Origin of the sequence: Paenibacillus sp. FSL R7-0210 (assembly GCF_038009085.1) — a bacterium.
Taxonomy (GTDB): domain Bacteria; phylum Bacillota; class Bacilli; order Paenibacillales; family Paenibacillaceae; genus Paenibacillus_AQ; species Paenibacillus_AQ silagei.
In genome coordinates this window covers 1-57,671 of record NZ_JBBPAR010000002.1, presented here as the reverse complement: position 1 = coordinate 57,671, position 57,671 = coordinate 1, and the positions used below count along the sequence as shown (strand labels likewise).

The following is a 57,671-nucleotide window of genomic DNA, read 5'->3' as shown; positions in this document are numbered from 1 at the left end:
TCAGCAGCATGAGCATCATTAGCGGTTTGCGCTTTATCGATTGGATTCTTTTCATATTAATCATACACTCCTATTCTTGTGGTTTGGATTTGAAGAGCTTCTGGGTCAGACGATCCAGCAGAATGGCAATAATAACAATCGCAATCCCCGCCTCGAAGCCCGCACCCGTCTTCGCCTGTGATACTGCACGGTATACATAGGCACCTACACCCTGGGCACCGATCATGGACGAGATGACGACCATAGACAGCGAGAGCATAATCGTCTGGTTAATCCCGGCCATAATGGTCGGGAGCGCGATCGGCAATTGCAGCTTGAACAGCTTTTGCCCTGCGGTTGAACCGAAGGCATCCGCCGCTTCCACCAGCTCCGGTGAGACCTGGCGAATCCCCAGGTTCGTTAACCGGATCGTTGGCGGAATAGCAAATATAATAGAAGCAATGACGCCGGGAACAACACCCAGCGAGAAGAACGACACGGCTGGAAGCAGATATACGAACGCCGGCATCGTCTGCATGAAGTCTAAGATAGGGGTGGCAATGTTCTGGAAAGTCCGGCTCTGTGCACACAGCACTCCGAGCGGAACCCCGATCACTACAGCCAGCAGAGAGGCTGTCAGTACCAGGGCCAGCGACTGCATCGACGGTCCCCACAATCCAAGATTGTCAATCAGGAGCAGTCCGACCACCGCAAACAGCGCCATCCGCCATTTGCCGATCCAGTAGGCCAGAGCTGCGATCAGAAGGGTCAGCACCATTGCGGGCAGGAAATTCAGCGCCGCATCAATCCCGCTCACCATTCCGCCAATCACAGCATGAATGATATCAAATATAGGGCCGAAGTAGGTCGTGAGCCAATTTTCAATCCATTCTACGCCCTTTCCGAGCGGTATTTTAGGTAAATTCATGAACCAATTCCTCCTTCAGGAACCGCGTTACCGGCCAGGGCAGACAACACGGCCCCTTTGATAACAATGCCCTTCAGCTTCTCGCCTTCCCCCACTACAGCAACGGGCAGATGCGTCTCCGACATCAGCTCGAACAGATCATTCAGCAGGGTATCCGGCTGAACCCGGGGAATGTCGCGCAGCATCACATCCAGAATACTGCGGTTCTCCTTCAAGGCCTGTGAGGCATTATCCGCTGTCAGCAGACCTTGCAGCCGCATCTCATTATCTGCGACATACAGGCTGGAGACCCCGCTGTCCCGCATGAGCTGCAGGGCTACCCGGGGACCGCGTTCCGGGCGGATCATCTCCGGCTGGCGCATCACATGGGAAGCGGTCAATACTTTGGACAGATCCACATCCTCCACGAAGCGTTCCACATATTTGTTCGCAGGCTGAATCAGAATTTCTTCCGGCGATCCGATCTGGACAATGACCCCGTCCTTCATCAGGGCAATACGGTCCCCGATCCGCAGCGCTTCATCCAGATCATGCGTGATGAAGACAATCGTCTTCTTCACTCTGGATTGCAGCTCCAGCAATTCCTGCTGCATATCCTTGCGGATCAGCGGATCAAGCGCACTGAAGGCTTCATCCATCAGCAGAATGTCAGGATCATTGGCCAGACCGCGCGCCAGGCCGACACGCTGCTGCATGCCTCCGCTGAGCTGATCCGGGCGGTGGTTCTCCCAGCCCTTCAGCCCTACAAGCTCAAGAGCCTCCATGGCCAGCCGGGTTCGTTTGCTTTTCTCCACGCCCTGGACTTCCAGTCCGTATTCTGCGTTAGCCAGCACACTGCGGTGCGGGAACAGCGCGAACTTTTGAAAGACCATGCCGATATTCTTCCGCCGGAATTCCCGAAGCTGCTCCGGATTCATCTTGACAACATCCTTACCCTTGAACAGCACCTGTCCTCCGGTAGGCTCAATCAGCCGGTTCAACAGACGGACGAGCGTGGATTTACCACTGCCCGACAATCCCATAATGACAAATATTTCTCCCTCTTCAATGCTGAATTCGGCTTTATTCACACCGACCGTCAGCTTGGCTTCCCGGGCGATCTTTTCTTTGGACCAGCCTTGTTCTAATAATGGAAGCGCCCGTGCTGCATCATGACCGAATACTTTGGTTAACTGTTTCACCTCTATAATTGCCATGTTGACCTCCTTCTCTCCTTTTACTTTCGGGTTAACGCTACTGACCTAGTGTAACGGACTTACGAAAAAATACGCAAAGCTCATATTCGCTAAGAATTGAGTGTACAGTTTTAACTTTACGTACTTTACGTATAGAATACTCTGTTTAACGCCGGATTCCGTTCCGGATGAATTCTTTACTTCTTGCCGGAGATTTGATTACAATACACTAGGAGAGACATGCAGAATGTCAGCCTATTCCTCAGGAGGGACATCATGAACGATTTAGAGGGGCTTTTGCCCGAGCAAATAGAAAAAATCAGCAAAGCCCGTGAACGGGTCATCGACTCTATCGGCAAAAATATGGATTTATACGGCATCACCCTGTCCATCGGGCATTTATACGGTTACATGTACTTTAATGAGGGCCCGGTTACACTGGATGAGCTAAGCAGCACCATGGGCATGAGTAAGACCTCCATGAGTACTGGAGTACGTACACTGCTTGATTTGAAGATGATCGATAAAGTCTGGGGCAAGGGCACCCGCAAGGATCTGTTCGAGGTGGTTCCCGACTGGCATCAGAACTTCAGCGATTACTTCTCTATTAAATGGAGAAAAGCAGTTGAAGGGAATATGACCGCCCTTAACAAATCACTCGCCGAAATCCGGCAAATGAAAATTGATTACGCGGACGAGCCCGACCTATCGCGCCTGCTCCACACCGACGAGCTCAAGATTGAAGAAGCCATTAAATATTACCGCTGGCTGCTGAAGCTGATCGAAGCGCTGGAGACCGGCAAGATTTTTGAATTAATCCCTAAAGAATAATATCAGCTATTGGCGTTCAAACTATTCTGCTCATGCTGAAAAGGCTGTATGTTGTTTTCCACATACATTTGAGCCATCGCCTACGTTTGAGCACAATGTATGTTGTTTTCCGCATACATTCGGGCCATCGCCTGCGTTTGAGCACAATGTATGCTGTTTTTTACTTTCATTTGATCCCATATAAGTATCAAAACGGCCGCGACCCTTGAATTCAAGGATCACGGCCGTTGTCACATGCCATGGTGCGTTCTTTCGTTAGCTTACGGGTTCTCGATCAGACTGACATCATCGATGTAGATATGATTGCCTGCTTCGATAGCCGCATTCGTCTCTGCGCTGTTTCCGGGATTCAGCCCCAGCAGAAAGACCAGATGAACCCCTGCATCCGTTCCGCCGTTCATGGTGAAGGTGTAGCTGAAGCGCTGCATTTCGCCCGTTAAAGAAGCGGCGGTTGTCTGCAAATATTTCGTATAATCTCCTCCGAAATGCTCGACTGCTACTTCAATCTGCCGGTTGATATCCGAACGGGCGCTGAAGGCCAAGGTATAGCTTTTACCCTGAGTCAGCTTCAAATCTCTGTAATCTACCTGAGCGGCGTAGTTGGCAGAGCCCGTGAAGCCCAGCGACACCTCAAGCTCCCCATTCTGGACTGCGGCATTTCCGGTGCTCTCGAAGTACTGGGTCCAGCCTTTAAGGGCAGGCTGCGCATCGAATGTGCCGTTATCCAGTGTCCCGCTGGCAGGCTCGGTGTCCGGTCCGTCTGTTACCTTTCTAAGCACGATATCATCAAAAGAAATCGTATGCGCCGTATGGTTCGCCGTTTTATCTTCACCCAGCGTGGCGCCGATCAGATAGTTCAGCTTCAGCGGATTGGCGTTCGTCACACTGAACTGAGTGCTGTAAGTCGCCCATGTGGCTGTAATGTCGAACTTCGCCTGAGCCGCCTGGGCAGAGGTTCCGCTATATTCCACGATAATCTGCCGGGGAACGGTAGATTTCGCTCTGAAGCTCAGCTCATAGGTTGCGCCAGCTTCCAGCGGGATTTTCTCCTGATAGAGCTGGGTGTGCCAGGCTTGTGACCCGGCCGCCGTGATCAGCACCTCCGCTGCTCCGTTCACCACTTGGAAGGACGAGACTCCACCTTCACCGGACCAGGTGGACCAGCCCGAGATGCCGCCGGTGAATGATCCGTTGACGACCAGATTGTTATCATTCGCCAGTATAGTCTGAGCCACACTAGCATTGACGTACCCTTCGGCTTCCACGGTAATGTTATAGCTTCCCTCTGCCGGGAAGGCCGCAGGCTGAATTGTGATTGCTCCCGGCCCTACATCGTACAGCTCCGCCGCAAGCGTAACGCCATTCACCTTAACGGACTTAATGCTGCCGGACCATTCTGCTTTCGGGATGAAGGTCAGCTCAATCGGCTGTGATACCCGGTTGGCTGTGGAATCTGCGAGCAGCTCCTGCGGCTTCGCCGGGGCGTCCTTGATCTCGAATCGCACATTGTCGATGATGATATCATGACTTTGCGGAACGCTCACACCCCCTACCTTGCCAAGCAGGAATTTCAGCGAGAGCATATCATTCGCCCCCTGCCGGAATTCGAACCGGTAATGCTTCATCTCTGGTGTCAGCTCCACCGTCTTATCGATGGAAGGGGAATAGCTCGCATTCTCTGCCTTCACATTCATCTGCCGGGCCACGCTGGCACTGGCATCGAATTCAACCACATAATCGAGGCCCGCCGCTGCCTTGAGGTTATTCTGGAAAAGCATCACCGAATACGCCTGATTGCCGGTATTCGTAATGCTGAATTTGGCTGCTCCATCCACCGCAGCGGCAGTGCTCTGGCCGCCGTCTTCTGTCAGCAGCCGCTCCCAGCTCGTAAGCCCGAAGCTGAAATCCCCGTTCAAAAGCGGGTAATATGTCAGATCAGGATCATAATAGGAGCTGGTGCGTACCAGCACGAATTGATCCAGAAGGACCCTTCCTGCTGTCCCGTCAAGCCGCAGTACGAATCGTCCAAGATGATCCGTGGCCCCCGCGAGATTCTTGAACAGCGCTTCAACCTGCTGATGTCCTGCATTCAGCTGAACCGGCTCCGAAGCATAGACTACGCCGTCATTGCCTTGCAGTTCGACTACAGCTGTCCTTGCGGAGAAGCTATCGGCCTCGAAGGTCAGCTTGTAATCCTGGCCTTGCACCAGGAAGATTCCCTTCTGTTGCAGCGTAACCTCGCTGCCGCCGGTGTCTGCGTCTGTAATGTCCAGCTTCAGGCGGCCGTCAGCCTCAACCCGCGGAGTAACCTCCGCACCTCCTGAAGCAGCAATATGCCAATAGCTCATCCGGTCCGGTTCTCCCAGATCAAAGCTGCCGTTGTAGAGGTGGTTGCCGCTGCCGAGCGGCGCCTTGGCGCTGTCATGATCGAAGGGAATGCTGCTGATCTCTTCAAGCCGTGCATTGCCAAGCCATACCGGGGAAGCATTGGTCCCCAGATTGAACTCGATCCGCGCGGCATTGTCCGAGCTCTCCTTCATCTGGAACATCGTCTCGTAATGCTGAAGCTGCGGGGTCAGCGCTGCCTTGAACGCTGGAGAATAAGACGGGAAGCCAAGCGATGCGCCACCTGTCAGCCGGGCGGTCAGCTCGCGGGTCGTATCCGTTCTGGCATCGAAGCTTAGCTTGTAGAATCTGCCCTTTGCCAGCGACACAATCGCCTGCGGCTGGATCGAATAAGAGTTGCCGCCCGGCTTCAAGATGTTTACCTTGAGCAGATTCACGCCGCCGGCCTGCTCCAGAGATAGAGCCGCATCTGCGCCTTCATCTGTGTAGAGTACCCAGTGGGCTGTATTCGGGATGCCCATCCCGGGATCTCCTTCTACCTGCTCCGTGAACCCGCTGTTATAAATGAAGTTCCCGTCTGCCAGCGGCGGCTTCGCTCCCTCCAGATAAGGCTCCTTCGCCAGCTCCACCGGTACCGGCTGCCGGTATTCGCGTCCAGTCAGCTCATAGATTCTGACATAGTCAATCTCCATGGAACTCGGAAATACGGTCTCATCCGTAGGGTTACCGTCAAAGTTGCCGCCGACTGCCAGATTCATCAGCAGGTGGAACTTCTGGTTGAACGGTGCCGGATACGCGTTGATAGCCGGCTGTCCGCTGCTTTTGCTGTACCAGTCATTCTTGGTCGAGAACAGCACCCCGTCCACATACCAGCGGATCTCTCCCGGCTCCCACTCAATGGAGTAGGTGTGGAACTCTTCAATGGTGGAACTGCCAGGCAATACATACTCCTTGCCGGAATAGACATTATCCGGCCACTGGGAACCATAATGGATCGTTCCGGCAACCACATTCGGACGGCTGCCCCAGCCTTCCATAATATCCAGCTCCCCGGAGGCCGCCCAATTGCCGTACACATAATTCTCCGGCAGCATCCAGATCGCCGGCCACAGCCCCTTGCCAGCCGGAGCTTTCGCCCGGATCTCGAATTTTCCGTACATTTTGCTGTACAAGCCATTGGTCTTAATTCTGGTGGAAGTGTACGGCTTGCCGCCTACTGCTTCCTTATGTGCGGTAATGATTAGCTTACCGTCCTGCTCTTTCACATTCTTCGGATCATTGGTGTAATACTCCAGCTCATTATTGCCCCAGCCCGGATTCCCGACAGCGGTGCCGTCTCCGAGATCATAGGTCCACTTCGCAGGATCAATGGCATTGTCATCGAATTCATCATTCCACACCAGACTCCACGGATCAGTGGTTGGCGCTGGTGTGGGTGTTGGACTTAGTGTTGGTGTCGGCGTTGGGGTTGGTTCCGGTGTCGGTATTGGTGTCGGCTCTGGCGTAACCTCCGGTGTCGGTATTGGTGTCGGCTCCGGCGTAACCTCTGGTGTCGGTATTGGCGTCGGCTCTGGCGTAACCTCCGGTGTCGGTATTGGTGTCGGCTCTGGCGTAACCTCCGGTGTCGGTATTGGTGTCGGCTCCGGTGTAGCCGTCGCTGTCACTCCGCCACCGGCGGCCACAGGCGGCTGGCTGGCCTGCGGCGAGGCCAGATTGAGATTGCTGCGGCTGCCTGGCATGAGAGCAATGCCCCCGGCCGTGACAGCCTCGGCCTGATTCAGCACAGTACCGAAGCTGCCGCTGCCTGTAATTGTAGTGCCCCGGGCACCGGCTGTAAGGAGCAGCTCAGCCACCTGCGCCTGATTCATCAGCACCAGCTTGCCGGGAGTGCCCCAGATCAGCTTGGATAGCTTGCCTGACAAGCTCAGCGTGAGGTTGCCTCCGGCCGCATCAGCGGTGGATACAACCCCATAATTGCCAATAAGAGTGACCGTCTGCTCACCTGCCGGGAGGACAACACCAGCGAATCCCTCCCCGGTAAGCGCAGCTTCTTCAAGGATAGCACCGGAATCAAGATGTACCGTTCCCGCGGATGTTGTCCCGCTGGCAACGATGCGGACACTGCCCTTCGGCTTCGCCACCTGCACGGCCCCAAGGCTGCTGTCCGTAAGGCTTACGCCCTGCCCGCCACCGCCGCGAATATAGGTTGTGCCGGTAACCTGCACCCCCTGAAGCCGGATCACTCCTTCCCCGATCCCCTCGGTAAGATAGAGATTTCCTTCTATGATAGTGTCCCTCAGTGTAATATCCTCATGGCTCAGCACCACATTGCCCTTCACCTTGCCCAGCTTCACTTCCCCGGCGGCGGAGCGCAGCTCCGGCACCAGTGTATCCGCCAGCTTCGCCAGCTCGGCACGGGTGATCCTCCCGTCCGGCTTGAATAAGCCTCCGGGATAGCCCTGCATATAACCGGCTGCCGTAAAAGCATCCGCCGCAGCGCTAACTGCACTATCGGCTCCCGCCAGGTCGCTGTACATGCCCTTGGCTTGACGCTCAGTCTCCAGCCTCAGTATCCGCTGAAGCGCAAGGACCGCCTCCCCGCGTTTCAGCGGAGCCGCAGGTTCGATTCGCTGATGTGCGTCTGCACTCAGATACCCCGCTGCTACCGCTTTGGCGATATCGTCCTTGTACCAGGCCGCCGCCGGGATATCCGCCGGAAGCACAGCCGCCATATCCTTATAGCCAAATATACGGTTGACGATTGCCGTAAATTCTGCCCGGGTGACCTGCTGCTCCGGCCGGAAGCTGCCGTCCCCGTAGCCGGAGATCACCCCGCTGCGGCTCCAGCGCTGCACCGCATATGCCGCCCAGCTGCCCTCTTTTACATCGGTAAACGCTTTCAAATCATTGGCAGCCAAGCTCCCGCTCTGCAAGGCGGCTGTGGTCTCCGCAGACGCTGTCAGTCTGCTCTGAACAGACTTCGCCTCAGCCCCGCCGCTGCCCAGCGGCGATAGAAGTCCCGTAACGATGACAGCGGCCGCTAACAACGCTGATATATTTCTTTTCATTCCGTGTATGCCTCCTCAGGATTAGAGTCTCCTCTTACCGCATTTCCATCGCCCCGCTGCCTTCAAGTTGCTCTCAGCTCAATCTAAAGTACCCTCAAGCCCTCTGACCGAAATCGGTTTCGATTTTCTCCGTGCCATTCCTCTAAACGCAATTAACCTTTGACTTGTTTCGGCAAGTTGAATAGACTCTAGAAAGGACTGCTGTTTGACAGCAGAGAGTGTCCAAGTGAACGGTCAGTAGCCTTGAGAAACCCTGGCATACCCGTCTTTTGGCCCTGTTATAACTATGAAGCGGGGGTGAGCATAGCCATGCAAATGAATATCAAAAAAATCGCCGAAATGGCCGGGGTCTCTGTATCGACTGTCTCCAAAATCATGAACAATTACAGCGATGTTTCCGAAAAAACGAAACGAAGAGTGCTCGAAATCATCGAACAAACCGGATATACCCCCTCAAGCTCCGCCAAGACGCTGGCTACCAAGAAATCGAATCTGATCGGGGTTATTTTTGCCGGTGAGCTAAATGTGGAATTTACCCATCCTTTTTTTGTTGAGGTGCTGAATTCGTTCAAGAAGCAGATGGGGGTTCTGGGGTATGATCTGATTTTCTTCTCGAATGAGAAGTTCATTAACAGCGGCGATTACTACTCGCGTTGCCTGCATTTCCATGTGGACGGCTGTGTCATTATCTCGGGAGAACAGATGGAGCCTGCGATACAGGAACTCGACCGGAGCCATATTCCCTGCATCGGCGTTGACCTGGAGCTGACCGGCAGGAAATCCGGCTATGTCATGTCAGACAATTACCAGATTGCTTCCAAAGTGGTGGAGCATTTCTACCTGCTCGGACACCGGGAGCTTGGTTTCATAGGCAGCAGAGCGGATTCGGATATCTCCAACCGGCGCGAAGCAGGGTATGTCAGAGCCATTGCCGGCTTCGGCCTGGTCATGAATCCTAAGTGGTTCGTGCATGGTGATGATTTCTTCGAGCCCAGCGGGTATGCAGCAATGAACTCGTTAATTGCATCGGGAGATTTGCCAAAAGCGGTCTTCGCCGCCTCCGATCTCCTCGCCCTCGGCGCAGTCCGCGCCTTGAAGGAGCAGGGTCTGCGTGTTCCCGAGGATGTAGCCATCATCGGCTGTGACGATATCGAGGCCTGCCAGTATACCAGCCCTACGCTGACTACCATCCGCCAGAACAAGGAACGCCTGGGTGTGCTCGCCGCCCATATGCTGTTCGATCTCATCAATAACCAGTCTGAAGGCGGCTCATTTGTAGTTGAACCGGCGCTGATCGTCCGTGAATCCTGCGGCAGCGGGCTGAACCGCTTGAACCGCTGAACGCCTAAACCACTGGATCGCCGTAACGCTGAACTTCTGCCTTTCCCGGATCTACCCTTCAATCCCTCCCCTCCAGCCACAACAATAGCTTGGCTGCATTCCGCAACTACCTGAGAACGCTTTCGATACTATAATCGCTCATTTATCGGGCAGCTTCAAGGCACCGTTTTTCTGGTTTTGGGGACCATTTTTCGGCTTGGCCCCCGAATTAGCCTGTCCATGCTCTCTATCCTGACCGCATTACAGCGGAGCAGGCTCGGCTACCTGAGGGTCCAGCGACAGTCTGACCAGTTGGCCCGCATGGGTAAGACCCGCACCGAAACCGTACAGCAACACCTGCTGGCCGCTGCGCACTTTCCCTTCGCGGATGCCCAGATCCAGCGCAAGCGGGATACTGGCTGCCGAGGTATTACCGAAGGCTTCAAGACTGTATAATGCCTGCTCCAGAGGATAGTTCAGCCGTTCACAGATGGGTTCAATCATCCGCAGATTGGCGCTGTGCGGGATGAACCAGTCTACTTCCGCAATATCTGCTCCGGCGTTCTTCAGCACCTGCTGTACTCCCTGCGGAACCGTACGGACCGCCCACTTGAATACTTCCCGGCCATTTTGCACCAGTAGCCCTGTCCCGGAGAGCTCCACTCCGTTCACCTTCTCCGCCAGCCCTGTGCGATAGACATGCTGCGCTCCGCTTCCGTCACTCCCGAGATGGTATCCCATGAAGTCGTCCTGCGCCCCGCTCCCGCTGCGCTCCACCAGCACAGCCCCTGCTCCATCCCCGAACAGAATGCAGGTACTGCGGTCCGTATAATCTGTGATCTTGGATAGCGTATCGGCACCGATGACCAGCACCTTATGATGCAGTCCCGAAGACACCAGCGCGTGAGCCGTATGCAGAGCATATACGAATCCGGCGCAGGCAGCGCTCAGATCGATCGCTCCCGCAGTCAGCGGAATACCAAGGGTATTCTGCACAATGGACGCTACAGATGGAAAAGAGAAGTCTGGCGTGCTGGTCGCCACAAGCACCATATCGACATCCTGCACACTTTTGCCATAACGCTTCATCATATCCCGGACGGCAGCTGCACACAGATCACTGGTATATTCATCCGCGCGGCTGATTCTGCGCTCCCGGATACCCGTCCGCTGCACAATCCACTCATCATTGGTATCCACCATCTGCTCCAGATCCTGATTCGTAAGTCTGCGGGCCGGCACGTAAGATCCGATCGCTGTTATTTTTGCACCTGTCATTAGATCCACCTCAGCTTTTGATTTTATTAGTATCTGATATTAGTACTTGGTACTAATTATAACCTGCTCCTGACTATTTTGCAAAATGTATACCCGGAATCGCCCAGCAGCAATCACATCTTAACATTGTAAAGATCACAAACACATGCTACAATCTTTACAATGTTAAGATGACAGGCAAGTATGAAAGGAAGAATGCATACCTTGAAAGATAAACCTTACCACCGCGGCAATTTACGCAACCAGCTGATCGAAGCTGGCATCAGGCTGATTAACTTGGACGGCATGAATAGCTTTTCCCTGCGCAAAGTAGCCGCCGAATGTGCAGTCAGCCATACCGCCCCCTACAGCCATTTTAAAAATATAGATGAACTGGTAGCCGCCATGGGGGAGCATGTCACGAGCCAGTTTATGGACACTCTGCATGCCTCGGTTCAAGGCCAGGAGGGGAACCCTGATACGATTATTCTGCTGGGGCAGGCCTATATTGATTTTTTCATAGAGCATCCACAGTATTTCCAGTTTCTGTTCTACCATTCAGGCATCCTTATTGATCTGGACAACTACGATTCTGACAGCTATCCGCCATTTGCCCTATTCCGGACAACGGTCTATGAAGTGTTCCGCAGCAGCGGGCTGCCGGAGTCAGAATTCACCAAGCACCTAGTTACACTCTGGTCCATGGTGCATGGAATTACGGCTTTGCTTACTAATAACGGAGTGCGTTATTCGGGCAACTGGCGCGATCTGCTGGAGCTTAAATCTATCTTTTAGGGAGATGAAGTCTTGAGAACGATCATACACGATCTGCAGGAGCAAGAATTCGCGGGCTGGCTGGGGGATACGGCGCAAGAGGAAGTAACGGTCATCTCGGATAGGGGTGCGATCCGTTCGTGCATGGGCTGCTTCGGCTGCTGGACCCGGACTCCCGGGACATGCGTCATTAAGAGAGATGGCTACGACAATCTGGGGGAGTTGTTCTCCCGCAGCGATGAGCTCATGATCATCAGTAAATGTATGTACGGCAGCTATAGCCCCTTTGTGCTGAATGTGCTGAACCGGAGCCTCTCCTACATGCTGCCCTATTTTGTCACCACACACGGGGAGACACATCACCGGCCCCGCTATAAGCACCAGTTCACATTATCCGTACATTTCTATGGCAATGACCTTACGGAGGGTGAGCAGCATACGGCCCGAATGCTGGTCGCGGCAAACGGCCTGAATCTGTATTCGTCAGAGAACAACGTCTATTTCCACACCAGCCCGCAGCACATTAAGGAGGCCCTCCAATGAACATCGCGCTGATTAACGGCAGCCCCAAGCCAAACGGCAGCAACTCGGGCATACTGCTGTCCATGCTCGAGCCGCTGATTGCGGACGGGAACGAACTGCACCCCTATACGCCGAATAAAAGACCGCTCACTCCTGAAGAATACAGCGAGCTATGCCGCATGGATGTGCTGGTTCTGGCCTTCCCCCTGTATTATGACGGAATTCCGTCACACTTGTTCCAGCTGCTGGTTACCCTGGAAGGATATTTGAAGACCGAGCGCGAACGGGAGATTTACGTCTATGCGTTGATTAACAACGGCTTCTACGAGGGACAGCAGAACCACATTGCGGTGGAGATCCTTAAGAATTGGTGCGCGCGCGCCGGTGTTCACTTCGGGCAAGCCATAGGCCAAGGCGCCGGGGAAATGCTGGGCTCCCTGGATAAGGTGCCTCTGGGCCGGGGGCCGCTGAAGAATCTGGGCCGTGCCATGCATAGCCTGGCCGAGAGCATCCAGTCCAGAAGCGCCGGGGAATCCCTGCTCTTCAGCCCGAACTTCCCCCGCTTTGCCTGGAAATTCTATTCCACCCGTTCCTTCTGGCACCGCACAGCCAGGGAGAACGGACTGAAGCCGAAGGATCTGCGGCGGCGGATGTAACGAATACTGTAACTAATTGCATACTGGCGGTGGGGGGCTGCCGTACCCGATTAAGGTACAAGTGGAGGACTAAATTTAGGACTTAATTAGGACTTAATTGCACTCCGTACATCTAAATCACCTGATATTCCTCCGATGATATGTTTAGTTGTATTTCGTACACCTAAATTCCACCAATACCGGCCTTATCCCCCATTCAGGCAGATTTAGTTGTACAAACTACATTTAGAAGCGGCGAACCTTCCTTTTCACTGTTTTTAAATGTACAGAATGCAACTATCACTTTGTTTGTTTTTTTGCAATCGTAGTATAGAATACCTGTTACATAGTCTGCCAAAAAGGGGATGCTTATGAACAGGATAGGAAAGTTATTATTAGCACTTATAATGATAATCACTGGGTGTAGTAGATTTAACCCCATGCCTTTACCAGAAATGAGCGCTACTTTGGAGACCGGTGAAAGTGTCCCTGTGGAGATTAGTACGTATAGTTGGGGTGCTAAAGAGTTATACGGAGGTCCATGGGAAGCTATGGAGGAGAAAGATCCCGAGATTATTCCTGGCGGATCTACAATTAATATACAATTTGACTCTACACCTGATTCCATACTAATAAGAGAACACTTTAGTAAATACAAGTTCAAAGATATAACCGATTCTAACCAATTTAATATCCCGGATGATAAAGGGACCTACATTTATGGAGTAATGGCTACTTGGAAGAAAGGTTCCGCTATTTATGCCTTAAAAATTCAAGTTGAATAAAAAGCACTTAAGTTTTGAACTTGAAGCTTCACCGTCACTGCGGTGAACATTTGGACTTCCGGCCGCTGTTGTCCCCAGATTTCTTGATTAATATCGCTGTTCGCGAGTGAAATCCGGTGACAAAGGCGGTCGCTACCGCTCCTACAGTTCCAAATTTCCCCTCCGCTTCTTTTGCTTTTTGTTTATTTCTTTAGTGCTTTCTTATATGACTAGTACAACTTTTATTATCCCCAAAGAGCCCGGGCCCCTAACAGGACCAGGCTCTTTGGCATACCGCTATCTTGCTGAATTTAGAGTACTTCATCTCCAGTAATTCGGCGGCCCATTGGCGTTACATTCTCACTTCACTGGCAACTCCACACCAACCTGCTCCACCAGCTTCTCCGGCTTGACCGTGTTCCTGGAGCGGCAGTTCAGGAATTCCACTTCTTCCCCATTCTCAACATAAAAGGCCGGGCCGTCATGGTTCTCAATTGTGACCTGCTGGAACTGCACCTCGCGGACATTGCCGAGGAAGAAACCCCGGCGCTGCATGTCCTGAAGTCCTGCCATCATATCCGGCTGGCCGGGCACCGCGTGCTCCGCCATCGAGATATCAATGTTGGTGAAGGTGATTTCCGAGACGGCCTGCTCCGCCAGCCCGTACAGGAATCCCGCCGCCGCATGGACATTGCGGGCTGTAATATTGGCATAATGAATCCGCCGGAACTGTGGGGTCTCCTCCGTCACCGGATACGGGTTCTTGTCCCAGACGTATTTCTCCTTGCCCCGGGGTCCGCAGAAATAATAGAGATTCAGCGTGAAGGGACAGATCACATCCTCCATCACAATGTTGCTGATCCGGATATCCTCAATAATCCCGCCCCGTCCCCGCCGGGACTTCATGCGGATGCCGCGGTCCGTCTGCTTAAATACACAATTGCTGATCGTCACATTACGGATATCGCCACTCATCTCACTTCCCAGCACCACCGCTCCGTGGCCGTGAACCATCACGCAGTTCGTAATCGTGATATTCTCGCAGGGAATCCGCTCCTTAGTATCCTCGGTGCCTGCCTTAATGGCAATGCAGTCATCACCGACATCGATATGGCAGTTGCTGATACGCACATCGCGGCAGGATTCGGGATTGATTCCATCGGTATTCGGGGAATCTGCCGGATTCAGAATCGACAGATTATCGATCATCACATTGCTGCAATTGATCGGATTCACCGTCCAGCTTGGGGAATTCACCAGCGTCAGATCGCGGAGCGTCACCCGGTTGCAATCGTCGAAACCAATCAGTCTTGGACGGGGATACTCCAGCTCTTCCGGGTGGTCCCGATGCTTTTTCCACCAAGGTTCTCCATTCCCGTCAATGGTTCCGCTCCCGGTAATCGAGACATTCCTCAGGCCCGCTCCGTTGATGCAGGCGGCATGAACCTCCCGCTTCACCCCTTCCCACCGTGATTCCACGGCAGGATAATCCGCCGGATTGGTACTGAAGGACAATACCGCACCAGGACTGAGATGCAGCTCAATGTTGCTGCGTAGCCTAACCGCGCCTGTCAGGAAAGTACCGGCCGGAATATACACTGTACCTCCACCGTCACGGTCCGCCGCTGCAATAGCATCTACAATCGCCTGCGTTGCTGGCAACCCGCTGTCCCGCTGCGCTCCGTAGTCTATTATGTTATACACGGTCCGCCTCCATTCTTGTCATCCGCTGCCGGGCTGATCCAGGCAGCTTCCGGCTCTATTGTGCCTATGTCTGAACCGGCAGCCCTCTAACTCCACTCCGCTTATGCCGGATACAAATCCTGCATCTCCACACAGGCCATCACAAGCGCGCCCACGCCGTGCAGATCATTGCTGACCTTCGGACGGGTTACATAGTTACGGTAATCTCCCGCCGAGGTCCCGATGCAGATATCCGGCAGCAGCAGCCGGCCCTGCTCATCCCACTGGAGCACCTGAATTAAGCCTTCGTAGCCTTTACGCGCGGCTTCCGCCGCTTCATCCGCAACTTCAGCCGGAAGGATACCCAGCTTCACTGCTCTGGCAATCGTGTAGACGAACAGACAGGAGCCGGAGGTCTCCAGCCAGTTGTCCGGCTCCTGTCCCTTATCCACCACCTGATACCACAGGCCGCTCTGCGGGTCCTGATAACGGATCAACGCCTGTACGAATCCGCTTAGCTCGGCTGCAAGCTCTGCCCGTCCAGGATCAGTCTCCGGCAGTTCATCCATAAACTGTGAGACGGCAAGCCCGTACCAGCCAAGCGAGCGGCTCCAGAATTCCGGCGAGCAGCCGGTGGCAGGATTCGACCATGGCATACGGCGGCTCTCATCCCAGGCATGGTAGAGCAGGCCGGTTGCCTCGTCTTTCATATATTTGCGCATTAGGCGCTCCTGATGAAGGACTTCGGCCCGCAAGGCATCGTCTCTATAAGTATTCGCGTACTTCAGCGAGAACACCCCGGCCATGTACAGCCCGTCCAGCCACATCTGGTGCGGATATTTGTCCTTATGCCAGTACCCGCCCTCGGAGGTCCGGTTCAGCGTCAGCAGCAGATGGCGGAGCTTGAACGCAGCCTCCCGGTATTTCCGCTTACTGGTCCGTTCATACAGTGTGAAGAGCAGCAGCCCCGCCTGCACGGCATCCAGCTCATCCCGGGCAAAGTCGAAATTCCCCTGTTCATCCACCAGATCATCCACATACTGCTGGATATAATGGATGTAGCGGTCCTCCCGGAGTGTCTTCCACAGCAGCTCCATTCCGCACAGGAACACGCCCTGATGATAATGCCAGCGGTGCGCAGGCGGGAGTTCTCCCGCCTGATACGTATCCATTAATGAATCACAGGCCTTTTGTGCCCATTCAATCGGTGTTTGCGGCAGACTGCCTATCATCGTAATCCCCCTTCAATTGGTCAGAATATCCGGCGGCCCCTCTATCTCAGCGACCCTCCTTCCATCCTTCATCCTTCAGCCGTCAGTCATCAGCCGTCAGTCATCAGCCCTTCATCGAGCCCAGCATCGCACCCTTGGCAAAATGCTTCTGCAGGAACGGATACACCATCAGAATCGGCAGCGTAGCGACCACGATAACCGCCATTTTGATCGTCTGATCCGGCGGCGGAACCGTACCGTCCAGTGTCGCACTGTGATCCATCCCGCTGGCCAGCACGACAATCTGCCGCAGCAGGACCTGAATCGGCCATTTGGCGCTGTTATCCAGATAGAGAATGGCGCTCATATAAGTGTTCCAGTACGTCACGGCGTAGAACAGAGAGATCGTGGCAATAGCTGGCAGCGACAGCGGCAGCACGATTTTGAACAGAATCCCGAAGTCATTGCAGCCGTCAATCTTGGCCGATTCCTCCAGCCCCTCCGGAATGTTCTGAAAAAAGTTCTTGAGTATAATCATATTGAACGCACTGATCGCGGAAGGAAGAATCAGCGCCGCATACGAGTCAATCAGCCCCAGCTCCTTCACCACGAGGAACGTAGGAATCATCCCCCCGTGGAACAGCATCGTGAACACCACCAGGAAGTTGAACACCCGGCGGCCGTCCAGATCTTTGCGGGAGAGACCGTAGGCCATCAACGCCGTGATGAACATACTGAACAGCGTGCCTATCAGCGTGACTCCAATCGATACCCCTAGAGCTCTGAAGATCGTATTTGTGGAGAAAATAAATTTGTACGCCTCTAAGCTCCATACCTTCGGAATCAGCACAAACTTGTTGGCAGCCAGCTCAGCACTGGTTGTGAAGGAGCCTGCTACAACGTGGATGAACGGCAGCACCGTTACCAGCGCGATAAGGGCAAGCAGTATAAAGTTGACGGCAGAGAATAGTCTGCCGCTGAACGTGCGGTCTTCTACCATTTGAATTCCTCCTGCGGCATTTTAATATACGCCTTCTTCTCCTATTTTCTTGGACACCTTATTGACGGTCATGACCATGATCAGGCCCACAATCGACTTGAAGAAGCCGATGGCTGTACTGTAGCTGAACTGCCCTTGCCGCAGACCGGCGGTGTAGACATACGTATCGATAATTTCCGCAACCTCGCGGTTCATGGAGTTGAGCAGCAGGTAGACATGCTCGAAGCCCAGGTCGAGAACGGAACCGATTTTCAGAATAAACAGGGTGATGATCACTCCCCGGATGGCCGGAAGCGTAATATGCCAGACCTGTCTGAGCCGTCCGGCTCCGTCCATACGCGAAGCTTCATAGAGCCCCGGATCAATAGCCGCAATGGAAGCCAGATAGATAATCGTCCCCCAGCCTGCTTCCCGCCAGATGACCTGAAGGATATACATCGGCCGGAACCAGCCCGGACTCAGCAGGAAATTGATCTTGGCGAATCCGAAGTAAGCCAACAGCTCGTTGATAATCCCCCCGTCCATCGTCACCATAACGAAGGAGATCGAGACGACGATCACCCACGACATGAAGTGCGGCAGATACACTAAGGTCTGGAAGAATCTTTTGAAGAAGGTGCCTCTGAGTTCATTAAGCATCAGGGCCAGAATAATCGGAATCGGAAAATAAATCAGAATATTCATCCCGAACAAAATCAGCGTATTGGCTAATATGTTCAAGAAATCAGGCTCGGTGAACAGCCGGCTGAAATGCTTCATGCCCACCCATTCGCTCCCGGTAATCCCTTGGTAAGGCTTGTAATCCTGGAAGGAAATAATCAGTCCGTACATCGGCAAGTATTTGAAGATAATGAAATACAGCACGCCGGGGATCAGCATCACATAGAGTAATTTGTTGCGCCACAGCCGCTTCTTCAGCTCACTGCTGCTCTTGTATTTCTTCGGCTGCGGTTCGGGAACTACGCGGGGCGGGGCAGATACTTCCTGCATGATTCTCTTCCTTTCTCTGTAAATTATTCGTTAGTCAAGTGGAAACAGCTTCGCAGTCCTTTTAAAGGACGGTAATGTTTCAGCGAGAAATAGAAGGATAATCTATAGCGTGAAACATATAAATTCTTATATTTGGAAAAAAGGCTGCCGGAGCGCTAACCCGGGTCAGCCCTCTTCCTGTTCAGTCCGCTGCTATAGCGGCTATGCTCTGCTTATTTTTTGTACGCGGCATTATATTCTTCGATGATCTTCGCCCCGCCCCGGCTCTTCCAGTTCTCGACTTCCTTCTCGAAGCCGGCTTTATCCAGCTGACCGTACATGTATTTATATGTGGCATCCGCAATAATCTGCTGAAGCTCAACGCCCTTGGACGTATAGGTAGCCGAGTCGAGCGCCGCCGTAGGATCTGCGACCCCGTATTTCACGTTCTCCAGCACCAGCTCCTCTGCATGAATCCGGCCCGGCAGCACGTTTAAGCTCTGGTACATACCGTTCGTTTCGTATTCGCCGATGACGCTGTCCTTGAAGCCTTTGACCTCACGCTCGATCAGCTCTTTATTGTCGGTCGCTTTGGCCTTGCCGTCCACCACGGTATAGTGTGTGCCTTCAATGCCCCAGTACATCAGGTTCGATACTTCAGGAGTCATCATGTAGTCAAAGAACTTCAGAATCTTCTTCAGCTCCGCTTCATCCTTCACCGCCGATTTCGGGAACAGCACGACGTTGTTATAGCCGGGAATCATCCACTGGGCGAACTTGCCGTCAGGTCCAGCCACCATACTATGCGTATCCAGCACGGCATCCGGCACGTTCTTGATCAAGTCTTTGTTCAGGGAATCGATGTCCTGCATCGAGCCGCCGATATAGAGCCCGGCTTTGCCGCTGGTGAACATATTGACCGCATCCGTCTTGCTGGTTGCTGCGAAGTCCTGGTTCATGTAACCGCCTTCACGCAGCTTTTTGAAGAAATCCATAGTATCGATATATTGCGGAAAAGTGAACTCTGGCGCAAGCTGGCCATCCTTCTCCGCCCAGTTGTTCGGGGTGCCGAACCAGGAGGAGACGGTTTTGAACGCACCATACACCAGCTCGTTGCGGTCAACAACACCGATGGTATCCTTTTTCCCGTTGCCGTCCGGGTCCTGCTCGGTAAAAGCCTTAGCCATCGCGAACAATTCCTCCGTGTTGGCCGGTGCTTTCAGTCCCAGCTTATCCGCCCAATCCTTGCGGTAGATGATGCCCTGGCGGGCCAGCGGACGGCCGATATACAGGGTATACAGCTTGCCGTCGACCTTGGTGTTGTTCAGGATCTCCGGCTTCAGCTTGTTCAGGTTCGGGAATTCGCTGAGCAGCGGACCGATTTCCCAGAACTGTCCGTCCTTGATCGCTTCCTTCATCTGCAGGAAGGTCGTCTGATTCTTCAGGTAAGTCACCTGCGGCAGGGAGCCGGTGGCGAACGAGGAGTTCAGCTTCTCTTCATACGTGTCGGCCGGGAAGAACTGGTAGGTCAGCTTCGTATTCGTCAATTTCTCCACTTCATTCTTGATCGTATCCGGTGGAGTATCTGTCGTATTCAGCGGCAGCATAATCTTGATCTCTGTCGGCTTCTCCGGCTCTGCGGCCGGGTCCGTGGTTGCGGTTGTGTTGGTCCCGGTGCTGGCGCCCGGGTCTTTCGTGGCTGCCGCCTCTTTGTTGTTGTTACCGCCGCAAGCGGACAACACGCTGAGTGTCAGCAGCGAGCTTAGGAGCAGGGTGAAGGATTTTTTCGTCATTCCTCTTTGACCTCCGTTTAACTTGTATTGGTTACAAGCCTCACATTACGCTCTGCGCTGGATTACGAAAACAATCATTTGCTCATAAAGGTGCGCAGCGGCGGGAGGTGTGGGTTAATGATTATCGTGTGATGGGGGGATAGGCATTGTGGGAAACCAATTTGGGGCGGCGGGCGGGACTGAGGGGCGGCGGCGGGCGGTGAGACAAGAGGAGCGGCGGCGGGCGGGACTGCGTGAGCTTTGGACTTCCGGCCGCTGTTAGGTTTGGATTTCCTGATTCGGACCGCTAATTGCGGTAGAAATCCAAACCTAAAGGCGGACGCTACCGCTCCTACAGTTCCAAACCTCCCTCCGTCCCTTTCTGCCGCTCCAGTTAGGGGGCTTTCAAGGCCTATCCTTGAAAGGGGGGCAAAGGGAATAGCCCCGCCGCTTCGCGCGGCGGGGCCTTGGAAGGTTACCTACTCCTGCAGGTAGCAAGTGGAAAAATGCATCTTAATTAGGCTCATTTCCGAGAAAAGGCGGAAGCAGGTGGAAAAAAGGCATCTAATTTTGTTAGTTTTGCATACTGCGGCCGAATTGGGCGAATTTAAGTGTTGTTTTTCCAATTGTTATTTTAGCAGCGTTTATTTGTTCATCAACAAGTGGAACAATTCCAACTATCTCGGGCCGCATGATCCGAGTACGTACCGATCAAGAGATTTTGAACAAGCTTGATGCTTGCACCGAAAAGCTCCAAACGACCCGTTCCAATGTTATTCGCATTTTACTCTCAAAATAATCTTCCCCTTAGCCCGGCCGGATTCGGAATACTGCATCGCCTGCTGGGCTTCATCCAAAGGAAAAACCCGGTCAATAACAGGCTTGATTGCGCCCGATTCCAGATATGCAGTGATGATGTCCAGTTGCCTGCCGCTTGGCTTCATGAACAGGAAGCTGTATTTGACATTGTACTGTTTCTCCAGCTTGGTTAGCTTACGGGTAACAAGCCGGAGAGCCGTTGTTTTCAGAAAACCAGCACCATACTCTGCACCAAAACGGGCGTTGGGCAGACCCGATACGGATACGACCTGCCCTCCCGGTCTGACGATGCGGAATGCTCGCTCCAGCGCCTCACCACCGAGAGTATCGTATACTCCATCATAATTGTGCAGCACCTGATCGAACTGCTCTGTTTTATAGTTGATGACCTGATCGGCCCCAAGGGATTTAACGAGTTCAGTTCCAGCTTCACTGGCAGTGGTTGCAACGTAAATCCCCATCACTTTGGCAAGCTGGATGGCAAAGGTGCCTACTCCGCCCGCTCCTGCCTGAATCAATACCTTTTGCCCAGCCGTTAGCTGAAGAATATCATGTAGTGCCTGATAAGAGGTCAGCCCAACAAGCGGGATCGAAGCTGCTTCTTCAAAAGTAAGGTTGCGGGGCTTCAGCGCGATATCATCCTCATGAACGACAATATACTCCGCGAAGGTGCCAATTTTGCTTTTTCTGGGCCGGCCGTAGATTTCATCCCCTACCCTGAATTTCTTCACCTTGTCCCCCACCTGGGTAATGACACCTGAGAAATCATTGCCCAGAATAAGCGGCATCTCATATTTCAAAAGCATCCGTAATTTGCCATCCCGGATTTTAAAATCAATCGGATTAATACTGGCCGCACGGATTTCCGCAAGCACCTCATGCTCGCCGGCTTCAGGCATTGGGCGGTCCGCTAAACGAAGCGGGGTTTTTCCGTATTTTTCGATAACCATTGCTTTCATGATGGACCCTCCAGCTTTTGTCTAATAGAACCGTTCAATGAACTCATCGACATGAGTGACTACATTCCTCAGCGTCCCGAGGTTGGTTCTGACGTCCATGTAATAAAAGTTCTTGGCCCCTTCCTCCCTGACCCTAATAATCCCTGCCTCTCTGAGAATTCTAAGATGATGCGACACCGCCGGGCGCGACAGATGGGTTAGCTCCGTAATCTCGCCTACACGCAGGCCGTTTGTACATGTCGTCTCCATAAGTGCCGTAATAATCGACTGGCGTGTATCATTCCCAATGGCAGACAAGATCTGCTGGCATGTTTTAAAATCTTCTCTAATCCTTCGGACCGCTTGCTGCTTATCCATGTTACTCCCCCTCAATCCGCTTCCCCGTTCAAAAAAACGAACCTTTTGCTGATGAGTATGCCACACCCGGTTACACGCTGCAATATTGGGAAAGAAAATCGAGATCACAAGGATATATTTTACATTTCGCTTAATCTTTCAAGTGAAGAATTTTTGTAATGCAAAATAAAGGAAACCTCGAACATCTTTCGTCCAAGGTTCCCCGTTGTATCTCCTGTGCTTCTTACTATTCGCATTGAAATGATTTATAGATTTACAGACTGATGAAAAAATCGATTTTCAAGCAGCTGCATTCAAAAAAATCCAACTACTTCAGTCTCTAAAACACCTGTGCTTGTATAGTTCTATAGTTTCATCGTAGTTATCCGCATTCTTTGTATGAAAAAGCAAGGTAACCATGCAGGATCTCATTGACTTTTTGTCCAGGCAATAATATATTATTGTCAGGGCAAAAAAGGGGTGATGAAATGTCCGCTAAGAAGATGGGGCGTCCTCTATCTGACAATCCCAAAAGCAAAAAGATTGAGATACGTGTTGATCAAGAGATTCTGAGCAAGCTAGATGCTTGCACCGAAAAACTACAAACGACCCGTTCCGATGTGATTCGCAAGGGAATTGAAAAGGTGTTTGACGAGCTCCAAAAATAAAGAAGGAAGCAGCGTAAATCCCGCAAAGAACACCGCTACTTCCTACCCACACATCCGCTTGGATAAGCAGACTGCATAAATATCCTACCATGTGCAGGAATCTCATTCAAGCGATGCGATGAACATAATGGGAGGACGAACATGAAAACAATTTTGGAAGCCTTGTACCACGGGAAGCTTCAACCCGATATGAACATTGTGCCATCACATCCAGAGTATCGTTCTGCATGCAGACAGGTAACAGCAGAGACACAGCAATGGCCCGAACGGTTGGGCGAGGAAGTGTTTAGAGAGCTGGAGGAATATTTGGACTTGTGCGACAGCGTGAACAGTATACGTGTGGAAGCTGCCTTTATTGAAGGGTTCAAGTTAGGAGCAAACCTACTGATTGAAACGATGAGTAGTCTACCATAAGCTGTTGAGAATATATTCGGATTAGTCCCATATCTAAGCCCCACCGCTGAAGCGGCGGGGCCTCCTTATACATTAACAGCTCCATTCTGGAAATGAGGATATTTCTGCGAATCGTTCAGGGTGTGTGCTTGAAGTCTACTGGGAGTGGGCGACGACGGTGATTAGATGCTTAGATTCAAGCCACAGTACAACATTTACTTATCACCATAATGAGTTCGAAAAGCATAAAACTCAATCACTCCACTTTGGATACGATATACTAAGCGGTTGGTGTCATCAATGCGACGGCTCCAATAACCAGAGAAATCGCCACGCAGGGCCTCCGGCTTTCCGATCCCCTCGTAGCCGTTTCGTTCAATATCTTTTATGAGCTGATTGATCCTTCTCAGTGTTTTTCTATCCTTGGTTTGCCAATATAAATAATCTTCCCAGGCATTGTTTGTAAAAATAAGTCTACTCATCAGCCATATTCTCTAATTCGTTCATTGTTTGAGTCACAGTCTTTCCTTGCTCCATCTGTTGAATGGATTGCTTTAACCATTTGATGTTGGATGGATTATAGAAAGGATCAGTCTGAGTTGTGATTTCAAAAGGAATTCCACCTTGACGTAGTGACTGTCTAACAAAGATATTTATCGCCGTTGTCATGTTTAATCCCAAATCTGAAAAAAGCAATTCCGCTTCTTTTTTTAGGTCTTCATCAATCCGAATATTGATATTGGTTTGAGCCATTCTCAACACCTCTTTCATAAGTATTGTTTACATCGTATTATATTTTACTCACAAGGTAAATACAATGTGCGCATATTTAAATTTCGGGGAACAGAGACAACTCTCCGATTCCCCTTAAGGTGAATACTCCCTTATAATTAAATATGAAAACAAAGAAGGAGTCATTGTAGTGAAACAACGGCTCCTTCTTTATTAATTGCTATATATAGATAAACTTGATGGAACATCAGTATCAGCCGGGTTTTCATCTGTTTCATTTGAGAGTAACGCACTGAGATACAATTTATCTAATTTTGGTTCCTATGCTTTTTTAGAAAAACTAAAGGATATTTCTGCAAATCGTTCAGGTGTGTGCTTGAAGTCTACTGGGAGTGGGCAGCGACGGTGATTGGATGATTGAATGAAGCTCAGCGGGTACAGGGGGCAATAAGTTCGATGGAGGATTGTAGGAGAAATAGATTGTTCAACTGTTAACCTGTACTGCTTCTGGATTGCTTAAGGATGTTGGTGAGAACGCCCAGAATCTTATGCTTCTCATCATTGATCAACTGATACTGCTGAACCGACTTCGTTAGAAATTCTAGGCCGCTGTGATATTCTCCTCTGTCTAGTAGGTACTTAGCCAGTTCCAGCAGTAAATTAGCTTGACGGTCTAGAACTAATTTACGCGAATATCTCACCTGGACCAGATCAATAACACTCTTCTCTAGGTCCTGCTTAAATTGTTGTAAGATAGCGTTGATATTAAAGTTGTATTTATTAGCAGCCTTAAGCATATACAACAACCCAGTAATTCTCTCCTCTTGATGTGCGTTAAGGTAGGCAGAATACTGCTCAATTACAGTGGAATCTCCACTTACCAGCTTTGTCAAAAGAATATTATCTTTGGACCACTCCATGAACAAACTTTTCCAACGCTCGACCTCATCTCCTTGCTCTCTAACCCAGCTCAAATCAGCATAACTTCTTATAAAACCCAAAGCTCCCTCATAATCACCCAGCTCATCGCAGACATTTCCGCGCAGCAAATTACTGTACGCAATGTAAAAGAACAGCGGTCTGCCGGGAAGCATGACCGGTTCCGATGCTCTGTGTTCGTCCCGGACCTTCAGGTCATATTGAATTCTGGCCTTATGGCCCATCTTAGCGGCGTATTCCTCAACCTTGTCCCAGCGCTGTAGGGAGCGGTATGTATTGGCAAGCTCTTTGAGTGCATCAAGCTGATCAACTTCATCTAACCGTTCGACAAAAGGCTCGAACCGGTTCGCAGCCCACAGGTTCCGGTTCTGGTCATCGCTGAGCGCAATGGTAAACAGCCTGAACTGGCATAGGGCTAGCCGTTCCGAATGCTGATAACGTTCAGATTCGGCGACGATCTCATAGATTGCGGCGGCGGCATCCCTTTTCCCGGCCATGAAGAGTTCTTCTGCACTATCAAACAACAGGGGAGCGTACATCAGATTGTCCATAATATGGCGGGCCATTCGCTCAATACTCTCCAGCATGTTCAGTTCGGCACAGCGAAGCAGCAGCGGTCCAATCCTCCGCCAGTCGGAAGAGCCGCCAAAAATATAGTCATTGATGTACAAGTCGTAAAAATATCCTTCTTCCCGTCCCATGGCCTGAGTAATCCGATCCAGCTGCTGCATCGCAATAGGCCGGTGCCCGCGAAGAATATTGCTGAGTGTTCCGGAATGAAGCTGAGAACGCTTGGCAAATTGGGTAATCGTCAAACCAGTCCTCCGCAAATATTCCTCCAGTTCCGATAATACCGTAGTCGTTGCCTGCAAGTCCTAACCACCTTTCCTCTTCAATTTGTGATTTATAGAATAATATCCCTTTTATATTACACAAAATATATCAACGGAAGATTCATTAATCAAGTGTTTATTTATGTATTTTTCCTATATTTTAAAAATTTGGAATTTCGATTACCATTCAAATGTGGTACCACATTTTTCTCCTTCCACCTGCATGATGGCTGAGTCTGGACCAGCATTCGGCCTACATCCACCAGCCCATTGTGTTCGGTTTTCCGCATACATCAATGCTCCTCACCATTCTCCTTCAGCCACACTCATTCCAAGCTTATCATTGAAGCCGAGACAGCTTATTTGTCCTCAGTAAAATGCAAAATACCTGCGAGTTCCAATGAGGAACTGCAGGTATTTGCCTAATTCTTTTCTTATAGCGACTGGTACCCGGCTGAACAATTGTGGAGAACCTCACATCGTATACGCCAATATAATATCCCCGTTATCTTCAAACTCCCCAGTCTCGGTGAATCCTACACTCTTATAGAGCTTATTAGCCGCTAGATTAATCGGGATATGCGATACCCTAATCTGTGTGCAGTCCTCGCAGCTGCTCAGCATCTTAATGACCTCTTTAATTGCTGCTTTCCCGTATCCTTTACCCTGAAATCTCCCGTCAATCATAAATCTCAGAATCCAATAGTAACCGTCTGTATATCTTTCATTATCAAAAAGGATAAATCCAACCATCCTTCCCTCAGCAAAAATACCGTAGGGTACCGATGTGGGCTCATTTACCGCATGCACAAGTGAATCTGCATTACTTGCAACCAAGTCCAACTGCTCCGTGCTCACGCTCAATTGAGTACATTCGTGTTCCAGCTCGGGGGTAATCTTATGTAATTGAATATTCACGGTGTAATCTACCCTTCATTATAAATTTGCTACTTCAGTTAAGCAGGAGATTATAGATTCTCTCTCCATCTTGGTTCAAAAGTTGTTCACTGATAAATCCTAATTCTTCATACAACTTCATTGCAACTGAATTTCTTTGTTCCACAGTTAAGGATATTAAGCTACACTTCGGATGGATTTCTTTAATGAATTTAATGATTTCTACCATAGCTTGTTGCCCATAGCCTTTTCGTTGGTGCTTGTGGTCAATCTGAAACCCGCCGATCCAGTAATTATCTGAGCTGCCAGGTGTATATGAAATGTAAAAGAAGCCAATGATACTGCCGTCTATGGACAGAATATACGGATCTAACGCTTCATCCCACGGCTTGATATAAGCATACGCGAGCGACTCCATCACTGAAGGAACGAAGTGCCTATGCTCTTTACAGACAGATATCTCTAGAGCTTCTTCCCAATTCTGGGCGTTCACAGGTTGGATAACGATTGGTTTCATGTTTTCTCCTTATATCAACAGTTGAGGTATAAATATCATCCTATCATAATATTGGTAAATTATCCTCTCACTCCTCCCCCTCCCGCGCCTTCCCCTCCGCCTCCCCGTACTCCTGAATAATCAGGCTGCCGCCGCTGGCGTGCCATTTCTCGACCTCCCCGGCGAAGCCGGCGGCGTCGATGTTGCCGAGAATATAATTGTAGGTGGCATCCACGATGATCGCGGACAGCTCGGCGTTCTTCTCGTCATAGGTCGGCGAGGTTAGCGAGACGGTAGGGTCATCGACCAGAAACTGCTCGTTATCCCGGCTGAGCTGGTCGGCCAGGGCGGTGAGCTGCTCCTTTTGTGCGACCTCCTTGATATGGGTATTGCCTACATCAGCGATCATCAGGGAATTGAGCGGATTGACCTCATACACCCGAAGCTGGGACGTTTCTTCCGGAAGAATCACTTTGCCTTCCCCGTCCAGCTTATAGTGGCGGCCCTCGAAGCCGTAGGCCATCAGGCCCGCTACATCCTCATCCATCGTGCGGTCGAAGAATCCCAGCACCTGCTTCAGCTCCTGCTCGGTAGCAATGGCTTTACGTGAAAAGAGGTACAAGCCGTTGTACTTCGGTATGGACCATACCTTATATCCGTCCGGCCCTTTAATCCTGTTAATCAGCGTCAGCTCTGCTTTGGGGTTGATCGCCTTGGCCTCAATGGAGAGCCGCTGCACATCCGTCATACTCCCGATGAAGATCCCGGCCGTTCCCCGGATGAATTTGTCCCGCTGCACTTCCTTGCTGGTCAGGGCGAAATCCTGGTTAATGATCCCTTCCTTGTATAATTTGCGCATGAAGTTCATCGTGTCCATATATTCAGGGGTGGCGAATTCCGGGATGAACTGTCCATCTTCGATTTTCCAGTTATTCGGCGTGCCGAAATAGGAGCTTAACGTCTTGAATACCCCGTACACCAGATCGTTACGGTCCACCAGTCCGAGGGTGTCTGCCTTGCCGTTGCCGTCCGGGTCATTCGTGGTGAACTGCTTCATCACCTCATAGAGTTCCTCCAGCGTTCCGGGCGGACTGAGATGCAGCTTCTCCAGCCAGTCCTTGCGGATAATAATGCCTTGCCGGGAAGCCGGTCTTTCTGTATAGAGACCATAGATTCCCCCGTCCACCGAAGTCTGCTTAAGAATCGCCGCATTCAATTGACTGAGATTCGGAAATTCCGCCAGATAGGGACCAATCTCCCAAAAAGCGCCCGAGCGGATCATATTCTTGACCGGATTATAATCGGTGAATTTCACGAACGTTACTTTGCCGAGGGAGCCGGTGGTCAGTGCGGTATTCATTTTGTCCGTGTAGACGCCTTCCGGCACCCAGGTAATATCGAGCTGAGTCCCGGTCAGTCTCTCAATCTCGGCAATCAGCTCCACTGAAGGCGTCTGCGGAAAATGCAGCGGTGCCAGAATCGAGATCGGTGCCGATGCCCCCGCTGAATCGGAACGCCCAGACTCATCCCCGCTGCAAGCGCTTAATATAATGAACAATAAGAATAGGATGAAGCACCCTGCAAGAGCTTTCTTCCTGCCCGTTAACCGGTTGAACATTCCATAACCCCCTGAAGCGTAATTTTTATATTGATGAATGATCTACAATAAGAATCACTTAGGATAACAATAAAAAGCAAAGAAGCGGAGGGGAAATTTGGAACTGGAGGAGCGGTAGCGTCCGCCTTTGTCAACGGATTTCACCCGCGAAGAGCGGATTGAATCAGGAAATCTGTTGACAACAGCGGCTGGAAGTCCAAATGTTCACCGCAGTGACGATTATGCTTCAAGGTAAAATCTTTAGTGTGTCTTATGTACTCATTGAGAAATTAAACATATTAGCGAATGATTAGAGAAAATGATTATTGCGGCACCAGATGATTATTGTTATTATCCTTCGTGATGCATACACTTAAGACAGTGATTTTTCTATTTCATGCAAAGGTGCTGAACGCTGTTGAAACATCTTAGCTTTCTCAGTAAATTAACTATGTTCGCGTTCGCCATCAGCATCCTGCCGGTGCTGTTCATTGGTTCGTTCTCCTATTTCACATCCTCCAGCGAGATTCAAAAAAATGTTAATGAAAGCAAAAAGGAGCTCATTTTACAAATTACCTCAAATGTAGAGCATAAGCTGAATACTGTCAACCAGACACTGAACCAGGTCGTAAACTCTTCGGTGCTGAAGAAGGCGCTGAACAACCCGCTTAGTGAAAACGATTTCATTTTATATAACGACATCCGCAATGAAATCCGCAATATGCAGTCCTTCGATACGAAGCTGGAGGATGTCATCCTGCTCAATCAGCGCCAGAACTGGATGATCAAGAATTCAGGGCTCTACCGGCTGAATGAATACCGCAATTACGAGCAGCTGACGAATCTGCTGAATGTGGAAGGCAGCTCTTCTTGGGTGCTGAACCCCTCCTCCCTGTTCTACAGTGAAGAGAGCATTAACGTGACCGGCTGCAATTACAGCATCAGCCTGATTAAGAAGCTGCCGACCACCAAGCTGCAGAAATACGGACTGGCTCTGGCCAATATTCCGGCCTGCAGTCTCCAGGACTTCATTAATCCCGATATGCAGCCGCTGGACAGTATTATGGTGCTGGATAAAAGCGGTCGGATTCTGCTGCATCCGGACCGCAAGCTGATCGGAGAGCCTGCCACAGCGGCCGGATTCACGGGATTCGAGCAGATCGCCGCTACCACTGAGCCATCGGGACAATTCAAGACCAAGCTTAATGAAGCTGATTACTCGATCACCTATATGCGTTCCCAGTTGAACGGCTGGATCTATCTGTCGGCCACCTCCATTAAGAGTCTGACCCGCGAATCCGGCAAAATCGGCACTTACACGGTATTCGTCTGCACGTTCATGCTGCTCTTGTCTGTGCTGCTTGCCTGGCTCGGCTCCCGGCGTATGTACACACCCATCGAACGGCTGTTGACCCAGATTGGACTGCGCCGTCCCGGTCTGCGGGCAGGGCGTACGGATGAATTCCAGCTCATCGGTGAGCAGGTCCATTCCCTGTTCCAATCGAAGTCGCAGCTGGAGAAGGAGGTTAGCCAGCATCTCGGACAGGTGCGGACCTTTTTTCTGATTCAGGCGTTCGGAGGTAATCTGAGAAGACGCGAGCTGATGGAGGAGCTTGTGCAATACGGGTACGGTAAGCAAGTCGAGGAATGGAAGACGATGGCTGTCATTACGCTGAGCATCGACTTCTCCGAGGAGAATAGCTATGAGAAAAAGGATCTCAATCTGCTCTTATTTGCAGCGCATAATATGACTCAGGAGCTGGTCTCTGCGCAGCACAGGCTAACCCCTGTGATGATGGGCCATGCCCTGACTGTCGTCATAGGCAGTGAGGAGGAGAGCACGGAAGCTTTTCACCGGATGCTCTATGCGCTGACGGAGAAGCTCCAGCAGGAGATTAACGGGGTTCTGAAGCTGCAGGTCAGCATTGGGCTGAGCCTGCCGTTTCATTCGTTTGACAAAATGTCCATTGCCTACCGGGAAAGCCTGGAGGCTCTGAAGCACCGGATTACCCTGGGCAAAGGCATCATTATCCAGTACGAGAATATCAATTCCGGCAAGCATTATCTCAATTTGAACTACCCGACCCACACGGAAAATGACCTGATGGATGCCATCAAGCTGGCGGACAGCGATAAGGCGAAGGAGCTGCTGCATAAGCTGTTCAAGTGTATTTTTGCGCTGGGACTGTCGCCGCAGGAATATCAGATTCCGCTGACCCGGCTGCTGAACAATACGCTCATTATGATGCAGGAATCGGGAATTACGCTGAATCAGATCTACCACGCGAGCGGTTCCCTGTTCGAGGAGCTGACCGATCTGCATATCGTGGCCGAGATCGAAGACTGGTTCTGGACCATTGTGATTCAGCCGGTCATCGTCATCTTCCACAGCAGGCAGAACGCCCAGTATCATAATATCTCCGAGAAGCTGATCGACATCGTCCAGCATGAGTATGACCAGGATCTGACGCTGGAGGAGTGTGCTTCCCGGCTGCATTATAACGCCAACTACATCAGCAGTGTATTCCGCAAGGAGACGCAGTATTATTTCAGTGATTACCTGACCATGTACCGGTTCAAAATGGCAAAAAAATGGCTGGAGGAGACCGATATGCCCGTGAAGGATATCGCCTCCCGCCTGAGATACAATAATTCACAGAATTTCATCCGTTCCTTCCGCAAGCAGGAGGGGATGACCCCCGGGCAGTACCGGGACAGCTTCCACACGAAGCTTAGAGCGGTCCCGGGCGATGAGTAGGGGCCTTGCCTTCAGGCGGGGCCTTGAGCCTCTTCAGCTTTCTTTTTCTGATAAACCATGTAAGAAGTACAGCCAGAATAAGCAAGATAACGCCTGCTGTGATCGCAATATTCCTGATATCCGGTACATAGACTACCAGCTGAATCGGCTCGGAATCCGCAAGGGACACATGCCAGGTTAACGTGTTGCCGTCTTGCTCGGCCGCATTATTAGCGCCGTATAGATCATAGGGAATCGTTAATTTGAAATCGACGGAGAAGCTGCCCATCAGCAGCCGCACCAGGGACTTAGGGACATTCAAGCTGCCGATGCCGTCGATAATCTCATCGGAGTAGGCGTTCAGCTTAGGCTGGGCCACCACATCGTATTTGGTATACAGCCACCTGTCCGTCTGTCCCACCTTGGCCTCTACAATATCAAAGCCGCTGCTGCTATTCTTCAGCTCCTCCATCGAAGCATACGATTTATGAAATTGATATTCCGTTGATTTGCCGCTTGCTGTCTTCTTCAGCTCTATGCCTGCGGCCGCCAGCCGGGTGGTTAGAAGCTCCTCCACTTTGCCGCTGACCAGCTTCTCTGCCCGGGCATCCAACATAAGACTGAAGGCCAGATCCAGGGAGCCGTCCTTCTTCACGGTTACATGGGCGGTGCCTTGCGCGCACCCTGTAAGCAGCAGGACAAGCATAAGCATCATCAGTATTGCCTTAATTCGAGTCCCGTTCAACCTGCGTTTCTTCAACCTCTGTCCCTCCATCCGCTGACTGTTGCTACTAGCTTAACCGTACCTTGAAGAAGCGAATCTTCTCTTATGGAGTCAAGCTTAACACATCCCGGGGAGGTACAGAAAGCCCCCAGCCTGCGGATATCCGTAAGCTGGAGGCTTCCATGTGCATAATCCTGTTATTTTTTCAAATGATAAGGGACGGTAGTGATAATTACATTGCGCCGGTACAGCAGATGCGCGCGGATCAGCAGGCTCGATTGGTTATGCAGAATGTTATGCCAGCCCTTCTTCGGTATGAATTGAGGGACAATGACGGTCACCTGATAATTCGACTCGCTGGCCTTGCGCTGAACCGTATCAATGAACTTGGTCAATGGATGAATGATGCTGCGGTAAGGTGAATACAGCGTTACCAGCCGTACTTCAGGATGGAATTTCTTCCACTTCTCTTCGAAAATAGCGTCATCCTCCCGCTCGAACGGGATGTGGACGGCGATAATCTGCTGCGCACTCAGCGACTTGGCATACCGCAAGGAATTCTCCACCACATGGGTAATCCCTGCTACCGGCAGGATGATGATATTCCCTTCAATCGCAAGCGGCGGCTCCCCGCAGGTGGCTACCCGCAATTGATCGGCGACCGATTCATAATGCTTGTAGATGCGGTAGAAGAACAGGATAATCAGCGGCAGGAAGACCAGGACCGGCCAGACCTGCGTGAATTTGGTCAGGAAGAACATCATTGTGACAATGAAGCTGATCAGCGCCCCGATTGCATTGATGATCAGCTTAGGCAGCCAGCCCTCTGGCTTGTGCCGGAGCCATTTGACGATCATGCCTGTCTGCGACAGGGTGAACGGGATGAAGACCCCGACTGCATACAGCGGAATGAGATGCTCCGTCCGCCCCTCAAAGGCAATGATCAGGATAATCGACAAGATGCCCAGGCTGAGAATTCCGTTCGAGTACCCCAGACGGTCTCCACGCACAGTGAACATCCGGGGAATGAATTTATCCTTCGCCAGATTCACAGCCAGCAGCGGAAATGCGGAATATCCGGTGTTCGCCGCCAGAACCAGAATTAAGGCTGTCGTTCCCTGCACGACATAATACATGAAGTTGCGGCCAAAGACATGCTCGGCAATATCGGACACCACCGTAACCTGTTCACGCGGAGCAATGCCGTAATAATACGCCAGGAACACGATGCCTGAGAATAACAGCGCGAGCAGAATTCCCATCGCCGCTAAGGTTTTAGCTGCATTATTCGGTGCCGGTGCCTTGAAATTGGGGATCGCATTTGATATGGCCTCCACCCCAGTCAGCGCCGAGCTGCCTGAGGAGAACGCCCGCAGCAGCAGGAACAGGCTGATTCCGGCCACCGGTGTTCCCAGTGAGGTGTGAAGCTCCGCCGGTACTCTTCCGGTCAGCACATTGAACAGGCCCAGCCCGATCATAATGAACATCGCCAGTACGAACAGATAGACCGGGTACGCAAGGAAAGAGGCCGACTCGGTAACCCCGCGCAGATTCAGTGTCGTGATCAGCAGGACGAAGATGATGGCAATTATCACATTATAAGGATGCAGGCTCGGAAAAGCTGAAGTGATCGCATCCGTTCCCGCAGAGACACTGACCGCTACGGTAAGTATATAATCGACGAGCAAGGAGCCCCCGGCAATCAGACCCGGATATTTACCCAGATTCTCCTTGGATACAACATAAGCTCCGCCGCCCTGGGGATAGGCGAAGATGATCTGCCTATAGGAGAGTATCAGGGCCAGCAGCAGCACCAGTACCCCGCCTGCAATCGGAATGGAATACCAGAATGCGGCTGTACTAACCGTGATCAGCACCAGCAGAATCTGCTCCGGGCCATAGGCCACAGAGGACAAAGCATCCGAGGACAGTATGGCTAGGGCCTTGGTTTTGTTAAGCTTCTGTTCTCCCAGCTGATCGGACTTCAGCGGCCGTCCGATCAGGAACCTTTTTACCGAAGACATCATCATCACTCACCGACTTTTTTATTGTTATATTACCCCTGGTGCACGAATAAAATCTGGACCTTTAATTGGATACAGACACTATTTTTGCTGTCGTTCGATACTACATTAATTCTTTTATCACCATCTGTATATATGCAGATATCCTAGACAAACCCCAAACCATGAATAACAAATGATATTCGCCGAAAGACACAGCAAAAGGGACCAAGCAGGCTTTCCGCTTCGTCCCGTTTGCTTATTTCAGCTTTTTTTGCTATATTCAGCCATTTTCAGGATGTCTCACAGCCAGTCCTGTGTAAGCAGCGTCCGCAGCAGCTCCACCTGCTCCCTGCCGATCCGTGCCGTGATTTCGGCTTCAATATTTTGCTTGATCTCCAGCATACTCCGGCAAGCCGCTGTCCCCTTCGCAGTGAGCACGATAGGCTTGTCCCGGCTATTCCCTTCCTTAGCAGGAGTATCCACGTAACCCTCAGCCAGCAGATTGTTGATCGTCTTTTGCGTCCCCTGGCGGGAAATGCTGATCAGCCTGCTGATCTCCGAAATGGACAGAACGCCGTGCTGCTCCAGCATCGCCAGAATATGCGTCTCTGTCTTATTCAGCGGCTCGCCGCTCATCTGGTTTACCTTGTCGCGCAGAACCTTGTGCTTCTCGCTGATCATATCGACCAGATTCAACCCGCTCATATATTCCTTCATTTACAAGACCTCCATTATAGAAATGCAGTTCCGTCTAACCGAGAATTACTGTCGCTCCAATTGTCAACTAGGTTGACAATGATCCATCCCACTGCTACTATAAGTGAAGTTTGACAAACTTACATTTAAGGGAGTTAGGAAACATGGGCAGTAACAAAAAGGAAGCTTTAATTTTCACCAGTATGATGTGTTTTTGCATGGTCGTCTTTATGTCTTTTTACAATGTGATTATAGCGAACGGATTCAACAGCAGACTGCTCACGGATGTGGCTGTGGGCTTGCTCCCGGCACTTGCCGTTGCCCTGTTCTGCGATATTGTGGTGGTTGGCAGAATTGCCAAAGGGCTGGCCTTCAAAATAGTGAAGCCGTCCGCACCCCAGATCCGCAAAGTGCTGACGATCTCTTGCTTCATGGTCTGCGGCATGGTCATTCTCATGTCTCTATACGGCACACTAGCACACTTCGGATTCGGGGACAACTTCTTCCGTCATTACTTCTCCATCCTGGGGCTTAATTTCATATGCGCCCTGCCGCTCCAGCTGCTGGTGGCCGGTCCGCTGACCCGCTTCCTGTTCAGCCGGATGTTTCCGGTCCGTACGGCAGCACCAGGCGTCTAAGGCTGGCTGAAACCAGTCCGCCGCTTTTACTCGAATACGGGCATGGCCTCCAGCCATGGCTGCGGTGTTCCCGCCACCATACCAAAAAGGGTGCTCAGCAAGCCATGACCTCATGGCTTGCTGAGCACCCTTGTCCGGGATTATTCTATTGATTATTTATTCCATGAAAGACAGGCGCCCGCCCTGGAGCCGTACACTGCCGCCCTTAGCATAGAAGCTTAGGCCCGAGCAGATGCCTCCAGGGAAGACCAGGCTGGTGATGGCGGCAAGGCCGTCATTGGCGAATACCTCCACCGAACAGGCATCCAGCAGGATACGCAGGCTCTTCAGGCTGCCGATTCCCCCGGTACTCTGGAGATCGGGAAATATTTCTGAGAAGCCGGTCTCGCCGGACTGATCTCTGTGCAGGGTTAGAGTGTCTTCAGCAGCAGAGTAAATGAGTTCAGTATACTCAGTAGCTGTATGATGAATAATAAGACCGAATTCTTCCGCTTCATTGTCCGCAAGCGTAAGCCGCAGCTCCAGAGCTGAATCCTTGCACTTGATATCCTGGCGCTCGCCCGGTATCAGCAGCATCTCCGGCAATGCCGCAGACTCTGCCGCGAAGTTACGATCCAGCTCTGCTACCGGCTGCTGGCGGATCAACATCCGGCCGTCTGCCGCATCATGGAGCGTCAGTACCCGCGGAATCGTCATCGCTCCGCGCCAGCCCTGGCTTGGAACCTGATTGGCATACCGCCAGTTGCTCATCCAGCCGATGAAGATCCGCCGCCCGTCCGCAGCCGGAATGTCGGAGAAGCTGACCCCTGCGTAATTGTCTTTGCCATAATCCAGCCAGCGGATGTCGCTGTGCTCCGGTGTGAAGACGGAGCCGTCGAAGCCACCGACGAAATATTGCGTCCGCGAGCCGTATCTCGCCCCGCTGTTATCACCGATGCTGACCAGCAGCACCCACTTGCTGTCTCCTGTCCCTTCCACCGGGAGCTCGAAGAGATCCGGGCATTCCCATACGGCATCATGAGAGCCTGCACCCTCACCGAATTCACTCTCCAGGCTCCACTCCCGCAGATTCGGGGAGGAGTAGAACGTGATCGTCTGATCGGTCGCCAGCACCATCATCCATTTCCCGTGAGCTTCGGACCAGAACACCTTCGGATCACGGAAGTCGGGCTTGGAAGGATGCGCCAGCACCGGGTTACCTGCATACTTGCTCCAGGTCCGGCCGTTGTCATGGCTGTAAGCAAGGCTCTGTCTCTGCACAGAAGGCGACGTCTCCGTCGGCTCCTGATGACTGGTATAGATGGCAACGATACCCGGCTTCTCCGGGAACAGCCCGCTGGTATTATTCCAGTCAACAACTGCGCTGCCGGAGAACGCATAGCCGTGATCATCCGGGTACAGCGCAATGTCCAGCTCCTCCCAGTTAATCAGATCCTTACTGACGGCATGACCCCAGTGCATCGGCCCCCAGATGGAGGAATGCGGATGATACTGATAGAACAAATGATATTCCCCTTCGTAATAAACCAGTCCATTTGGATCATTCAGCCAATGCTGCTCCGGCGTAAAATGCAGCGCCGGCCTGTGTTTGGTTCTCCCGATAATTTCCACTCCATTACCACCTTTATCTATTTATAAGTTCATCATGTTCCGCAGCTAGTGCAGTCTCAGCCTTTGTTCTTGAGATAGCTGTCATATCCTCTTTGCTTGATCTCCAGCCATTTGTCCAGCCCGAGTCTGGACAGCTCTGCCTGGTAATCCTTCCATTCCTCTTCCACTTTACCGGTCTTGGTCCATTCCGCGCGCTTGCGGTTCACATAAGCGAACAGGTCCGTCTCAATGGCGGTCAATTCCTTCTGATCCTCCAGGGAGTAGAAGACACGCGGGAAGTTGTTATCGGCCTTCATATAAGGCACCAGCTTCTCCTTCATGAGGTCCAGCCGCCAAGCAGCATCATCCGGCTTGGTAGTCACCTTACCGTAGTATTCATCCAGGATCGCCAGCGGACCGCCGATGCTGGTTTTCTGGCGCAATTCAACCGGAGCCGCGCCTTCCAGCGGCAGATGCTTCAGCATTTTGGCCGATTCATCGTATTCAAAAATATTCTGCTGCGTCTCATCCCCATACGTTCCCCAGTTGTCCTCAACCGACTGCTGCGGCTCATAGAGCTGGTCAATCCACTTGGCGGTAAGCTCCAGATTCTTGTTTGAACCGGTAATAACCATCCGTCCACGGTCAAAACCGAAGTTGTTCGTACGGGCTACATTGACCTCTCCGTCCGGTCCGGCAAGCGGCTGCATCAGATCATATTTATCGTTGAACCCGGTAATATTGGCTTTATCCCACTGGAAATAGAGACCGTAGCGCCCGCTCTGCCCTTTAGCCAGATAGGTGTTGTAATCCTGTTCAAACGCCTCTTCGTCGATCAGATCCAGCTGGTACAGCTCGTTCAGATACTTAATGCCCTCTTTATATCCGTCCTGGCCTGCGGTGAAGACCACTTTGCCGTCATTGGTAACCACCGTGTGATCGCCGTTATCCCCGAGACCGAACGAGCCGAACAGGAAGTTCATATCCTCATTGCCGTTATTCAGCACAAAAGACAGCGGGATCTCATCCTTCTGACCGTTCCCGTTCGGATCATCATTCTTGAAGGCAACCAGCACCTTCTTCAGCTCCTCCGTCGTAGTTGGCATAGCGAGTCCCAGCTTCTTCAGCCATTCCATATTGATCCACGGCATCCCGTTGACCGAATGAATGCTCTCCTTGCCGGAGCCCAGCTCCTCTATCCATGGAAAAGCATAGATATGCCCGTCCTGCGCAGTCATCATCGATTTGTACTCCGGCGCGGCGGCCAGCACCTTCTGCAGATTCGGCATGTATTTCTCGATCAGCTCCTCCAGCGGCACAATCGTTCCGTCCTTGCCCAGGGTCAGCAGATCATAATCCGAATACGCGGCATCGATGATTGCATCCGGCAGGTCTCCGCTGGCTACAGCCAGATTTCTTTTCTCAATAAAAGCGTCGTTCGTGTAGTTGGTAAAATCGATGTGGACCCCGGACTTCTCCTCCAGCCGCTTGTAGATCAGCTTCTCGTTCGGATCGGCAGGCGCCAGCGCTGAGCTCTGGGACATGAAGTGCAGCGATACCTTCTCTTTAAGAGGCAGCGTCACATTCTCCAGCTTGTAATCCTCCGAAGCCGAGGAATTGCCGCCCCCTCCGCCGCAGCCCGCAAGCACGGAAGCCGAGAGTGCCAGCACAGACAAGGTTTGCAATGTTTTTTTCATATGAGATTCCCCCTAATATTATTTAATGGAGCCGACCATGGCACCCTTCTCGAAGTATTTCTGGAAGAACGGATACATCACGATAAGCGGCAGACTGGAGATAACAATGGCAGAATATTTGATCATTTCGGACAATTTCTTAAGCTCCGCCTGGGCCAGGGCATCGGCAATCATGCCGGGCTGCACCTGATTCTGAATCAGGATCGAACGCAGCACCAGCTGCAGCGGGAACAGCCGGGAATCGTCCAGATAAATCATGGCATCGAAGTAGGAGTTCCACTGCCCCACGAAGGCATACAAGGCCAGCACGAAGATAATCGGTTTGGACAGCGGCAATACGATCCGGAAAAATATGCCCAGATCAGACGCCCCGTCGATACTCGCCGCCTGAAACAGCTCCTTGGGCAGGCCCTGGAAATAGGTCTTCGCCAGAATAATATTGAACACGCTGATCGCTCCGGGCAGGATCACCGCCCACACCGTATTCAGCATCCCCAGATCCTTAACGACCAGATAGGTCGGAATCAGGCCGCCGCCGAAGAACATCGTAATCAGGAAGAAGATCATGACCGGCCGCTTCCCGGCCAGCCCCTCAATGGACAGCGGATACGCCGCGAAGACGGAGAAGAATACTGTAGCCAGCGCGAAGGCGGCAGAGTAGAACAAAGCGTTGAAGAAGCCGCGGATCATCGCGTCGTTGCTGAGAATTTTGACGTAGCCTGTAATGGTCCAGTCCGACGGCGCAATGGCCAGCCCCTTGGTAATGAGCACATTCGGTGTTAAGAAGGAGGCCAGCACGACATACACCAGCGGAAACAGAATGACCAGGATGAACAAACCAAGCAATATATACGTGATAACAACAAGAATCCGGTCCTTCCCGGAATATTGAATATCCATACTTACCTCCTTTTAATACAGCCCTTCCCCTTCGTTCAGCCGCTTGACGACCGTATTGACGAAGACCAGCAGGATTACGTTAATGACGGAATTGAATAATCCGATCGCGGTGGAATAGGCATAATCGCCGGCCTGCAGACCCACCTTGTAGACATAGGTCGCAATGATCTCCGAGGTCGGGGTATTGAGCGCCGTCTGCATCAGGAAGGCCTTCTCATAGCCGATGGACATGATGCCGCCTGCGGCAAGGATGAACAGCACGGCCATCACCGGCTTCAGCGCGGGCAGATCGATATGGCGGATGCGCTTCAGCAGGGAGGCACCGTCAATCGTCGCCGCATCATGAAGCTGCGGATCTACACCGGCCAGCGTGGCTACATAGATAATTGAGGACCAGCCTGCCGTCTGCCAGATGCCTGACAGAATATATACGGTACGGAAGTAAGCGGGATCACTCATGAAGGACACCGGCTTACCTGTAAAAGTAGTAATGAGCGCGTTCACCACACCTGTCGGCGACAGAAAGACAAACAGCATCCCTGCGACAACCACAACCGAGATAAAATTAGGTGCATACACAATCAGCTGGATGTTCTTCTTCAGCTTCGCGCTGCGGATCAGATTCAGCATAAGCGCCAGCACAATCGGCACCGGAAAACCCAGAATCAGCCCGTAGGCGCTTAATTTAAGCGTATTCATTAGAATATCGTAGAAATTCGGCGAGGAGAGGAACCGCTCGAAATGCTCGAAGCCCACCCATGCGCTGCCCAGGATGCCTCTGCGCGGGCTGAAATCCTTGAAGGCAATAATAGCGCCGTACATTGGAACGTATTTGAATATAACGGTAAGAATTACAGCCGGAGCCAAGAATAAATACAGGATATAATTCCGGCGCAGATAGCTTAGAATTGATTTGCGTGATTTGAGTTCAGTACCCCTTTGTTGAACCATCGGATTTGCCAATTTTCCCCCTCCTTACAGTGCGGCTGTGCTAATGCTGCTGCGCAGCAGGGCCGCTGCTAGCTTGCCATTCACATGGCATAGGTCCGCCCGGATCTGTCTATCCTCCTGACGGTTAGGTTACCCACCTCCGGTCTAACTATTAATTTACATTTAACAAAATGAATAGGTTTTCAAATTTACATTTGAACATGTTTTGCCTTTACAATTTATCAGAGATCGTGATTATAAGTCAATACATTTTGCACAAAAAATAATTAAAACCGTGCATTATACAGTGCAAATGTAACATTAACATAGATATAAGCACTTAACGGTGTCTTTAATTTTTGAATTGTAAAATTAATTTGTGCATTTGTAAAATTACGTTGTCAATTTTGAGTAAATGCTATATATTAGGTAGCAGAGGTTACTAATACGGGGAAACAAAGGTGGAACACAGTGATGAAGAAAGCAAAGGTCACCATTCAAGACATTGCAGATGCGCTAGGCATCTCCAGAAATACGGCCTCCAAAGCCCTGAACGGTGCAGAGAGCATTCCTCCCGAGACCCGGGAGAAGGTCATCAACAAGGCCGTCGAGCTCAAATATAAACAATTCTCCTATCTGGAAGCAGCAGGCAGCGCCTCTGAGAATCAGGGCAATATCGCCCTTTTGACCAGCAATCTCCCCAACAGCTCCCACTTCGGTTCCCAGCTGCTCAGCGGACTGGAGAAGCGTATCAGTACCGAAGGCTATACCTTGTCCATTTATTTTGTCCGGGAGAACGATATTAACGGTATGACTCTGCCCGGCAATTTCGAGCCCGCGAATGTGGACGGCATCATTTGTATTGAAATGTTCAGTAAAGAATACAGCGGGCTGGTTACCGCGCTCGGCATTCCAACGATCTTCATTGACTGCGCGTCCGATATTATTTATCCGGAGCTGAAGGCAGATCTGATGCTCATGGAGAATGAGCACAGTGTATGTTCCATGACCCGCAAGCTGATGGATCAGGGAGTGCAGAGCTTCGGTTTTGTAGGCGATTACAACCACTGCCGCAGCTTCAATGAACGCTGGATCGGCTTCAATCGGGCACTCTCTGCGGCCGGTATCCCGCTCAATCCCGAATTATGCATTGTGGGTCAGGACCGGGACTACATGCTGGAGGCGGACTGGATGGATCAGCAGCTGGACGCCCTTGACGAGTGGCCCTCCGCCTTCATCTGCGCCAATGACTTCATCGCAATCCGTGTCATGAAGTCACTTAAGAACAGAGGAATCAAGGTGCCGGAGCAGGTTGCGGTCTGCGGCTTCGACGATGCCTCGGAATCCCGGATCATCGAACCCCATCTGACGACGGTACATATTTACAGCGGTCATATGGGGATTGTCTCTGCCGAAATGCTGCTCTCCCGGATCAAGGACCCTGCCAAGCCTTATCAGGTGACACATGTCGCTACAGACGTTGTATTCAGAGACTCTACCCCCGCTCTTAGCTAAGTCCAACCCATTCTGCCTGGAGGTTATTTCACAATGAAACTACATGGTTCAGTCCTTTGTGCGGGCGAGCTGCTCATTGATTTCTTTTGCACCGATGTTGACGTCAGCCTGACTGCAGGGCGGCATTTCTCCAAGCAGGCCGGCGGAGCGCCAGCGAACGTAAGTGCAGCCATCGCCCGGCTCGGCGGCCACTCCGCCTTCCTCGGCAAAGTCGGAGCCGATCCCTTCGGCTTCTTCCTGAAGCAGACGCTGGAAGAACAGAACGTGGATACCTCGATGCTGCTGCTTGATCCCGCAAGCCCGACCACACTGGCTTTTGTCTCGCGCTCAGCGAACGGGGAACGCGATTTCGTGTTCCACCGCGGGGCAGACCAGCTGTTCAGGCTGGAAGAGCTTGACCGGGCAGCCGTCCGTGAGGCGGCCATGCTTCATTTCGGCTCGGCGACAGCGCTGCTGGCTGATCCCTTCCGCGAGGTCTATATGACGCTCATGGATGAAGCGAAGGCGAACGGACAGTTCGTCTCCTTCGATCCCAACTACCGGGGCGACCTGTGGACCGGGCGGCAGGAGGAATTCATCACGCTGTCCAGAGCCGGTATCTCCAAGGCCGATCTGGTAAAGGTCAGCGACGAGGAGCTTCAGCTGATTACAAGCGAAGCGGACCGTGATGCCGCCCTTGATATGCTGCATGAGTGGGGAGCCGGAGTAGTAGCCGTTACTCTGGGCAAAGACGGCACCCTCATCTCCTCCCCGGACTCCCGGCTGCTGATTGCGAGCATCACCGTGAAGTCCATCGATTCCACCGGTGCCGGCGATGCCTTCATCGGAGCGCTGCTCTGCCGAATCAGCCAGCTGGCCCATCCGGCGGACTTCACCCGCAGCGCGGAGCTGCAGCGGGAATTCATCACCTTCGCCAACCGGGTGGGGGCGATGGTCTGCACCAAGGTCGGAGCGATTGCCGCGCTGCCGACACTGGACGAGGTCCAGGAATTTGCCGGGTAAGCTGCGGAGCTGCTGTTAAACCAATCTTTACCTGCTGTTTTCATCACAGACAGGGGAGCATGGCACGTAATATGATAAGCACATTATCATATGGTTGAAGGAGCAGCTTTTGCATGACGATGAAACAAGAATTCGATAATCTCATGGCGTTTGCCAAGGATTTAATCAATGAGAATCTCGGCTTTTATTATGATATCAATTATGGTTATTTCCAGCCCGAGACCCATCCGATTGTGGACTTCATCCGGCTGATAGGCAGACGTATTCAGAGCCAGCTCATGCTGATGCCCGCGCTCTACGGGGAGGTCGACCAGATGGAGCGGATGTTCTCGGACAACCTGTTCTTTGATGAATGGGCCGAGGTGACGCTGGACGGACGGAGCTTCCACTTCCTGATGCGGCAGATTGACAACAGCAGCAGAATCATCAACCTGGCACGTGACCTGGTCTTCCCCTCCCCCTGGATTCCCCGCAAGCTGCGCGACAGTCTGATCCGCATCGGTGAAGGTACCCTGAACGGAAGCTGGCGGCAGGATAAGGATCATCAGGTTACCCTCTGGCTCCCTCTTGGCATCTCCTTCGTGGAAGGCTCAGGGCACCATTCCATAACGGCGGGAATCGCCAAGGGCGAAGGGGAGCTCTACCCCACCTCGGTGTATGACATCAGCCTCATCTATGATCATGTGTATACCGACGGCAGATATTACTACAGAACGCATGACCATTCGATTATCTCCGAGGTTCATTTCGTGGAATGCGCCGCTATCTTTGAGATCGGCCGGATCATGGCGGCGCAGAAGATTATTTTCTGAGAGACGACAAACCATAATTTCCTAAACAGCAAAAAAGCCGCGAACCCGCCCAAATCGGACGGTTCACGGCTTCTTTAAGTAGTCGCTCTCGGCACGAGCTGGAACCCCAGCGGCTCCTGCTCCGCCTCTTCCCCCTTCAGCTTGCCGAGAATCAGATGCAGCGCGTTCTGTGCCTGTGCGCCAATCGGATTATTAATTGAAGTGATTCCGAGCGTATGGGCCAGCTCCGTGTTGTCGAAGCCGACAATCGCCAGCTCCTCCGGTACCTTCACCTTAAGCCTGCGGGCCTCGCTCAGTATCCCTGCCGCTACCATATCATTGGCGCAGAGGATGGCATTCGGAGGCCCGCCAGCAATCAGCAGCAGCCTGCGGATCAGCTCCTCACCCTGCCGGATGGAAAAGATCCCTGTCTGCGACCATTCCTGGTTCACCTCCAGATGATATTTGCGGGCAGCATCCTGGTACGCTTGTATCCGCCCGGAGGTATTCATACTGGCCGGCCGGCCCCAAGCATTGGCAATCCGCGTATAACCCCGTCTAATCACATGCTCAAGTCCCAGCATATACCCGTCATATTGATTCATGGCGACACTCTGAATCTCGGGAAGCTCCATCCGCTGCCAGGAGACAATTGGCCCATATTTGCAATAGGAGCCCAGGAGCGCCTGATCGTTAACGCAGGTGCTGATGACCAGCGCATCGACTCTTTTGCGCCGCATATCCTCGAAGGCTTGCAGCTCTTTGGCCGGATCACCCCCGGAGGTATAGATAATCGTCTGATATCCGTGCCGGCTCGCAGTCTCCACGAAGCTGTTCAGAAAAGGCAGCATTACCTCGTTAATCCCCTCCGTTACCATCCCGATCTGCATCGTCTCTCCTGTGGACAAGGAGATGGCATTGCCGTTCGGCACATAGTCCAGCTCTTCCATGATCTTCAGGATGATCTCCCGCGTTGCCTGGCTCACATGGGGAGAACGATTCAGCACCCTCGATACTGTAGCTTTGGAGAATCCCGACAGTTTAGCGATTTGATCCAGATTCGACATGATGGCTCTCCTTACATAATTTTTCATCTTTATAATAATACTTGACATGTAACGCGTTACAACATTTAGCATTGAATTATAGGACCTATGAACAGCTTACCATATCTGAATCCATAACTAATAGAAGGCGGGATTATCTATGAACACTCCATTTCCTGAAGGCTTCCTGTGGGGCGGCGCAGTCGCTGCGAACCAATTGGAAGGCGCATACAACGAAGACGGCAAAGGCCTGTCCACTCAAGACGTAGCTCCACAAGGAATCAGGGGCCCTATCACCGAGGTGCCTACCGAGGATAATATGAAGCTGGTCGGCATCGACTTTTACCACCGGTACAAAGAAGATGTTAAGCTTTTTGCCGAAATGGGCTTCAAAGTCTTCCGTACCTCAATCGCCTGGTCGCGAATCTTCCCGAACGGCGACGAGCTGGAGCCTAATGAGCAAGGTCTGCAATTCTATGATGACCTGTTCGATGAATGTCACAAATACGGCATTGAGCCGCTGGTGACCCTCTCCCACTACGAAACTCCGCTGCACTTGTCCAAGCAGTATGACGGCTGGGTGAACCGGCAACTAGTCGGCTTCTATGAACGGTATGCCAGAACGGTATTCACCCGCTACAAGGATAAAGTGAAGTACTGGCTGACCTTCAACGAGATCAACTCCATCCTGCACGAGCCATTCATGAGCGGCGGGATCTATACACCGAAGGACAAGCTGAGCAAGCAGGATCTGTACCAGGCCATTCATCACGAACTGGTCGCAAGTGCTACAGCGGTCAAAATCGGACATGAGATCAATCCGCAGGCCCAGATCGGCTGTATGATCCTAAGCATGCCAACATATCCGCTCACGCCTAACCCGGACGATGTCATTGCGGCAATGAAGTCAGAGCATATGAATTACTTCTTCGGAGATGTGCATGCGAGAGGCGTGTACCCTGGCTATATGAAACGTTACTTCAGAGAGCACGGCATTGAGATTCACATGGAGCCTGGAGATGCGGACATTCTCAAGCATACCGTTGACTTTATCTCGTTCAGCTATTATGTGAGCATCTGCGAGACCGGAGACAGCAGCAAACGTACCCAGGAAGGCAACCTGATCGGGGGCGCACCTAATCCATACCTGAAGGCTTCCGAATGGGGTTGGCAGATTGACCCGCAGGGTCTGCGCTATGTGTTGAATATGTTCTATGACCGTTACCAGAAGCCGCTATTTATTGTGGAAAATGGACTCGGAGCCAAGGATGAGCTGATCACCGGCGAAGACGGCGTGCCAACCGTCAATGACGACTACCGGATTGAGTACCTGAATGACCATCTGGTGCAGGTGGGCGAAGCCATCGAGGACGGCGTTGAAGTCATGGGCTACACCTCTTGGGGCTGTATTGACCTGGTCAGTGCGTCAACTGCTGAACTAAGTAAACGCTACGGCTTCATCTATGTAGACCGCCACGACGACAATACCGGAACCCTGGAGCGCTACCGCAAGAAATCCTTCCACTGGTATAAGGATGTTATTGCTACCAACGGACAGAGCCTGCGGCGCTCAGGCCAATAGAATAGCCAGACAATACAGGTTGTCCCGAAAAGCCATAAAAGGCTGAATGGGACAGCCTTTTTATATTAAATTGTAGGAATGGTAGCGACAGCGGCCCATTCCGCCGTTCTTTGCCTGCCCTCCTCCCCCCAATAACTGAAGATATCAATTTCAGTTGAATAAGCCATTAACAAAAAGCTGGGAAGGAGCGGAGGGGAAATTTGGAACTGTAGGAGCGATAGCGACCGCCTTTGTATACGGATTTCAACCGCAAACAGCGGCTTGAATCAAGAAATCTGTATACAACAGCGGCCGAAAGTCCAAATGTTCACCGCAGCGACAAGTTTAAGCTTTGCGTTACCGTTACTGCCATTCCATCTCATATTCCATCTCATATTAATATCTTCAGTCAGCTCCTTTACCATTTTGAAACTAATTGCCCGAAAGGTTAGGATATACTAGCCACAGATGAATCCTAAGGAGCGTAACTGTAATGAACAAATATACCTTCGGCCTCAGCAGCCTCTTATTCTTAAGCCTGATTGCCTCCGGCTGTGGCACCATGAAGACACCGAGCGATCTGCTTCAAGCCCCGGCACAGGGGAATAGCGACGGCAATCTTACCGGAATCGTCAAATCCTTTCTACCGGCCAACGCGCATTTAACGGTTCCCATCCACTCGGAATCCGGCAGTGCGATTCAATTACAGGATCTGGACAAGGACGGGCAGGAGGAGCTTCTGGCCTTCTACAAGACAGACAAAACCGATTACGAGATCAATACCCTCCTCCTCTCACAGCAGAACGGCAAGTGGACCAAGCTGGCTAACCTTACCGGGGTAGGCAGCGAATTGAATGAAGTGTCCTTCACAGATGTTACTGGTGACGGAGCGGAGGAGCTGCTGCTCGGATACGGCGGCGGGGAGGGCTTAAGCAAAGAGCTGGCGGTCTACAGCCTAAGCGGCGGCAAGCTGACCGAGCTGCTTAAGCAGCCTTACGACCAGCTGGTCCTTGGCGACCTGACCGGAAGCGGGCATACCGATATTGCCTTGCTTCAGAGTACCTACACCACAGATAACATCCGTGAGACCCATCTCCTGTTGCTCCGGCTCAAGGACGGTACGCTGCAGACCTTATCTGACCAGAAGCTGGATGGTAATGTCATCGAAGCCCAGTTCGGCAAGGCGTCCCCTACCCGGGACGCAATCGTCATCGATGCCGCCATTGGCGCACATGCTTCCTATACTTCACTGCTAACTTGGGAAAAAGACAGGTTTACTGATATACTGGCAACAGACGATTATCAGCGTACTGCGCTCGCTGCAAGCAAGGATCTGGTGCTGTCTCCGCCAGCCGTCTCTCCTGACCTGCTTGGCAGCAGCAGTATTGCAATTAAGGACTACCCGCAGTCCAGCCTGGATGTGAATAATGACGGGATCTTGGAATTCGGCTTCCTGGTGCCGCCAGCCGGTACGGAGAGCATGGCTCCCTTGGCGACCCCATTCATCACCAAATATTATCAGTGGGACGGACAGACCGGCCTGACCTTCGTGCAGGAGCAGTTCGACCGCTGGGGCTTCAACTTCCGTATTCCCAAGTCCTGGGCGGGCCAGACCCTGCTGGAGGTTCCGGGAGAATCACCCCAGCCCTGGGAGAAGCTCCAGTTCAGCTACAAGAATACCGGGTCTGCTGTGAAGGCTCAGCTGCTGGAGCTTCGCCTGCTGACGAAGAAGGCCTGGGCTGCCGCAGAGGTCCAGCTGAAGGCTGAGAATAGAGAGTATAAGCTGCTGTATGAGCAGGGGAACTCTAACAATGACACGGAGCCTACCCTATTCGTTGCCGTAATGCCCGCAGCGGATGCCGCCAGCAAGCTGCAGGGGGCCGATCTGCAGAATTATAATCAGCTGAAGCTGACATTAGATGAAGTCGTTCAGCTGGCCGGCACACCCCAGAAGCCCCGGCAATAAGAAGGAGAGCTGTTCATGAAAGTGCTGATACTGGAAGATGAGAAGCCTATCCGTGATCTGCTGTGTATCAACCTTAAGCGGGCAGGCTTCGAGATCGCGGAGGCTTCTACCGGTGAAGAGGCGCTGCGCATTGCAAGAGAACAGAGAGATTTTGACATCGCGATTCTCGACCTGATGCTGCCCGGACTCAGCGGGTTCGAGGTGTGCACCCTTCTGCGGACACACTTCCCCCGGCTGGGAATCATTATGCTCACCGCCAAAAGCCAGGAAATCGACAAGGTCATGGGCCTGGAATCCGGCGCAGATGACTATGTGGTCAAGCCCTTCAGTCCGGTAGAGCTGGTCGCCCGGGTGCGCTCGCTCTACCGCCGGATGTATCCGGGAGAAGTGCTGCCGCAGGAGAATCTTATCGAGCTGCCGCCTTTTACACTATTGCTGGATGAACGGAAATTATTGAAGGACGGGCAGGATATCCCGCTGACCCCAACCGAGTTTATGATCGTTAAGCTGCTGATGGAACAGCCGAACAAGGCCATGAACCGGGATGATATTTTGACAGCCGTATGGGGGCAGTACTTCATGGGGGATCTTAAAATTGTAGATGTGAATATCAGCCGAATCCGCCAGAAGATCGGACAGGAGTCCTCCGGGCCGCAGTTCCTCGAGACCGTGTGGGGATTCGGATATATTTGGAGGGGCTAATTGTGCTGAAGGGAATCAGGTCCAGACTTATCGTCTATATTACCCTTGTGCTGCTCCTGATCGTGCTGCTGCTGGAGGGAGTGTTCATCGCTGCTGTCCACTATTATTATCTGGGCAGTGCGATGGAGACATTGAATACAAGGGCCACGACTTCAGCGACCTTTTTCAATAAGTATCTGGAGAGTTATAGCTTGAATGAGCGGGCGCGTTATATTCTGGAGAATCTCTCCCCTGAGGAGAGCAGTAAGGTGGAAGTGCTGAGTCCAGCTGGGCACGTGGTCATTAATTCCTTCGGCTTCTCCAGTACAGAGCAGGTGAGTACCCCTGATGTGAGAGCAGCTCTGACCAGCGGCAAAGGAAGCTTTCAGAGCATCAAGCCAGTGAACGGGGAACGAATTATGGCAGTCTCTATCGCGCTGAAGGAGTCGGGGAGCACAATCGGCTTGCTGCGGTACTCGGTCTCGGCAGAGCCTTTATATCATGTTATTATCCGGATCGCACTCAATGCAGCCGTCATCGGACTACTCGTCATTGGATTCGGCTTCATGCTCAGCCTGATTATCGCCAAACGGATCGTAGGGCCGATCCAGCAGCTGACCGGGGTCGCCAAGGAAATGGCCACCGGTAATTTTGCCGTCCGGGCAGCGAGGCGCTATGACGATGAAGTCGGCACCCTTGCGGTAACGCTGAATTATATGTCGGAGGAAATTCTCAAGAGTGAGAAGCTCAAATATGATTTCATCTCCTCCGTCACCCATGAACTGCGGACCCCGCTTACCTCCATCAAAGGCTGGGGGGAAACGCTGCTGGTCGGTGATTTATCAGATAGGCAGGAGATCCTGCAGGGGCTTGAGGTCATGACCGGGGAGACAGACCGGCTGATCGGACTGGTGGAGGATCTGCTCGACTTCTCCAAATTTCAGGCCGGAGAGATCCGCATTGTGCGCCAGCCGTATGATCTCAGAGGCCTGCTGGAGGATCTGCTGCTGCAATTCAGATACCGGGGGCAGACGAAGCAGATCCGCCTCTACGCCGACCTTCCCGATCAGCCGCTGCCGGTGGACGGTGATTTTAACCGGTTGAAGCAGGTGTTTGTCAATTTGCTGGATAATGCGTTCAAGTTCACCCCTGCGGAGGGTGAGATCCGCCTTACCGCAGTGCTCGAAGGCGAGCGCATAAGCGTCACCGTGGCTGACAACGGCGAAGGCATCGAGGCCGCGGATCTGGCGCAGCTTGGCACCAAATTCTTCAAGGGTCGCTCCCGTCAATCCGGCAGCGGCCTGGGCCTCGCCATCTGCAAAGAAATTATCGAGCTGCATGACGGGCGTCTGCGGATCGAGAGTGAGTTCACCAAAGGAACTTCGGTAATTGTTGAGCTGCCGCGTTACGAGGTGGAGCAGCACTTTGCATCACCAGTGCAGCTCTAGCTCTGTATCCCCCTGTGCTTCTATAACTCTACCCGGGCTTGTCCGCTCCCGTGCGCGATTTCCACAACTGGCTTAGTCTCTATAGAGACATTACCGGCCACGGCTCTGGAGATCATACAGGAGGCTTCAGCCTTATGTGCCAGCCGCTCTGCCATCTTCAGCTGCGCCGGTGTCGCACCAGCCTGGAGCACAATGCTAGGCTTGTGCACGATCTTTTCGTACGTGAACACATTATTCGTGACATCTACTGTCGCTTCAGACGCCAGGGTCAGCTCCTCTGGAACAATCTCCGAACGCTCCAGCATTGCGGCCAGAGTAATCAGGTAACAGGTCGCTGCTGCACCCAGCAGCATCTCATCCGGGTTCGTGCCGGTTCCCGGCCCGCCCATCTCCTGCGGAATCGATATAACCGTCCGCAGTCCGCCCGCATCAATATGCCCTTCGCTGTTCCGCCCTCCATTCCATACCGCCTTCAGGTGAAAAGGATGCTTCATCTCACTCCGTCCTTTCTTTTCTGCTTAGCTGATTTTACAGCCATCTCTACACTTCTACTGCAACTTAATCTCGTCAAAAAGCCCCGTCTGCCGATCAGGCTGATCCAGGTATTCAGTCTCATTCGCTGGACAGCTTCCGCCCAGGTACGTAGCAAAAAGCGCCTCTACCTGGGCCATAGTGACCGGCTTTGCGGAATCCTGTAATTCATATCCGAGCTGGCCGTTAGGCTCAATCGTCGCCGTTTTGACATCGCTAAGCCTGGAGATACCCTGTCCCCGCAGGCTCATCTCCAGCTCATCGACGGTTAATCTAAGCTTCCTCAGATTCTTAGGCTGAAGCTGTCCCTCCGCAATAACAATAACCGCAGGCCCCTTAATTAGCCGCTCAAAAGCATTCCACCGTACCTGCAGCCATTCCACTATAATTAACACTATGATGAATACGGCTGCTGCAACTATAGTAATCAGAATACTATGATCGGCGATCGGCTGCACAATAATCGTCCCAATTGAGATCATGGCGATCGTCGTAGGAATCGTCATCTGCGAGATCGATTTGCGGCCGGCTAGCCGCAGCACCAGCATCCCGACAATGATCAGCACCAGCGCCTTCCAGATTTCGCTCCAGATTTCATTCATCGCTCCGTCTCCTTTTGACAGTAGATAGGCTAGCTTTTGTCTTACAGGAGGCGAATATGCATATCTAGAGAATCGGAGCCCGGCACACACCCGCCGGAATCCCCAACCGGTTGTAATGCTGCTTGATGTTGACAAGCGCATGCCCGCTGAACACCTGCGCCACTATGTCCTCCAAAGGTCCAGCCTCCACCTGCTCCTTCCGCAGCAGACGCTCCACCGCGCTCTTGATCTCCAAGGGGTATAGATTCCCCGCCACACTGGAGAGGCCATTGCAAGGGCCTGAGGCGAAATTCTCCACAAGCCTCATATCCCCTGCTGCAAAAAGAATGAACCCCTCCGGATACTCCACTCCCATATGCCGCTGCAAATCGCCTGTTTCCTTGTAGCCGACAATATTCGGATGGCGCAGGATTAACGTGTACAGCGACTCCGGGGTCAGATCAAATCCGGTCCGGCCGGGATTATTATACAACGCTACGGGCTTGCTCGTATGACTAAGCAGTTCCTCCACATAAGCAACCGCCTGTTGCTGCGTAGGCCGGATATACGGGGGAAATCCGATCAGCAGCACATCCATCACTGATGTCTCCACCTCCTGCACCAGCCGGACAGCATCACGGGTTCTTATCGCGGACACGCCGAAGATCAGCTCCATCCCCGGAGAACGCTTTTGATTGAAATATTCAATAATTTCTAATCTTTCCTCAATACTCAGCGAATGCTGCTCGCCAGTACTTCCTGAGATCAGCAGGGATTCGATGCCGTTTTGCTGCTGGTAAGCCACGATAGGCGCAAATCCGTCTGTATTCAGACCCTCATCCCCATGAAAAGGCGTTGGAATCGCCACATTTAATCTTTTCATCCCCTCACCCCTTCCTTTCTTCTCTCTAATGTAACAAAAAATCCCGATGAATCAAGAGAGACTTGATCATCAGGATAAATTCAGTTCTATAGCAACACGGCTTCCCGCTTACTTAGCCTTACCGGCAGGCTCATAGATCAGACAACGCAGCTGTTTACCCGGATAGCGGAATTCCGCATTATATTTGCTGCCGTCTTCCAGCAACACATCCACGGCCACCATCCCGCGTTTATTGTTTACCTCAGTGCCTGTCAGATACGCCTTCACTATCTTTCTTTTCTCTCCCTGCTTGTCCTTTACAATCCGGGTAGCTTCCTTTACCCAGCTGTCATCCTTCTTCATGGCAGCCGCAGCTGCCGCGTCGATAGGGGTTCTTTTCATCACAGAGTTAAAAGCTGTCGTATCAACCACCACCCCGGTGTCAGGATCGATCTGCACACTATATTGCCAGTATTCCTGACCTTGTCCAAGCAGAGTAAGCGACTTATATGGTTCAGAGTGAACCGACCAAAATGAAGGTATGCCATAACCCGGTTCCACCAGCATAACATTTGTTTTCAGCTTGGAGACATCGGCATCGAACAGCTTGCGCACACTTTCAGCCGCCCGTGCCTGTACTTCAGCCTTGCTGAATTTCTGCGGTACGGCAACGGCCGGAGCAGTGATATTACGTTTGGATGCCACAAGATTAAGCCGGTAGGACCAGTCAATCATTTGCAACAGCTCTTCATCCGTCCAGGTGCGCTCCGGTTGATAATACGTATTGGTCTTTATATCGAAATACACTTCTCCCTGCCCCGCCTGTAGCGGCAATGGCTTCTGTGGCCGCACACCATCATAGACATATTGATCTTCCAGCACCCGCCTGCGGTTGATCTCCGCTTCGGTCATTTCCCGGCCTGAAGTGTTCGGATCGCCCGGTAGCTCCATATAGTCGTAGATTTGCTGGATCTGCTCCTCAGTCATCTGCTTCAGCAGCAGATCATCATTCACGGTAGATACCGGCACGGGTGCCTCCACCTTCAGCACAGGAACAACGCTTCCTGCCGGACTTGCCTTAGCACTGACCGGAGTTGCCGTACTGTACTTTGCGATGACTGCTGAGTTCGCCAGACTGGGGACAAGGAGTCCGCTGAATGCAAACATACCGCCTGAGCATAGGACAACTGCCATAGTAACAGACCACTTTTTCTTGTTCAATTGTATTACCTCCATCGGGATTCAGGATATTAACTCTATCCATAGCTTAATCCCGGGATATTATAGAGTAGAGGAGCAGTTGTTATGGAGTTGTAAAATAGCTTCACAAAGTGGATCTTAAAAAAAGCCGGATGCTCGTCCCCTCACCAGGAGCAGATAGCAGCTCAATTCTGGCCTGATGCGCTTCGGCAATCTGGCGGCATAGAGAGAGACCCAGACCTGCATGGCCATAGGCCCGCGAACGTGAAGAATCTGCACGGTAGAAAGGCTCAAATGCCCGCCTGCTCTGCTCTTCTGTCATTCCGCTCCCGCTGTCCTGTACTTCAAGCACCCCTTCTCCGTCCTGCTGATAGGCCAGCAAGCGGATTGTGCTGCCTGGCGGGGACGCAGGAATGGCATTCTCAATCAGATTCACCAGAAAAGCTGCCAGCAGATCCGCATCTCCCCATACGGCAGGAATGGTGCTATCCAGCTCCAGCCGTAATCCGTTATCTGTTACCCTCTGCTGCTCGGTCTGGGCCACTGTGTCGAACAGCGAAGCCACATCTACCTCTGCCAACACCAGCGGCTGATGCCGCAGAACGGACAGATCCAACAGCTTGAAGGCCAGATTCTTCAACCTCACCGTCTCGCTGAGAATATAGCGCCCCGCTTTGACCTGATCCTCCTGATCTATGTTAGCCGTGGTCAGCAGCTCCGCAAATCCCTGCATACTGGTTAGCGGTGTCCGCAGCTCATGAGCTAGATTATCGACCATCCGCTGTTTATCCTCAGCCATGCCTGCGAGATCGCTCATCCGCTGCTCTATCACAGTAGCCATCTTGTTAAAGTTGAAGGCCAGCTCTCCGAATTCATCCCTGCTGTTCAGCTCCACACGATTGGAATAGTCGCCTTCGGCAATCGTCTTTGTCGTCTCCGACAACAGCTTGAGTGGCTTAGTCAGATGCCGGATCAAAAGGTAGAGCAGTACCACAAGAAGCGGCCCTACAATCCAGTTAATCATCACAAAAAAACGGTTAAGCTCCTCCTGCTGAGCGTACAGCCCGCTGATATCGCGCTTGTATACCAGTTCCAAATGCTGATAGGGAGCCGGGAGCGACATCGCTAACGTCATGATATGCTCCTCCTGCACAGCGCGCTGCTCTTTCTCACCAGGATAGAGCAGCAGTCCATCATCCCGCAGCTCCAGCTCTATCCCCTGCTTACGGTAGTGTTCTCCATAGGACTTAGCCACACTGACCAGCAGTGCCGGGGTAAGAGAGACGCCTCTTGCCCGAATGGAATCCAGATTCTCATAGATATTATTCGTAATTAGCAGCTGTTCGCTGGCCGCACGTTTGCTCTCACTGGCCATGTTCAGCTGCCAGCTTTTTTTCATTACCATCACGACACTTACATCAAGTGCCGCTATAAACAGCACCAGGACAGCAAGGAGAATCTTATGCCAGAACCGCATGGCTAGACCTGAACTTCCAGCCGGTAGCCCAGCTTGAACACGGTTTTGATCCGTTCTTCCCAGCCCAGCTTTTTGCGCAGCTGCCGGATATGTACATCCACAGTACGGGTATCACCCGCATAATCATAACCCCATGCCAGCTCCAGCAGCTTCTCTCTGGAAAGAGCAATATTCCGGTTACGGATCAGCACTTCAAGCAGCTCGAATTCTCTGGCCGTCAGATCCACCAGCAGCTGATCCACCCACACCTGACGCTCCTTGAACCGGACTTCAACCCCATCACATACAAAAGCAGAGGCGGCCTGTTCTTTCCTCCGCAGCACGACATTAATCCGGGCCAGCAGCTCCAGAATCTCAAAAGGCTTAATAATATAATCATCCGCACCCAGCTCGAAGCCCCTGATCCGGTCAGAGAGTGCACCCCGGGCCGTAATCAGAATCACCGGAATCCGTAGTGGCGCAATCTGCTCCATCACCCCGAACCCGTCCAGACCGGGAAGCATGACATCCAGCAGGACGAGATCCGCCCGTTCCTTCTCCAGCAATTCCGCAACCTCTGAGCCGGTATAGGCTTTGGAATACGTATGTCCCACCAGCTTAAGATTCATCGTTATTAAATCATTAATCGCCTGTTCATCCTCAACAACAAGTATATGAGCCATCTGTCGAATATCCTCCTAACTCTGTAGCCACAGAATACCCTTTCATAGGTAACCTAATCTTAATCATACCAGATTCCAAAGCATCCATAACCTATAAGCCAAACCTGACCTTTCACACCCGCCCGTTAAAAAATCCCGACGAATCAAGAACTGCTTGATCGTCAGGACTAGTTTGTTTCATTGAACATAAGCTTCCGCTTATCTCCCCTTATCGGCAGGCTCATAAATGAGGCAACGCAACACCATACTCGGATAGCGAAATTCCGCATTATATTTGCTGCCGTCTTCTATAACACATCTACCGCAACCATTCCACGTTTGTTGTTCACCACGGTATCAGTCAGATATGCCTTTGCGATTTTCCTTTGCTCACCTTGCTTATCCTTAACAATCCGTATAGCTTCCTTGATCCAGCTAGGATCCTTTTGGACTGATTTAGCCGCAGCCTCATCAATAGGCGTTCTTATCGCTGCCAAATTAACTGCTGTCGTATCCACTACCACTCCGGTTTCTGTATCGATAATCACATGGTAATTCCATACCTCCTGTCCTTGTCCCCGCATGGTTCGCTCCTTGTAGGGAGAAAAATACACCCACCATTGGGAAGGAAAGCCATATTCCGCTTTTCTCAGATTAGTTGCCATTTGCATCTTAGACACATCGGCATCGTAGAGCTTTCGCACACTTTCAACCGCACGCATGATGAATTTAGATTCGCTGTACTTTTGAGGAAGAACAGGTTTTTCCGGAAAGCGTAGAGAGGCTGCAGACGCCTGGCGATAGTTCCAGTCTATAAGCTGCAGCAGTTCTTCATCGGTCCAAGTTCTATCTGGAACGTAGAGCGTATTGGTCTTTAGATCCAGATATAAATCTCCTTGTCCCGCCTCGAAGGGCAGGGGCTTCTGAGGCCGAAGGCCATCATACTCATACTGATCTTCCAGCACCCATTGACGCTTAGTTCGAAGGTTAAGCTCAGATTCGGTTTGATCCTGGCCGCCAACTACCGTGGGCTCAGGTGCTTTACTCAGAGAATCATAAATTTGCTCCATTAGCTCCTTGTTCATATTCTTCCGCAGGTAATCATCGACAGTAGATACTGGCACAGGTGCCGCTACTTTCAATACAGGAACTGTACTCTCCGGCAGTGTCAGTCTGAGATCATTCTGTGCTGCTGCGCTGCCTTTGGTGACAACAGCAGAGTTCACTAAGTTCGGGACGACAACAGCACTGATGGCGAATAACCCTCCTGCACATAACAGGACTGCTATAGAAGCAGACCACTTCTTCTTATTCAACCGGATAACCTCCACAGGAGTATAGTATTTTCTCTACCATTACCCTACTCTCAACATGTTATAAAGTAGAGTGACAGTTGTTATGGAGTTGTAAAAAGAGACCCTCGCCCGGAATAGAACAAACTTACCCTGCGGGTGAAGAATGCTGGTACCTCAACGCCTTCTGGTAGAATACATCCAGCCCATAGGCTATTTTCTCTCTCATCGGCCGCTTGTAAGGAGCAGCATTGTT

Annotated in this window: 50 protein-coding genes (1 of these 50 running past the window's edge); 17 read left to right on the top strand and 33 right to left on the bottom strand. The window is 51.8% G+C overall.

Annotated features, from left to right (window positions below):
- The 3 genes in view from MKY64_RS33080 to MKY64_RS33070 are tightly spaced (at most 15 nt apart) and all read right to left on the bottom strand, a layout consistent with a single transcriptional unit that may run on beyond the window.
- Positions 1-55, bottom strand: the 5' end (the start) of a protein-coding gene (locus MKY64_RS33080; RefSeq protein WP_339251006.1) for a glycine betaine ABC transporter substrate-binding protein. Its footprint begins 833 nt before the window's first position; only the first 55 of its 888 coding nucleotides appear in the window; the start codon lies at positions 53-55; its stop codon lies beyond the left edge, outside the window.
- 15 nt (positions 56-70) lie between these two features.
- Positions 71-907: an ABC transporter permease gene (locus MKY64_RS33075; RefSeq protein ID WP_036732574.1), complete on the bottom strand. Its 837-nt coding sequence runs from the start codon at positions 905-907 to the stop codon at positions 71-73.
- On the bottom strand, positions 904-2,103 hold the full coding sequence (locus MKY64_RS33070; protein WP_036732571.1) for a quaternary amine ABC transporter ATP-binding protein: 1,200 nt from the start codon (positions 2,101-2,103) through the stop codon (positions 904-906). Before MKY64_RS33070 ends, MKY64_RS33075 begins: the two co-directional genes overlap by 4 nt.
- A gap of 255 nt (positions 2,104-2,358) precedes the next feature.
- Between MKY64_RS33070 and MKY64_RS33065 the strand changes: the two genes are divergently transcribed.
- The gene (locus tag MKY64_RS33065; protein ID WP_036732568.1) at positions 2,359-2,913 is read left to right on the top strand and encodes a GbsR/MarR family transcriptional regulator; all 555 of its coding nucleotides are present in this window, start codon (positions 2,359-2,361) and stop codon (positions 2,911-2,913) included.
- A gap of 260 nt (positions 2,914-3,173) precedes the next feature.
- On the opposite strand, the gene MKY64_RS33060 is transcribed toward MKY64_RS33065, so the two are convergent.
- Positions 3,174-8,327: a carbohydrate binding domain-containing protein gene (locus MKY64_RS33060; RefSeq protein ID WP_339251009.1), complete on the bottom strand. Its 5,154-nt coding sequence runs from the start codon at positions 8,325-8,327 to the stop codon at positions 3,174-3,176.
- Positions 8,328-8,642: 315 nt separating this feature from the next.
- On the opposite strand from MKY64_RS33060, the gene MKY64_RS33055 reads away from it, so the two are divergent.
- A complete protein-coding gene (locus MKY64_RS33055; RefSeq protein WP_340958360.1) occupies positions 8,643-9,668 on the top strand; it encodes a LacI family DNA-binding transcriptional regulator in 1,026 nt (341 codons plus the stop codon).
- Between the two features lie 240 nt (positions 9,669-9,908).
- Here the strand turns inward: MKY64_RS33055 and MKY64_RS33050 are convergent, their stop codons facing one another.
- Positions 9,909-10,925: a ketoacyl-ACP synthase III gene (locus MKY64_RS33050; RefSeq protein ID WP_340958313.1), complete on the bottom strand. Its 1,017-nt coding sequence runs from the start codon at positions 10,923-10,925 to the stop codon at positions 9,909-9,911.
- 204 nt (positions 10,926-11,129) lie between these two features.
- On the opposite strand from MKY64_RS33050, the gene MKY64_RS33045 reads away from it, so the two are divergent.
- The 4 genes from MKY64_RS33045 to MKY64_RS33030 all read left to right on the top strand — a co-directional run bounded on the left by MKY64_RS33045 (position 11,130) and on the right by MKY64_RS33030 (position 13,620).
- Entirely contained in the window at positions 11,130-11,699 is a 570-nt protein-coding gene (locus MKY64_RS33045; protein ID WP_340958312.1) for a TetR/AcrR family transcriptional regulator, read from the top strand.
- A gap of 12 nt (positions 11,700-11,711) precedes the next feature.
- The gene (locus tag MKY64_RS33040) at positions 11,712-12,221 is read left to right on the top strand and encodes a flavodoxin family protein (protein WP_340958310.1); all 510 of its coding nucleotides are present in this window, start codon (positions 11,712-11,714) and stop codon (positions 12,219-12,221) included.
- Positions 12,218-12,856, top strand: a complete 639-nt coding sequence (locus MKY64_RS33035; protein WP_340958309.1) for a hypothetical protein — start codon at positions 12,218-12,220, stop codon at positions 12,854-12,856. Before MKY64_RS33040 ends, MKY64_RS33035 begins: the two co-directional genes overlap by 4 nt.
- Before the next feature lie 350 nt (positions 12,857-13,206).
- Positions 13,207-13,620 (top strand): hypothetical protein, encoded by a 414-nt coding sequence (locus MKY64_RS33030; protein ID WP_340958308.1) that lies wholly within the window; start codon positions 13,207-13,209, stop codon positions 13,618-13,620.
- A 339-nt stretch (positions 13,621-13,959) separates the two neighbouring features.
- On the opposite strand, the gene MKY64_RS33025 is transcribed toward MKY64_RS33030, so the two are convergent.
- The 7 genes from MKY64_RS33025 to MKY64_RS32995 all read right to left on the bottom strand — a co-directional run bounded on the left by MKY64_RS33025 (position 13,960) and on the right by MKY64_RS32995 (position 22,369).
- Complete coding sequence (locus MKY64_RS33025) at positions 13,960-15,303, bottom strand: glycoside hydrolase family 28 protein (protein ID WP_340958307.1); 1,344 nt, start codon at positions 15,301-15,303, stop codon at positions 13,960-13,962.
- Between the two features lie 101 nt (positions 15,304-15,404).
- Positions 15,405-16,514: a glycoside hydrolase family 88/105 protein gene (locus tag MKY64_RS33020; RefSeq protein ID WP_339311519.1), complete on the bottom strand. Its 1,110-nt coding sequence runs from the start codon at positions 16,512-16,514 to the stop codon at positions 15,405-15,407.
- A gap of 103 nt (positions 16,515-16,617) precedes the next feature.
- Complete coding sequence (locus MKY64_RS33015; protein WP_036732546.1) at positions 16,618-17,493, bottom strand: carbohydrate ABC transporter permease; 876 nt, start codon at positions 17,491-17,493, stop codon at positions 16,618-16,620.
- 21 nt (positions 17,494-17,514) lie between these two features.
- A complete protein-coding gene (locus MKY64_RS33010; RefSeq protein WP_339251019.1) occupies positions 17,515-18,483 on the bottom strand; it encodes an ABC transporter permease in 969 nt (322 codons plus the stop codon).
- Positions 18,484-18,695: 212 nt separating this feature from the next.
- The gene (locus MKY64_RS33005) at positions 18,696-20,255 is read right to left on the bottom strand and encodes an extracellular solute-binding protein (protein ID WP_339251021.1); all 1,560 of its coding nucleotides are present in this window, start codon (positions 20,253-20,255) and stop codon (positions 18,696-18,698) included.
- A gap of 752 nt (positions 20,256-21,007) precedes the next feature.
- Complete coding sequence (locus MKY64_RS33000) at positions 21,008-22,012, bottom strand: NADP-dependent oxidoreductase (protein WP_340958306.1); 1,005 nt, start codon at positions 22,010-22,012, stop codon at positions 21,008-21,010.
- 21 nt (positions 22,013-22,033) lie between these two features.
- On the bottom strand, positions 22,034-22,369 hold the full coding sequence (locus tag MKY64_RS32995; protein WP_340958305.1) for an ArsR/SmtB family transcription factor: 336 nt from the start codon (positions 22,367-22,369) through the stop codon (positions 22,034-22,036).
- 467 nt (positions 22,370-22,836) lie between these two features.
- On the opposite strand from MKY64_RS32995, the gene MKY64_RS32990 reads away from it, so the two are divergent.
- Both MKY64_RS32990 and MKY64_RS32985 read left to right on the top strand, forming a co-directional pair.
- A complete protein-coding gene (locus tag MKY64_RS32990; protein WP_340958303.1) occupies positions 22,837-23,016 on the top strand; it encodes a CopG family transcriptional regulator in 180 nt (59 codons plus the stop codon).
- A gap of 141 nt (positions 23,017-23,157) precedes the next feature.
- Positions 23,158-23,430: a DUF6809 family protein gene (locus MKY64_RS32985; RefSeq protein ID WP_340958301.1), complete on the top strand. Its 273-nt coding sequence runs from the start codon at positions 23,158-23,160 to the stop codon at positions 23,428-23,430.
- A gap of 194 nt (positions 23,431-23,624) precedes the next feature.
- Here the strand turns inward: MKY64_RS32985 and MKY64_RS32980 are convergent, their stop codons facing one another.
- The 6 genes from MKY64_RS32980 to MKY64_RS32955 form a co-directional block, all read right to left on the bottom strand.
- A complete protein-coding gene (locus tag MKY64_RS32980) occupies positions 23,625-23,891 on the bottom strand; it encodes a Txe/YoeB family addiction module toxin (RefSeq protein ID WP_340958299.1) in 267 nt (88 codons plus the stop codon).
- On the bottom strand, positions 23,884-24,162 hold the full coding sequence (locus tag MKY64_RS32975; protein ID WP_340958298.1) for a type II toxin-antitoxin system RelB/DinJ family antitoxin: 279 nt from the start codon (positions 24,160-24,162) through the stop codon (positions 23,884-23,886). Before MKY64_RS32975 ends, MKY64_RS32980 begins: the two co-directional genes overlap by 8 nt.
- A gap of 470 nt (positions 24,163-24,632) precedes the next feature.
- On the bottom strand, positions 24,633-25,952 hold the full coding sequence (locus MKY64_RS32970) for a helix-turn-helix domain-containing protein (RefSeq protein WP_340958297.1): 1,320 nt from the start codon (positions 25,950-25,952) through the stop codon (positions 24,633-24,635).
- Positions 25,953-26,387: 435 nt separating this feature from the next.
- Positions 26,388-26,831 (bottom strand): GNAT family N-acetyltransferase, encoded by a 444-nt coding sequence (locus MKY64_RS32965; protein ID WP_339251037.1) that lies wholly within the window; start codon positions 26,829-26,831, stop codon positions 26,388-26,390.
- Positions 26,832-26,865: 34 nt separating this feature from the next.
- Complete coding sequence (locus MKY64_RS32960) at positions 26,866-27,327, bottom strand: GNAT family N-acetyltransferase (RefSeq protein ID WP_339251039.1); 462 nt, start codon at positions 27,325-27,327, stop codon at positions 26,866-26,868.
- A gap of 67 nt (positions 27,328-27,394) precedes the next feature.
- Complete coding sequence (locus MKY64_RS32955) at positions 27,395-28,924, bottom strand: extracellular solute-binding protein (RefSeq protein ID WP_340958296.1); 1,530 nt, start codon at positions 28,922-28,924, stop codon at positions 27,395-27,397.
- A 397-nt stretch (positions 28,925-29,321) separates the two neighbouring features.
- On the opposite strand from MKY64_RS32955, the gene MKY64_RS32950 reads away from it, so the two are divergent.
- The gene (locus MKY64_RS32950) at positions 29,322-31,661 is read left to right on the top strand and encodes an AraC family transcriptional regulator (RefSeq protein ID WP_340958294.1); all 2,340 of its coding nucleotides are present in this window, start codon (positions 29,322-29,324) and stop codon (positions 31,659-31,661) included.
- On the opposite strand, the gene MKY64_RS32945 is transcribed toward MKY64_RS32950, so the two are convergent.
- The 3 genes from MKY64_RS32945 to MKY64_RS32935 form a co-directional block, all read right to left on the bottom strand.
- Positions 31,636-32,400, bottom strand: coding sequence for a hypothetical protein (locus MKY64_RS32945; RefSeq protein ID WP_340958293.1), 765 nt, complete (start codon positions 32,398-32,400; stop codon positions 31,636-31,638). The genes MKY64_RS32950 and MKY64_RS32945 overlap by 26 nt on opposite strands.
- A 161-nt stretch (positions 32,401-32,561) precedes the next feature.
- Positions 32,562-34,391: an APC family permease gene (locus MKY64_RS32940; RefSeq protein WP_209879170.1), complete on the bottom strand. Its 1,830-nt coding sequence runs from the start codon at positions 34,389-34,391 to the stop codon at positions 32,562-32,564.
- A gap of 279 nt (positions 34,392-34,670) precedes the next feature.
- On the bottom strand, positions 34,671-35,087 hold the full coding sequence (locus MKY64_RS32935) for a MarR family winged helix-turn-helix transcriptional regulator (protein WP_340958291.1): 417 nt from the start codon (positions 35,085-35,087) through the stop codon (positions 34,671-34,673).
- A 143-nt stretch (positions 35,088-35,230) separates the two neighbouring features.
- On the opposite strand from MKY64_RS32935, the gene MKY64_RS32930 reads away from it, so the two are divergent.
- On the top strand, positions 35,231-35,704 hold the full coding sequence (locus MKY64_RS32930; protein WP_036732516.1) for a DUF2798 domain-containing protein: 474 nt from the start codon (positions 35,231-35,233) through the stop codon (positions 35,702-35,704).
- Between the two features lie 156 nt (positions 35,705-35,860).
- Here the strand turns inward: MKY64_RS32930 and MKY64_RS32925 are convergent, their stop codons facing one another.
- The 4 genes from MKY64_RS32925 to MKY64_RS32910 are packed head-to-tail and all read right to left on the bottom strand — an operon-like array spanning position 35,861 to position 40,842.
- Complete coding sequence (locus tag MKY64_RS32925; RefSeq protein ID WP_340958289.1) at positions 35,861-37,315, bottom strand: glycoside hydrolase family 32 protein; 1,455 nt, start codon at positions 37,313-37,315, stop codon at positions 35,861-35,863.
- Between the two features lie 56 nt (positions 37,316-37,371).
- The gene (locus MKY64_RS32920) at positions 37,372-38,991 is read right to left on the bottom strand and encodes an extracellular solute-binding protein (protein WP_340958287.1); all 1,620 of its coding nucleotides are present in this window, start codon (positions 38,989-38,991) and stop codon (positions 37,372-37,374) included.
- 18 nt (positions 38,992-39,009) lie between these two features.
- Positions 39,010-39,891: a carbohydrate ABC transporter permease gene (locus MKY64_RS32915; protein WP_036732509.1), complete on the bottom strand. Its 882-nt coding sequence runs from the start codon at positions 39,889-39,891 to the stop codon at positions 39,010-39,012.
- Positions 39,892-39,903: 12 nt separating this feature from the next.
- Positions 39,904-40,842 (bottom strand): ABC transporter permease, encoded by a 939-nt coding sequence (locus MKY64_RS32910; protein WP_340958358.1) that lies wholly within the window; start codon positions 40,840-40,842, stop codon positions 39,904-39,906.
- 453 nt (positions 40,843-41,295) lie between these two features.
- Between MKY64_RS32910 and MKY64_RS32905 the strand changes: the two genes are divergently transcribed.
- The 3 genes from MKY64_RS32905 (at position 41,296) to MKY64_RS32895 (ending at position 44,150) form a co-directional block, all read left to right on the top strand.
- Positions 41,296-42,336: a LacI family DNA-binding transcriptional regulator gene (locus MKY64_RS32905; protein WP_340958285.1), complete on the top strand. Its 1,041-nt coding sequence runs from the start codon at positions 41,296-41,298 to the stop codon at positions 42,334-42,336.
- Between the two features lie 33 nt (positions 42,337-42,369).
- Entirely contained in the window at positions 42,370-43,338 is a 969-nt protein-coding gene (locus tag MKY64_RS32900) for a carbohydrate kinase family protein (RefSeq protein ID WP_340958284.1), read from the top strand.
- Positions 43,339-43,451: 113 nt separating this feature from the next.
- Positions 43,452-44,150, top strand: a complete 699-nt coding sequence (locus MKY64_RS32895; protein ID WP_051478692.1) for a DUF6710 family protein — start codon at positions 43,452-43,454, stop codon at positions 44,148-44,150.
- A gap of 74 nt (positions 44,151-44,224) precedes the next feature.
- Here MKY64_RS32895 and MKY64_RS32890 read toward each other — a convergent pair whose 3' ends face one another.
- Positions 44,225-45,196: a LacI family DNA-binding transcriptional regulator gene (locus MKY64_RS32890; protein WP_340958282.1), complete on the bottom strand. Its 972-nt coding sequence runs from the start codon at positions 45,194-45,196 to the stop codon at positions 44,225-44,227.
- A 139-nt stretch (positions 45,197-45,335) separates the two neighbouring features.
- On the opposite strand from MKY64_RS32890, the gene MKY64_RS32885 reads away from it, so the two are divergent.
- From MKY64_RS32885 to MKY64_RS32870, 4 genes are all read left to right on the top strand, one after another.
- Positions 45,336-46,757 carry a glycoside hydrolase family 1 protein gene (locus MKY64_RS32885; RefSeq protein WP_339251059.1) on the top strand — a complete coding sequence of 474 codons (1,422 nt, stop codon included), beginning with the start codon at positions 45,336-45,338 and terminating at the stop codon, positions 46,755-46,757.
- Positions 46,758-47,229: 472 nt separating this feature from the next.
- A complete protein-coding gene (locus MKY64_RS32880) occupies positions 47,230-48,702 on the top strand; it encodes a hypothetical protein (protein WP_340958281.1) in 1,473 nt (490 codons plus the stop codon).
- A gap of 15 nt (positions 48,703-48,717) precedes the next feature.
- A complete protein-coding gene (locus tag MKY64_RS32875; RefSeq protein ID WP_209879141.1) occupies positions 48,718-49,404 on the top strand; it encodes a response regulator transcription factor in 687 nt (228 codons plus the stop codon).
- A 2-nt stretch (positions 49,405-49,406) separates the two neighbouring features.
- Positions 49,407-50,831: a sensor histidine kinase gene (locus tag MKY64_RS32870; protein WP_340958280.1), complete on the top strand. Its 1,425-nt coding sequence runs from the start codon at positions 49,407-49,409 to the stop codon at positions 50,829-50,831.
- Positions 50,832-50,851: 20 nt separating this feature from the next.
- On the opposite strand, the gene MKY64_RS32865 is transcribed toward MKY64_RS32870, so the two are convergent.
- From MKY64_RS32865 to MKY64_RS32835, 7 genes are all read right to left on the bottom strand, one after another.
- On the bottom strand, positions 50,852-51,325 hold the full coding sequence (locus tag MKY64_RS32865) for an OsmC family protein (protein ID WP_036732503.1): 474 nt from the start codon (positions 51,323-51,325) through the stop codon (positions 50,852-50,854).
- A gap of 54 nt (positions 51,326-51,379) precedes the next feature.
- A complete protein-coding gene (locus tag MKY64_RS32860) occupies positions 51,380-51,964 on the bottom strand; it encodes a DUF421 domain-containing protein (RefSeq protein WP_036732502.1) in 585 nt (194 codons plus the stop codon).
- A 64-nt stretch (positions 51,965-52,028) separates the two neighbouring features.
- Positions 52,029-52,826, bottom strand: a complete 798-nt coding sequence (locus MKY64_RS32855; protein ID WP_036732501.1) for a dihydrodipicolinate synthase family protein — start codon at positions 52,824-52,826, stop codon at positions 52,029-52,031.
- Between the two features lie 108 nt (positions 52,827-52,934).
- Entirely contained in the window at positions 52,935-54,026 is a 1,092-nt protein-coding gene (locus tag MKY64_RS32850; protein WP_340958278.1) for a hypothetical protein, read from the bottom strand.
- Positions 54,027-54,129: 103 nt separating this feature from the next.
- On the bottom strand, positions 54,130-55,482 hold the full coding sequence (locus MKY64_RS32845) for a HAMP domain-containing sensor histidine kinase (RefSeq protein WP_340958276.1): 1,353 nt from the start codon (positions 55,480-55,482) through the stop codon (positions 54,130-54,132).
- Positions 55,483-55,484: 2 nt separating this feature from the next.
- Entirely contained in the window at positions 55,485-56,144 is a 660-nt protein-coding gene (locus MKY64_RS32840; RefSeq protein ID WP_340958274.1) for a response regulator transcription factor, read from the bottom strand.
- Between the two features lie 287 nt (positions 56,145-56,431).
- The gene (locus tag MKY64_RS32835) at positions 56,432-57,439 is read right to left on the bottom strand and encodes a hypothetical protein (protein WP_340958272.1); all 1,008 of its coding nucleotides are present in this window, start codon (positions 57,437-57,439) and stop codon (positions 56,432-56,434) included.
- Positions 57,440-57,671 lie beyond the last annotated feature (232 nt).

Excerpts from the sequence above, each read along its gene's own strand:
- MKY64_RS32990 (WP_340958303.1), top strand. The coding sequence starts at position 22,837 with ATGTCCGCTAAGAAGATGGGGCGTCCTCTATCTGACAATCCCAAAAGC.
- MKY64_RS33055 (WP_340958360.1), top strand. The coding sequence starts at position 8,643 with ATGAATATCAAAAAAATCGCCGAAATGGCCGGGGTCTCTGTATCGACT.
- MKY64_RS33060 (WP_339251009.1), bottom strand. The coding sequence starts at position 8,327 with ATGAAAAGAAATATATCAGCGTTGTTAGCGGCCGCTGTCATCGTTACG.
- MKY64_RS32880 (WP_340958281.1), top strand. The coding sequence starts at position 47,230 with ATGAACAAATATACCTTCGGCCTCAGCAGCCTCTTATTCTTAAGCCTG.
- MKY64_RS32985 (WP_340958301.1), top strand. The coding sequence starts at position 23,158 with ATGAAAACAATTTTGGAAGCCTTGTACCACGGGAAGCTTCAACCCGAT.
- MKY64_RS32995 (WP_340958305.1), bottom strand. The coding sequence starts at position 22,369 with ATGGATAAGCAGCAAGCGGTCCGAAGGATTAGAGAAGATTTTAAAACA.
- MKY64_RS32920 (WP_340958287.1), bottom strand. The coding sequence starts at position 38,991 with ATGAAAAAAACATTGCAAACCTTGTCTGTGCTGGCACTCTCGGCTTCC.
- MKY64_RS32840 (WP_340958274.1), bottom strand. The coding sequence starts at position 56,144 with ATGGCTCATATACTTGTTGTTGAGGATGAACAGGCGATTAATGATTTA.
- MKY64_RS32865 (WP_036732503.1), bottom strand. The coding sequence starts at position 51,325 with ATGAAGCATCCTTTTCACCTGAAGGCGGTATGGAATGGAGGGCGGAAC.
- MKY64_RS33035 (WP_340958309.1), top strand. The coding sequence starts at position 12,218 with ATGAACATCGCGCTGATTAACGGCAGCCCCAAGCCAAACGGCAGCAAC.
- MKY64_RS32895 (WP_051478692.1), top strand. The coding sequence starts at position 43,452 with ATGACGATGAAACAAGAATTCGATAATCTCATGGCGTTTGCCAAGGAT.
- MKY64_RS32905 (WP_340958285.1), top strand. The coding sequence starts at position 41,296 with ATGAAGAAAGCAAAGGTCACCATTCAAGACATTGCAGATGCGCTAGGC.
- MKY64_RS32930 (WP_036732516.1), top strand. The coding sequence starts at position 35,231 with ATGGGCAGTAACAAAAAGGAAGCTTTAATTTTCACCAGTATGATGTGT.
- MKY64_RS32845 (WP_340958276.1), bottom strand. The coding sequence starts at position 55,482 with ATGCGGTTCTGGCATAAGATTCTCCTTGCTGTCCTGGTGCTGTTTATA.
- MKY64_RS33065 (WP_036732568.1), top strand. The coding sequence starts at position 2,359 with ATGAACGATTTAGAGGGGCTTTTGCCCGAGCAAATAGAAAAAATCAGC.
- MKY64_RS32885 (WP_339251059.1), top strand. The coding sequence starts at position 45,336 with ATGAACACTCCATTTCCTGAAGGCTTCCTGTGGGGCGGCGCAGTCGCT.
- MKY64_RS33070 (WP_036732571.1), bottom strand. The coding sequence starts at position 2,103 with ATGGCAATTATAGAGGTGAAACAGTTAACCAAAGTATTCGGTCATGAT.
- MKY64_RS32860 (WP_036732502.1), bottom strand. The coding sequence starts at position 51,964 with ATGAATGAAATCTGGAGCGAAATCTGGAAGGCGCTGGTGCTGATCATT.
- MKY64_RS32940 (WP_209879170.1), bottom strand. The coding sequence starts at position 34,391 with ATGATGTCTTCGGTAAAAAGGTTCCTGATCGGACGGCCGCTGAAGTCC.
- MKY64_RS32890 (WP_340958282.1), bottom strand. The coding sequence starts at position 45,196 with ATGTCGAATCTGGATCAAATCGCTAAACTGTCGGGATTCTCCAAAGCT.
- MKY64_RS32910 (WP_340958358.1), bottom strand. The coding sequence starts at position 40,842 with ATGGTTCAACAAAGGGGTACTGAACTCAAATCACGCAAATCAATTCTA.
- MKY64_RS33010 (WP_339251019.1), bottom strand. The coding sequence starts at position 18,483 with ATGCAGGAAGTATCTGCCCCGCCCCGCGTAGTTCCCGAACCGCAGCCG.
- MKY64_RS32980 (WP_340958299.1), bottom strand. The coding sequence starts at position 23,891 with ATGAGTAGACTTATTTTTACAAACAATGCCTGGGAAGATTATTTATAT.
- MKY64_RS32900 (WP_340958284.1), top strand. The coding sequence starts at position 42,370 with ATGAAACTACATGGTTCAGTCCTTTGTGCGGGCGAGCTGCTCATTGAT.
- MKY64_RS33015 (WP_036732546.1), bottom strand. The coding sequence starts at position 17,493 with ATGGTAGAAGACCGCACGTTCAGCGGCAGACTATTCTCTGCCGTCAAC.
- MKY64_RS32855 (WP_036732501.1), bottom strand. The coding sequence starts at position 52,826 with ATGAAAAGATTAAATGTGGCGATTCCAACGCCTTTTCATGGGGATGAG.
- MKY64_RS33030 (WP_340958308.1), top strand. The coding sequence starts at position 13,207 with ATGAACAGGATAGGAAAGTTATTATTAGCACTTATAATGATAATCACT.
- MKY64_RS33000 (WP_340958306.1), bottom strand. The coding sequence starts at position 22,012 with ATGAAAGCAATGGTTATCGAAAAATACGGAAAAACCCCGCTTCGTTTA.
- MKY64_RS32875 (WP_209879141.1), top strand. The coding sequence starts at position 48,718 with ATGAAAGTGCTGATACTGGAAGATGAGAAGCCTATCCGTGATCTGCTG.
- MKY64_RS32975 (WP_340958298.1), bottom strand. The coding sequence starts at position 24,162 with ATGGCTCAAACCAATATCAATATTCGGATTGATGAAGACCTAAAAAAA.
- MKY64_RS33020 (WP_339311519.1), bottom strand. The coding sequence starts at position 16,514 with ATGATAGGCAGTCTGCCGCAAACACCGATTGAATGGGCACAAAAGGCC.
- MKY64_RS33005 (WP_339251021.1), bottom strand. The coding sequence starts at position 20,255 with ATGACGAAAAAATCCTTCACCCTGCTCCTAAGCTCGCTGCTGACACTC.
- MKY64_RS32915 (WP_036732509.1), bottom strand. The coding sequence starts at position 39,891 with ATGGATATTCAATATTCCGGGAAGGACCGGATTCTTGTTGTTATCACG.
- MKY64_RS33075 (WP_036732574.1), bottom strand. The coding sequence starts at position 907 with ATGAATTTACCTAAAATACCGCTCGGAAAGGGCGTAGAATGGATTGAA.
- MKY64_RS33050 (WP_340958313.1), bottom strand. The coding sequence starts at position 10,925 with ATGACAGGTGCAAAAATAACAGCGATCGGATCTTACGTGCCGGCCCGC.
- MKY64_RS32955 (WP_340958296.1), bottom strand. The coding sequence starts at position 28,924 with ATGTTCAACCGGTTAACGGGCAGGAAGAAAGCTCTTGCAGGGTGCTTC.
- MKY64_RS32935 (WP_340958291.1), bottom strand. The coding sequence starts at position 35,087 with ATGAAGGAATATATGAGCGGGTTGAATCTGGTCGATATGATCAGCGAG.
- MKY64_RS32960 (WP_339251039.1), bottom strand. The coding sequence starts at position 27,327 with ATGAAACCAATCGTTATCCAACCTGTGAACGCCCAGAATTGGGAAGAA.